The following is a 57,257-nucleotide window of genomic DNA, read 5'->3' on the forward strand; positions in this document are numbered from 1 at the left end:
TCGCGTCGGCCGTCTCGACCCTGCGCACGACATCGTGCAGTTCGGTGTGATCGCGCAGCAGCAGCGTCGCCTCGACGCCCTCGCCGTCGACGATGCTGCCGGTGCTGCGGGCGACGAGTACATGCGAGCCGACGATCACAGGTCGTCCTGCGGGCTCGCCTTCGCGGAGAACCGCCATCAGTTCGTCGCCCAGCACGCCGTCGGCATCCGCATCGGTGATGTCCACGGCATCCCTGCCGAGGAACCTCGCGGCCGCATCGTTGACGAGCGTGACGCGGCCCTCAGCGCTGACCGTGATCACGCCCTCGCTGAGGCGGTGCAGGGTGGTCTCCTGATTCTTCACGAGCGCGGCGATCTGGTGGGGTTCCAGACTGTAGATCCGGCGCCGGATGACGGAGGTCACCCATGCCGATCCCAATACGCCGAGCACGGCGGCGGCGAGCATCGCCGAGATCAGCCAGGTGAGGTTGCTCAGGAACTCGGCGTTCAACTCCGATTCGAGGATGCCGACCGATGCCGTGCCGATGACGTCGCCGTCCTCGTCGCGGATCGGCACCTTCACGCGCCATGACGTGCCGAGCGTGCCGGTCTGGGTGCCGACATAGATCTCACCGGAGAGCGGAACGGACGCATCGGTCGACACCTCCTCGCCGATGCGGTCGGGATTCGGGTGGGAATAGCGGATGCCGTCGGCATTGGCCACGACGACGTACGCGAGATCGGACGCCTCACGGATGACCTCGGCGACGGGCTGGATGGCGGCCGACGGGTCGATGTCGTCGAACGCATCGAGAACGGTCGGCAGCGAGGCGACCGATTGCGCCACCGCCTGCATCCGCTCCTTGTAGGCCTCCCGGAGCGCATTCTCCTGGAAGGCTCCGGCCACGATGCCGGTCGCCAGGGTCACCAGGAACACGATCAGCGCCTGGAGCAGGAGCAGCTGTACGCGGAGCGTCATCTTCGAAGCCACCTGACCATTGTCGCGCGGTGCCGGGGCGCTCGCGAGGCCTGGAGATGTCCGTCGACGACCAATAGTTCCGAAAGCGGGACCAATGGTTTCCGAAGCTTGAGCAGCAGCATCCGCCCTCTTACGGTTGCGGACAGCAATCACGAACGCTCAAGGAGGAGCGCATGAAGAAGACACGCACCGGCATCCTGGCCGCACTCGCCACAGCCACAGCCCTGGTATTGACCTCTTGTGCCGGCGGGACGACACCCGCCGCCGATGAAGAAGGACCCGAAGAGGCGGTGTCGATCACCGACGTCTCCATCGTGGTCCCCGCAGATCCGGGCGGAGGCTGGGATCAGACCGGCCGCGCCATGTCGGAGCTGCTGACGGGCGAGAAGATCGTCGACTCGGCACCGGTCACGAACGTCGGCGGCGCCGGCGGTACCGTCGGACTCGCACAGCTCGCCAACCAGAAGGACCCGAACACGCTCATGGTGATGGGTCTGGTCATGGTCGGCGCCGTGGAGACGAACGCCTCCGCGGTGCGGATCGAGGACATGACGCCCATCGCTCGGCTGACCGATGAGCCACTGGTCGTCGTCGTGCCGGCCGACTCGAAATACGACACGCTCGAGGACCTGGTCGAGGACATCGTCGACAAGGGGCAGGCGATCACCATCACGGGCGGCTCCGCCGGCGGCGCCGACCACATCCTCGCCGGGCTCATGCTGGAGGCGGCCGGGCTCGATGGAGCCGAGATCGCTGAGAAGCTCAACTACACGCCGAACTCCGGCGGTGGCGAGGCGACGACGCTGATCCTCGGTGGGAAGGTCGCGGCCGGCATCTCCGGCGTCGGCGAGTTCCTGCAGCACATCGAGGCCGGCACCATGAAGGCGCTCGCGGTCTCATCCGAGAAGCCCGTCGAGCAGCTCCCAGATGTGGACACCATCACGGATGCCGGCTACGACGTCGTGCTCACCAACTGGCGCGGAGTGATCGCACCCGGAGGAATCGACGACGCCAGCCGTGCCGAACTCGAGCGGATCGTCACCGAGCTGCACGACTCCGAGGCGTGGGCCGCAGAGCTGGAGACCCGTGGATGGGCCGACGCTTTCCTCACCGGGGCGGAGTTCGATGACTTCCTGACCGGCAACATCGAGGAAGTCACGGCGACCCTGAAGAACATCGGATTGGTCGGCTGACATGACCACGGGGTCTCCGGGAACGGGACCCGACAGCGTACGGGCCGGTACGAACCGGCCCGTACGGCTCGTCGCCTCCCTCCCGATCGGCGAACTCGTCTTCGCCGCACTCATGGTCGCGCTCGGCGTCTTCGCCCTCGTGGGCGTCTTCGCAATCCACGTCCCGGTCGGCGCGCACGTCGGGCCGCGGGTCTTTCCGATCTTCGTCGCCGTGATCCTGCTCGGTTCCGCGGTCGCGGTGCTCGTCGGCATCCTCCGCGGACAGCGCGGCGTGCCGGAAGGCGGGGAGGACATCGATCAGAGCCTGCCGACCGACTGGCTCACCCTGCTCAAGATCGCCGGTCTGGTCGTGGCGCACCTGCTGCTCATCGAACCCATCGGCTGGGTTCCGGCAGCCGCTCTGCTGTTCGGCGGGGTCGCGTGGTCGCTCGGGGCCAAGCGCTGGTGGATGGCGCTCCTCATCGGGACCGGGCTCGCCCTCGTCATCCAGATCGTGTTCGGTGGCCTGCTCGGGCTGTCGCTGCCCTGGGGTCCGGCGCTCGAGTGGCTGGGAAGGATGTTCTGATGGACAGCTGGACTCTGCTCCTCGAGGGCTTCGCGACCGCTCTGCAGCCGCAGTATCTCGCCTTCGCCTTCTTCGGCGTGCTCGTCGGCACCGCCGTGGGCGTGCTCCCCGGTATCGGTCCCGCCATGACGGTGGCGCTGCTGCTGCCGCTGACGAACACTCTCGATCCGGCGGCTGCTCTGATCACCTTCGCCGGCATCTACTACGGCGGAATGTACGGCGGTTCGACCACCAGCATCCTGCTGAACACCCCAGGGGAATCGGCCTCGATCGTCACCGCGATCGAGGGGAACAAGATGGCGAAGCTGGGGCGGGGCGCTGCGGCGCTCGCCACGGCCGCCCTCGGATCCTTTGTGGCCGGCACTCTTGCGACCGTCGGGCTGACGCTGCTGGCACCGGTCCTCGCGCAGTTCGCGGTGAACCTCGGGCCTGCGGATTATGTCGCCCTGATCGTGATCGCGTTCATCACGGTCGGCGCACTGATCGGATCGTCGGTATCGCGCGGAATGCTGTCGCTCGGCGTCGGCCTCTTCCTCGGTCTCGTCGGCACGGACACGCTGTCCGGTCAGCAGCGCTACACGCTGGGGCTGCTGCCGCTGTCGGACGGCATCGATGTCGTGCTCATCGCGGTCGGTCTGTTCGCGGTAGGGGAGACGCTGTACATCGCTGCGCGCCTGCGCCACGGCGGTGTCTCCGTCATTCCCGTCACCCGCGGCCGGAGCAACAGGATGACCAGGGACGACTGGCGTCGCTCGTGGAAGCCGTGGTTACGCGGCACCGCCATCGGCTTCCCGATCGGCACGATCCCCGCCGGTGGTGCGGATGTGGCGACCTTCCTCTCGTATGCGACGGAGCGCAAGCTCTCTCGCCACAAGGAGGAGTTCGGCCATGGGGCGATCGAGGGCGTCGCAGGTCCCGAGTCGGCGAACAACGCGGCAGCCGCCGGCGTGCTCGTGCCCCTGTTGACGCTCGGGCTGCCGACGACGGCGACGGCCGCGATCATCCTCACCGCGTTCCAGTCCTACGGGCTGCAGCCGGGGCCGATGCTCTTCCAGAGCCAGTCCACCCTGGTGTGGGCGCTGATCGCGAGCCTCTACATCGGCAACGTCATCCTGATCGTGCTCAACCTGCCGCTGGTGGGCATGTGGGTGAAGCTGTTGCAGATCCCGCGGCCGTATCTCTACGCCGGCATCCTGATGTTCGCCGCTTTCGGGGCATTCGCGCTGAACTTCTCGGTCGTGGACATCCTGATCCTGCTGGTCATCGGCGTGCTCGGCTATTTCATGCGACGCTACGGGTTCCCGGTCGCGCCGCTCGTGGTGGGCACGATCCTCGGCCCGATGGGGGAGGAACAGCTGCGCAAGGCGCTGCAGTTGAGTCAGGGCGACGTGACGACGCTGATCGCGCAGCCGTTCGCGGCGATCGCGTATGCGCTGCTCGCGTTGCTCATCGTGGGCGGGCTGTGGCTGCGCCGGCGGCAGCGCCGGTACGAACAGGCGCTGACCGAGTCGATCGCCGTGCCGATCAAGGCCGATTCAGAAGTCTGAATCGTCGCGCGCCCTGCCCTCCCGACGGGAGGGCAGGACGCGCGGGGCTAGGCTGGAGACGTGATGGATGCCGCAGCTTCGCCGCGCCGCGGGGCTCGGGCCTACGCGGCTTTCGTGGTCATCGGGCTGCTCGCCGGACTTCTCTCCGGACTCTTCGGCGTCGGCGGCGGCACCGTCATCGTGCCTCTGCTGGTGCTGCTTCTGCAGTTCGATCAGCGCATCGCGGCCGGCACCTCGCTCGCAGCGATCGTGCCGACGGCTACGGTCGGCGTGGTCTCTTATGCGGTGTCGGGCTCGGTGGCCTGGGTCCCCGCGATCATCCTCGCGGCCGGTGCGGTGGTGGGTGCCCAGATCGGCACCTGGCTGCTGCCGCGGATCTCGCAGACGGCGCTGAGGTGGGGCTTCTTCGGGTTCCTGGTCGTCGTCATCGCGAGCCTGTTCCTGGTGATCCCTTCTCGAGATGCCGCCTTCGCGCTCACCTGGTGGAGCGGAATCGCACTCGTCGCCGTCGGCGTCGGCGCCGGGCTCCTCGCCGGCCTGATCGGCGTCGGCGGCGGTGTGATCGTCGTTCCCGTGCTCATGCTGGCGTTCGGGACGAGCGACCTGGTCGCCAAGGGCACGTCGCTGCTGATGATGATTCCGACGGCCGTCTCCGGCACCGTCGGCAACATCCGGCATCGAAACGTCGACCTGATCGCCGCGGCGGTGATCGGCGCCTCCGCCTGCACGACGACCGCACTCGGCGCGTGGTTGGCGACGATCATCGATCCGGCGGCGGGCAACATGCTGTTCGCGGCATATCTCGTCGTGATCGCTGCACAGATGGCGATGAAAGCCATCCGCGGACGCAAGCGGGACTGAGCGCGCACTCGGGCTCGAGGATGAAGGAATCTTCATCCTCACCTCATGCAGGCATCATGATCGCCCAGCAGGATGGTCGTATGACCTCCGCACGACGCATCCTGATCCCGGGCGCTCTGATCGCACTTCCGGTGGCCTTTGCCGTGGGCATCGTGGCGCACGCGCAGATGCCCGCAGCTCCGCGGCTGCCGGACGCGCCGGTCACGGTGCAGCTGGCTTCGCCGACGCCGGTCACTCCGGCTCCGCCGGCACCGCAGGTAGAACCCGCGCCTGCACCACCGGCCGCTCCGGCGCCGGGCGTTCCCGGCGACGACGACGATGACGAGGGCGACGATGACTGATCCGCTGGTCGACCTGCACCAGGTCGCCGAGACCGACGACGTCCGCGTCGGCCGGCCGGGCACTCCGCTGCGCACCCTGCGTGCCCGGTCGATGCCCGCCCGCTGGAGGATCACCGCCTGGATCATCCTCAGCACGATGGTCACGCTCGTCGCGGTGGGCATGATCGGCCGCAGCATCTTCGTGGCCGGCGTGGAGCGGGCGGCGAACACCGAGATCGAACAGGAAGCCGATGAGTTCATCCGGTTCTCGGAGAAGGCCGGTGCAGAGGGGCTCTCCACGCCGGAGCAGCTCCTGCAGGAATACGTGGCGCGGCAGGTGCTGCACGATGAGGTCGTCGTCGGAATCGTCGACGGGTCGATCGTCGCGGTGGCGAACGGCCTCACGGGAGCGAACTCGGTGAGCGGCGGTTCCGCAGAGGTGCCGGGCGGTGACGGACTCGTCGACCGGCTGCTGGACTCGAATGCGGCATCCGGTGTCGTCGAGACCGGAGACACCGGACCCGCGCGATGGGGACGGCTGGAGTTCACGTCGGGCGACAGCGGCGGGACGCTGGTGATCCTGCAGTTCACGCAGGATGCTCGAGCTCAGGTCGACGAGAGCTTCACGGGGATCGCCTGGGCCGCCCTCCTCGGCCTGCTGCTCAGTTCGGGAGTCGCATGGCTCGTCGCCGGTCAGATCCTCGCGCCGGTGCGCGACGTCTACCGCGTCGCGCGCGACATCGGCGAGCACGATCTCACCGCCCGCGTGCCGGTGGACGGCAGCGACGACATCGCGGCCGTCGCGACGACTTTCAACCAGATGCTCGATCGCCTCGAGGCCGTCCATGCCACGCAGCAGAGATTCGTCGACGATGCGGGTCACGAACTGCGCACCCCGATCACGATCGTTCGCGGCCACCTGGAACTGCTCAGCGACGACCCTGAGGAGCGTAAGGCCACGCTGCGGCTGATCAGCGACGAACTCGATCGGATGAGCCGCATCGTCACCGACCTGCTCGTCCTCGCCCGCGCGCAGCAACCGGACTTCGTCCGCGTCGCATCGTGTGATGTGACCGCGCTCACGCTCGACATCGAGGCGAAGGCGCAGGCGCTCGGTGCTCGACGATGGCAACTGATGGAGGTCGCCGAGGGCAGCATCCGCCTCGATCCGCAGCGCGTCACCCAAGCCGTTCTGCAGTTCGCGGCCAACGCGGTGCAGGTGACCGATGAGGACGACCGCATTCGGATGGGCTCCCGCTTCGAAGGAGACGGCACCGAGCGGCTGCTGCGGCTCTGGGTGCAGGACACCGGCCCTGGCGTGCTCGCGGAGGATGCGGAGCGGATCTTCGAGCGCTTCGTCCGCGGCTCCGCTCGCGGCGACACGGTCGGGCGGCATGGCTCGGGCCTCGGGCTCGCCATCGTGCGCGCGATCACGGACGGCCACGGCGGATCGGCCTGGGTCGACAGCGTCCCGGGCGAGGGCGCCACCTTCGGAATCGACATCCCGGCGCCGATCGACGCGCGGGAATCGGCTGCCGGCGAATGGTCGCCGGCGCTCATCGCAGAGAGGAACTGAGATGCGGACCATCCTCATCGCGGAAGACGACCCGCACATCGTTTCGTTCGTGCGGCGCGGTCTGCGCGCCGCCGGATACGACACCGCCGAGGCCGCGGATGGTGAGACGGCCCTCATCCTCGCGCGCGGCGGGACGTTCGATCTGGTGCTGCTGGACATCGGCCTCGGCGGAATGGACGGCTTCGACGTCCTCGCTCACCTCCGAGGAGAGGGCGTCACCACTCCCGTGATCGTGCTGACGGCGCGCGATTCGGTGATCGACACCGTCCGTGGTCTGGAGAGCGGAGCCAACGACTACGTCACCAAGCCCTTCCAGTTCGCGGAGCTTCTCGCTCGGGTGCGACTGCGCATCGGAGACGGAGAAGGCCGAGCATCCGGTCCCGTGCTCGCACACGGCGACGTGCACGTGGATGTGCGAGCGCGTCGTGTGACAGTGGGCGGCGAGATGCGGGAGCTCACCTCGCGCGAGTTCGCACTGCTGGAGGTGTTCATCGAGAACGCGGGGCAGGTGCTCTCCCGCGACCAGCTGATCGGTCACGTCTGGGGTATGGATTTCGATCCCGCGTCGAACGTCGTGGACGTGTACGTGCGGGCGCTGCGGGGCAAGATCGGCGCAGACCGCATCGAGACCGTGCGCGGGGCGGGATATCGACTGCGATGAGCACCCTGATCGACTCCCGAGCCGGCGTGAACTCGACGACTCCCGAGATCCTGGAGCCGCCGACCGAGCGTCCGAAGCATGTGCGTTTCGCGACCATCCCTCCGGTCAGGATGTCCGGCGCCGGCCGCTCCCTGCCCGAGCGCGCACCGCAGCTCCGCGATCGCCCGGCACCGCCGCGTTCCCGGGCGATCGGCGGGCGGGACCGGATGCGTCGCGTCATCGCACTCGTGGCGCTCGCCGCCGCACTGGCTGCCGGTGCCGCGATGGCCCTGTCGGCGGCCGGGGCGCCCGTGTCCACCGCTGCCGGTGCTGCGGGCGGCCTCACGGTGCCCGTCGCCATCACGGTGACCGTGTTCCTCCTCGCCGTCTGGGCGTGGACCGCGACCCGACTGGACGACACCCTGGTCGCCCTCCTCGCGGCACTCGCCTTGATCGCCACTGGAGTGCTCCCCGTCGACACGTTCTTCGCATCCCTCGGGGACCCGACGATCTGGCTGCTGATCGGCGCGTTCGTGATCGCGGCAGGAGTGACGTCGTCCGGCCTCGCGATGCGCGGCGCCGCCCACCTGCTGCGTCGGGCGCGCAGTCCGCGAGCGCTGTTCCACCTCACGACCGTCGCCCTCACCCTCACGGCGTTCGCAGTGCCGGCGACATCCGGTCGGGCCGCTCTCGCCATCCCGGTCTTCACTGCAGTGGCAGCAGCCCTCGCGGGCCGCGAGAAGCTGGTGAAGGCGCTCGCGCTGCTCTTCCCCACGGTCATCCTGCTCTCTGCGGCGGCATCCCTCCTCGGGGCCGGCGCGCACATCATCACCAACCAGCTGCTGGTCGCCGCCGGCGGTGAAGGGTTCACCTTCCTCAGCTGGTTGTGGTTCGGGTTGCCGGTGGCGGTGATCTCCTCGCACCTCGCCTGCGAGATCATCCTGTGGCGGTTCACCGATCGCCCCGAGCGCGCCGGCCGGCTGCGGATCGGCCTCGCCGATTTCGAACGCACCGCGCCGATGCCGGTGACCGGGCCGCTGCGGGCCGATGAATGGCGGGCGACGGCGCTGCTGTCCGGCGTGATCGTGCTCTGGAGCACGGAGCCGCTGCATCAGCTCTCTCCGGCACTCGTCGCTCTACTGGGCGCGGTCGCCGCGGTCTCACCGGTGATCGGATGCACGCGTCTTCCCGCCGCTGTGGCGAAGGTGCCGTGGGGGCTGCTGCTCTTCCTCGCCGCGACGCTCGCGCTGGCATCCGCGCTCACCGAGACGGGTGCGGCGGTCTGGCTGAGCGGGTCCGCCCTCGCCCCGCTCGCGGGATTGGGTGCGGGCGGGGGCATCGCCTTCATCCTCATGGTGATCGGACTCTCGATCGCCGCGCATCTGCTCATCCCGTCGCGGTCGGCGCGTTCGGCCGCGGTCATCCCGGTGGTGATCGCGCTCGCGCCAGGTCTCGGCGTCGAGCCCATGGCGGCCGCGTTCGCGTCGACGGTGGCTGCGGGCTTCTGCCATACCCTGCCGAGTTCGGCCAAACCGGTGGCGATGTTCGCCGATCCCGCCGCCGTCCCCGGCGGGTTCGCACCGCGCGACCTGCGACGGCTCTCCGTCGTCCTGGCGCCGATGATGTTCGCCCTGGTCGCGGTCTGCGCGTTCTGGATCTGGCCGGCGATGGGAATGCCGCTCATGCGCTGAGCATCCGCGCCTCACCCGGGTCCGCACCGCGTACCCGTTGTTCGTCGTGCCCGTCGAAGGGCACTCCGCCCCTGCCCACGTCGTATCGAAGGAGAACACATGTCCATCCACATCCCGCAACGCATCCTCGTCGCACCGAGCGGATTCAAGGAGAGCCTCAGCGCCGAGACCGTCGCACATGCCATCGCATCCGGCATCCGCCGGGTCATCCCCGGCGTGCAGGTGGACGAGTTCCCGGTTCCGGACGGAGGTGAGGGCACCGCACTGGCGCTCGCCGCGGCGACCGGCGGCGACGTCGTGCCGGCGCGAGTCACCGGTCCGGTCGGAGTCGCCGTCGATGCGCACTGGGCGCGACTCGGAGGCGCCGCCACCGGGACCGCGGTCGTCGAGATGGCAGCGGCGGCCGGCCTGCGCCTGGTGCCCCGCGATCGCCGCGACCCCGGCGAGACCACGGCCTACGGGGTCGGTGAGCTGATCGTCGCCGCCCTTGACGACGGTGCAGAGCGCATCGTGATCGGATGCGGCGACTCGGGTACCAGCGACGGCGGTGCGGGTGCGCTGCAGGCACTCGGAGCGCGGATCCTCGACCGCGACGGGATTCCGCTCGCACGCGGCGGCCGGCACTTGATCGAGGCGGCCGCACTCGATCTCACAGGGTTGCATCCGCGTCTCGGCGACGTCGAGATCGTGCTCGCCTGCAACATCCACAACGTGCTCTGCGGGCCGAGGGGCGTCGCGCGGGTGTTCGGGCCGCAGAAGGGCGCGACTCCGATCCAGGTCGAACTGCTGTCGACGGCGCTGGACGCCTGGGCTGCCCTCCTCGAGGCGCAGTCGCCTTTCGGGGGTGCGATGGATGTCCGCACCGGCGCCGGAACGGGCGCGTCAGGTGGACTCGGCGTCGGTCTCGCCGCAGTGCTCGGGGCCCGGCTCGCGCCGCGTTTCGAGGTGCTGCTCGACAGTGGACTTCTGCCGACGTCGCTCGACGACTTGATCGCGAAGGCCGACCTGGTCATCACGGCGGAGGGCGCCATCGACTTCCAGACTCCGCGCGGCAAGGTCCCCGCCGAGGTGGCGATGCGGGCGCGGGTGGAGGGCGTTCCAGTCCTGGGGATCGCCGGATCCCTCGGCGCAGGAGCGCCGGCCGTGCACGACATCGGCATCGGCGCGATCGCCTCGATCCTGACCGTCCCGATGGAGCTCGAGCAGGCTGTCGAACAGGGGGAGGAACTGCTGCGCGATGCCGCAGAGCGATGCATGCGGCTCGTGATGCTCGGATCGGCGCTGTCGGCGAGGGCGGCGTGAGATCAGGGCGAGGTCGGCGTGAGGTCAGCGTGCAGGGAACCCCGCGAGTCACCGTCTCGATAGACTCGAACGGTGCCCGTGAACTCAGAATTGGTCGGCCGGGAGTTCCCGCCGACAGCCCCGTACCTCGTCGGACGTGAGAAGGTGCGCGAGTTCGCGCGCGCCGTCTTCGCCGATGCGCCGCAGCACACCGACGTGAGCGCGGCACGCGCCGCCGGCTTCGCCGACGTGGTCGCCCCGCCCACGTTCGCGATGGTGGTCCAGGATCACACCCTGCAGCAGCTGCTGGCCGAACCCGATTCGGGAATCGTTCTTGCGCGGACCATCCACGCCGAGCAGCGCTTCACCTACTCGCGCCCGATCGTGGCCGGCGACGAGCTGACCGCACAGTTGAAGGTCACCGGCATCCGGATGATGGCCGGCAACGCGTTGATCACCAGCGACGCCGAGATCACGGATGCCGAGGGCTCGCATGTCGTGACGGCGACCAGCGTTCTGCTGGTCGGCTCCGATGAAGAAGGAGAGGGGCAGTGATGGCCTACACCGTCGGAGACACCATCGCCGAGCGCACCGTGCACCTCACCCGTGAGTCGCTGGTCCGCTACGCCGGAGCATCCGGAGACTTCAACCCGATCCACTATCGCGATGACGTCGCGGCATCCGTCGGGCTTCCCGGAGTGCTCGCGCACGGCATGCTGACCATGGGCATCGGATCCTCGGTCGTGCTCGCCGCACTCGAGCCGGGCGCCCGCATCCTCGATTACGGTGTGCGCTTCACCAAGCCGGTCGTCGTCGATCCCGTCACCGGCGCAGACGTGCATGTGCTGGCCACCGTGGGAGCCGTCGACGAGACGTCGACGCGGATCGACCTGAAGGTGACCTTCAACGACGCGACCGTGCTGGTCAAGGCGCAGCTGCGCGTCGCGGTCTGACGCATGGTCTTCTCGAACCCTGTGGAGATCGCCCCGATCTCGTTGTCAGAGCTCACGACGCTGCGCACCGGGGCTGCCCCCGAGCGGATGCTGCAGGTGTCGACGTCCGCCGAACTGGTCGAGGCGCTGCGGGAGACGTGGGCGCGCGGCGACGAATGGTTCGTGCTCGGCGGTGGCTCCAACCTCTTCGTCGGGGATGAGTCGTTCGAGGGCACCGTCATCCGGGTGCTCACCCGCGGCATCGACGAGCTCCCGTCACCGCACCAGGGGCGTGTCCGGCTGCGAGCTCAGGCCGGTCACAGCTGGGATGCTCTCGTGGCGCACGCGGTCGAGCGCGGCTATGCCGGGCTGGAGGCGATGTCGGGGATCCCGGGCACGGTCGGCGCCGCTCCCGTGCAGAACATCGGAGCGTACGGCCAGGAGATCCAGGAGACCCTGGTCGAGGTCGAACTCATCGACGAGTCGACCGGCGAGATCTCGGTGGTTCCTGCGGCAGAGCTCGGACTCGGCTTCCGCACGTCGGTGCTCAAACACCACTACGGCGGCGAGCCGCTGCGCCGCGCTGTCATCCTGTCCGTCACTGTCGACCTGCATGTCGCGAACGAGCGGGTGGTGCGCGGCGACCAGTTGCGACGGGCGCTCGGACTCCAGGACGATGCCCCGGTGCCCCTCGCCTGGGTGCGCGAGCGGATCCTCGCCACTCGCGCCTCGAAGGGCATGCTGCTCGACGAGCATGACCCCGACACGCACGGCGTCGGCTCGTTCTTCCAGAACGCCGTCGTCCCGGAAGCGGTCGCGCGTGCCCTCCCGGCGGAGTGCCCGCAGTGGCCGGTCGCTCCCGACCTCGACGCGGTCACCGTCATCCCGCTCGCGTCGTACGACGGACTGCTCCCGACGCCGCGGCATGAGGCATCCGATGTGAAGGTGAGTGCGGCGTGGCTCATCGAGCAGGCCGGTATCGGAAAGGGATTCAAGCTTCCGCGCTCGCGCGCCTCGGTGTCGACCAAGCACGCTCTCGCGCTGACCAATCGCGGTGGTGCGACGGCCGGTGAGGTCGCCGAACTCGCCCGCTTCATCCAGAGTCGGGTTCATGCCGAGTTCGGCCTCGTGCTCCAGCCCGAGCCGGTGCTGGTGGGCGTCGAGCTCTAGGTCGATCCCGCCGACGGAAGGTACGCTCGGCGCATGGCCGGACTCGTCCCGTATCTCTTCCTTCCCGGAACCGCCGCCGAGGCGCTGACGTTCTACCACGGCATCTTCGGCGGCGAACTGATCCTGCACACCTACGCCGACTTCGGGCGCGCCGACGGGCCAGGTGATGCGATCGCACACGGCGAGATCCGGGGGCCGGTCGAACTCTTCGCAGCGGATGCCGGACCCGACCAGGATGCCGCGCACATCGTCGGTGCGGTCTTCTCCCTGCTCGGGACGACGGATGCGTCCGCGCTCACGGGCTGGTTCGACGCGCTCGGCGAAGGCGGGACGGTGACCGACCCGCTGCAGAAACGGCCGTGGGGCGACTACGACGGTCAGGTCACCGATCGCTACGGCATCCGCTGGCTCATCGGCTTCGAGGAATAGCGTTCGCGCGCGCGACCTCAGGTGCCCTGGGGATTGCCGAGACCCACATCTCTCGCCGAGACCCCCTGTTGCAACTGTGGGTCTCGGTGACAACTGTGGGTCTCAGCGACTAAGGTCACAGCGACCCACAGTGCCGCGCTTCAGGCGAACAGGCGCTGCAGGCGCTGCACGCCCTCGAGCAGCGCGTCGTCGCCGAGCGCGTACGACATGCGGATGTAGCCGCTCGGCCCGAACGCCTCACCAGGCACGACGGCGACCTCGGCCTGATCGAGGATGAGGTCGGCGAGTTCGAGCGAGGTGCTCGGCGTCACGCCGCCCCAGGTGCGGCCGAGCAGGCCCTGCACGTCGGGGTAGACGTAGAACGCGCCGAGCGGGTTCGGCACCCGCATCCCGTCGATCTTCGACAGTTCGGCGACGATGAGCTTGCGGCGGCGGTCGAACGCCTCGCGCATCTGCTCGGCCTCCGTCTGCGGGCCGTTGAGTGCGGCGATCGCGGCCTTCTGCGCCACGTTGTTCACGTTGCTGGACAGGTGCGACTGCAGGTTGCCCGCGATCTTGATCGCATCCGCGGGTCCGACCATCCAGCCCACCCGCCATCCGGTCATCGCGTAGGTCTTGGCGACGCCGTTGACCAGGATCGTCTGGCCGGCGGCAGCCGGGACCGCCTCGACGATGGAGGTCGCCTTGACACCCTCGTAGGTGAGGTTCTGGTAGATCTCGTCCGAGATGATCCAGATGCCGTGCTCGACGGCCCACTCGCCGATCGCCTTCGTCTCTTCTGCGGTGTACACCGAACCGGTCGGGTTCGAGGGCGAGACGAAGACGAGCGCCGTGGTGCGGTCGGTGCGTACGGCTTCGAGCTGCTCGACGGTCACCTTGTAGTCCTGGTCGGCACCCGCGAACACCTCGACCGGGATGCCGTCGGCGAGACGGATGGCTTCGGGGTACGTGGTCCAGTACGGCGCGGGCAGCAGCACCTCGTCGCCGGGGTTCACCACGGCCTGGAAGGCCTGGTAGACGGACTGCTTGCCGCCGTTGGTGACGATGACCTGGCTGGGGGAGACCTCGAGCCCGGAGTCGCGCAGCGTCTTCGCAGCGATCGCTTCCCGCAGGGCGGGCAGGCCAGGAGCCGGGGTGTACCGGTAGCTCGCCGGGTCGGCGAGAGCCGTGGCCGCGGCATCCACGATGAACTGCGGCGTCGAGAAGTCCGGCTCGCCGGCCGCGTAGGAGATGATCGGCTTGCCCTCGGCCTTGAGGGCCTTGGCCTTGGCATCCACCTTGAGGGTGGCGGACTCGGCGATGGCGGACAGTTTGCGAGAGAGAGGTGCGCGTTCGGTCACGCCTTCGAGCGTACTCGGGTCGTCCGCTCTCGAGACGTCGGAAAGTCATGAAGATCGGCGGATCTTGAGGCTTTCGTGATCGGGCCCGGCCTTGCCGGCCTTCGGTCGGCGACTGACTGTGAGCCGATAGGCTCCATCGTCATGAGCCCAGAAGCCTCGGATGACGTCACCGGTGCCGCATTCGGAGCCGCCCCGCGGCCCCAGCATCTGATCGTCACGGTTTTCGGGCGCTACGTGCGAGCGCATGGCGGGGTGATCCAGGTCGCCGATCTGATCGAGATGATGGCGGTGCTCGGCGCCGATGCTTCAGCGGTCCGCTCAGCGGTGTCACGGCTCAAGCGGCGCGGAGTGCTGGTCAGCATCCGCTCCGGCGGGGGAGCCGCGTATCGGCTTGCCGAGTCGCTGGAGGGCGTGTTCTCGGCCGGAGACCACCGCATCTTCGAGGATCGCCGCGCCCAGGCGTCGGATCCTTGGCTGCTCGCTTCGTTCAGCGTGCCCGAACGGGAGCGACCGTTGCGGCACCAGCTGCGAAAGCTGCTCCAACGCCTCGGGTTCGGCCAGGTCAGCGGCGGGCTGTGGATCGCGCCGGGGCGGATCGCCGACGAGACCCGCACGGCGTTGCGGGGCGCAGGACTGGACGGATACGTCGAGCTCTTCCTCGGCGATCGTGTGTCGGATGAACCCCTTGTCCAGGCCGTGCGGCGCTGGTGGGATCTGCCGGCGATCGAGCCGATGTACCGGGGCTTCATCGACGGCTTCCGGCCGGTGCTGACGGCGGAGGAGACCGACCAGGAGGCGTTCGCCATGCACGTGGGCGTCATCACCCAGTGGCGGCGACTGACGTATCTCGACCCCGGTATCCCGCTCGAACTGCTGCCGGAGGGCTGGGTCGGCCTCGAGGCGGAGCGGCTGTTCGCCGAGCTGCATCAGCGCTTGGAGCCTGCTGCGGAACGGTTCGTTGCAGCCGTGATGAGCTGATCGATCTCCTGAAGAACCCCTGGTCCCGCACAGCGGGATCAGGGGTTCTCGGTGTTCGTCGGGCCTTCTCGATATTGCACTTGTGTGACGGTGGTCACGCATGTGACACTTCTTGAGTCGGGTTCATCGGAACCACGGCACGGCGCAGGCTGCGCCCGGGTGATGCGAGCGAAGGGGCTTCGATGACCGAGAACGAACTGCGCTGGGACAGGGTTCCTCAAGTGACTCGCAGCGGAGAAGAGGACACGCAGACCATGTCCTCCGGCGGCTGCATCCGTGTCTCCGGCGTCGGCCCTCAGCACACCGAGGCCACGAAGATCTGGTTCGGCCAGGTCTCCAACGATCCCGGTTATCGATCGCTGCCGCACCACCACGGCGAGGCGGAGACCGGCGGATTCGTGCTGCGGGGCCAGGGGCGCATCTACTTCGGCGAGGGTTATCGCGAGTACCTCGACATGACTGCCGGGGACTGGGTGTTCGTGCCGCCGTTCATGCCGCACGTCGAGGCCAACATGTCGGTCACCGACGAACTCGTCTGGCTGACCACTCGTACCCCGGACAACATCGTCGTCAACCTGCCCGAGGTCGACGACGCGACACTCGAGGGCTTCCGCCGCTCATGAGCACCTCCGCCGCCTTCCATCGTGCGATCGCCCTCACCGAGGTGGCGTCCGGCGAGGACGGGTACGCGTTCGAGGCGCAACCGCAGCCCGTCCCTTGGCCCAAGGCCTACGGTGGCGACACCGTGGCACAGAGCGTGGCGGCGGCGCTGCGCACGGTGGAGCGCGACCGTGTGCTGCACTCGGTGCACAGTTCGTTCCTCCGCGGTGTCGACATCGCCGAGCCGGTGCGCTACGACGTGGAGCTGATCCGTGACGGCCGTGGTTTCTCCACCCGTCACGTCCGAGGGCACCAGCACGGCCGGCTCGCCTTCATGGCGACGGCATCCTTCCATGTGCCGGAGGAGTTCCCCGAGCATGGACCCTCGATGCCCGATGTCCCGGGGCCCGAGACGCTGCGCACGTCTGCGGAGGCATTGTCGGGCCTCGAGGGACCCGACATCGAGTACTGGTCGCACGGGCGCAGCTTCGACATGAGGCATGTCCCTGGTCCTGTCTACGCAGAGGTCGAGGGTGAGCGCACGGCGCACCAGGCGGTGTGGGTTCGCGCTTTCGACAGGCTCGACGACGACCCGCGCACTCATCAGCTCGCTCTCGCCTACGTCTGCGATTACACGATTCTCGAGCCGATACTGCGTGTTCTGGGTCTGCCGTGGCGCGCCGAGGGACTGATCACTGCCAGCCTCGACCACGCGATGTGGTTCCACACGCCGGCCCGCGCCGATGAATGGCTGCTCTACGCGCAGGAGAGCGCCGGTATCGCGGACGGGCGCGGCCTCGGCCTCGGCCGGTTCTTCACGATGGATGGCCGTCTGGTCGCCACGGTGGCTCAGGAGGGGATGATCCGCCCGGGTCGTCCGCTCTGAGCCAGCCCCGATTCCCCGAAGGGACAAGCAATGCAGCTCTCCCCCTCAGCCCACCTCGACACGTTCGCGCGTGAGGCGCTGCCCCCGGCCGATCAGTGGCCGACGCTCGAGTTCACGATCCCCGACGTCCAGTATCCCGAGCGCCTGAACGCCGCCGTCGAACTGATCGATCGGACGATCGATCGTTTCGGGGCAGACCGCGACGCGATCGTGCTCGCCGACGGCACGACCTGGAGCTACGGTCTCTTGCAGCATCGCGCGAACCAGTTCGCGCAGGTGCTCACCGAGGATCTCGGTCTTGTGCCGGGCAACCGGGTGATGCTGCGCATGCTGAACGGCCCGTGGACCGTGGCGTGCTGGCTTGGTGCCCTCAAAGCGGGCATGGTCGTGGTCACGACGATGGTCGCATGGCGTGCGCAGGAGGTGCGCGGCATCACCGAGCGCGTGCGTCCCCGTGTCGCTGTGGTCGACCATCGCGGCCTGACGGATGCCGAAGAGGCCTTCGCCGGTCTTCCTGGGGCCCCGATCATCCTCGTGGCGGGAGGTCACGAGGATGCGCTCCTCTCCGCCTGCGATGCCAAGGACGGCGTGTTCACACCCGTCGACACCGCGGCCGACGACGTCGCGCTGCTCGGCGCGACCAGCGGCACCACCGGCGTCCCCAAGGTGACGATGCATTTCCACCGCGACATCCTCGCCAACGCGGACACCTTCGCGAAGCACATCCTGCATCTCACGCCGGATGACGTCAGCGCGAGCACCGCCCCGCTCGCCTTCACGTTCGGACTCGGAGGCAACGTCGTGTTCCCGCTGCGTACCGGCGGCTCGATGGTGCTCGTGGAGCGCGCGACGCCCGTCGAACTGGCGAAGCTCATCCGGCCCCTCGGGATCACCGTGCTGTACACCGCCCCGACCGGCTACCGAACGGTGATCAAGGAGGGGCTGGCCGATGAACTCGGCCGGCTGCGCCTCGGCGTCGCCGCCGGTGAGCACCTCACCATCTCGACCTTCGAGGCCGTCGAAACGGCGAGCGGTCTGCGCCTGGTCAATGGAATCGGATCGACCGAGATGCTGCATGTCTTCATCTCCGCCTCTGGTGACGACATCCGCCCCGGAGCCACAGGCAAGGCCGTTCCGGGGTACCGGGCTGCGGTGTTCGACGATGATGGGCGCGTCCTCGGCGCGGGAGAGCCTGGACGGCTGGGCGTCATCGGCCCGACCGGATGCCGCTACCTCGATGATGAACGCCAGCAGGTCTACGTGCACGACGGGTGGAACATCACCGGAGACACCTTCGTGATGGATGAGGACGGCTACCTCACCTTCCACGCGCGCAACGACTCGATGATCGTGACTGCGGGATACAACGTCGGCGCCCCCGAAGTCGAGGAGGCGGTGCTCGCCCATCCCGGCGTGCTCGAGTGCGCGGTCATCGGCTGCGACGACCCGGACCGTGGCACGATCGTCGCCGCCTTCGTGGTGCCGAGGGAGGGCGTCGAACCCACCGAGGAGCTCACGGCGAGCATCCTCGAGACCGTGAAGTCGCGCCTGGCCATCTACAAGTGCCCGCGCCGCGTCGAGTACATCACCGCTCTGCCTCGCAACCCCAGCGGCAAGGTGCAGCATTTCATCCTTCGCGAACGGGCGGCTCTCGCGGCCGCGGCCGCCGAGACCATCACCCAAGGAGCCTGACATGCGCGTTGCCGTCATCGGCGGAGGCCCCGGAGGGCTCTACTTCGCCGCACTCATGAAGCAGCTCGATCCCAGTCACGACATCACCATCTGGGAGCGCAATGCGCCGGACGACACGTTCGGATTCGGGGTGGTCTTCAGTGACGAGACCCTCGGAGGGATCGAGAACGCGGACCCGGTGATCGCCGCTCGGATGGGCGCGCAATTCGCCCGCTGGACGGACATCGACATCCTCTTCGGCGGGACCACGCACACCGTCGGCGGGCAGGGGTTCGCTGCGATGGGGCGCAAGGAGCTGTTGCTGCTCCTCCAGCAGCGCTGCCTCGAGCTGGGAGTGACGATCCTGTTCCGCACCGAGGCGCCGGATACCGCTGAGCTGATGGCCGAATACGACCTCGTACTCGCCGCCGACGGTGTGAACTCGCGGGTGCGCGCGAAGTTCGCCGAACAGTTCGTGCCGGATCTGGACCGCCGAGCGTCGAAGTACATGTGGCTCGGAACCGATCGTGTCTTCGAGGCGTTCACCTTCGCTGTGCTGCACACGCCGCACGGGGTCATGCAGTTGCACGGCTACCCGTATTCCGCTCAGGAGAGCACCTTCCTCATCGAGATGCACGAGGACGTGTGGCGGGCGGCCGGGTTCGCCGCGACCGAGAACGAGGTCTTCGCACCCGGCGTCAGCGACGACGACTCCGTCGAGAAGATCCGGGAGCTCTTCGCCGACGTCCTCGACGGACACGAGGTCCTGACGAACAACTCGAAGTGGCTGAACTTCACCACCGTCCGCAACGAGCACTGGCACCATGAGAATCTCGTTATCCTCGGTGATGCGGCGCATACGGCGCACTTCTCGATCGGCTCCGGCACGAAGCTCGCCATGGAAGACGCGCTGGCGCTCGCTGCCTGCCTGCACGAGCACGACTCCCTCGATCGGGCACTCGAGGCCTACGAGGTCGAGCGCCGTCCGGTCGTCGCCTCCACCCAGCGCGCGGCGCAGGCGTCGCTCGAATGGTTCGAGCGGATCGGCCAGTACGCCGACCAGGATCCGCTGCAGTTCTCCTTCAACCTGCTCACACGCAGCCGACGGATCACGCTGGAGAATCTCGCGGTGCGCGACCCCGAGTTCGCCGCCGATATCGTGCGCGGTGCGCCGCTCACCGCCCGTGCGGCCGATGAGCCGGCGATGTTCCGCCCGCATCGCATCGGAGGGCTGGAGCTGAAGAATCGGATCGTCGTCTCGCCGATGGACATGTACTCGTCGGTCGAGGGCGTTCCCGGCGATTTCCATCTGGTCCACCTCGGGGCCAAGGCGATGGGAGGAGCGGGGCTCGTGATGACCGAGATGGTGTGCGTCTCGTCCGAAGGGCGGATCACGCCGGGCTGCGCCGGTCTGTACACCGACGAGCAGCTCGACGCCTGGAGTCGTGTGGTCTCCTACGTGCACCGGCAGTCGACGGCGAAGATCGGCGTGCAGATCGGCCACTCCGGCCGCAAGGGCTCCACCAAGCTCATGTGGGAGGGGATCGACCAGCCGCTCGCGGAGGGCAACTGGGAGACCGTCGCCCCATCGGCGCTGCCGTATGGACGAGCGAACCAGGTTCCGCGGGAGATCGACCGTGAGGCGATGACGCGCGTGCGCGACGAGTTCGTCGCAGCCACCCGCCGCGCGGCCGCCGCCGGATTCGATCTCGCAGAGCTGCACGCGGCTCACGGCTATCTGATCTCGTCCTTCCTGTCTCCCGTCTCCAACCGGCGCACCGACGAGTACGGGGGATCGCTGGAGAACCGGTTGCGTTATCCGCTCGAGGTGTTCGACGCGATGCGGGCGGTCTGGCCTGCCGAACGCCCGTTGACCGTCAGGCTGTCCGCGGAGGATTGGATCGAGGGCGGGAACACGGTGGATGACGCCGTCGAGATCGCCCGTGCGTTCATCGCGCATGGCGCCGATGCGATCGATGTCTCCTCCGGCCAGATCGCCGAGGGGGAGCGCCCGCAGTACGGGCGCAGCTATCAGACCCCCTTTGCGGACGCGATCCGCAACCGGGTGGCGGCGGCGGCGGGTGTCACCGTGATCGCGGTCGGTGCGATCTCCAGCCATGACGACGTCAATTCGATCCTGCTCGCCGGCCGTGCCGACATGATCGCCCTCGGACGCACGCACCTGTGGGATCCGCAATGGACGCTGCATGCGGCCGCGGATCAGGGATACCGCGGGGCCGGCGCCGACTGGGTGGCTCCGTTCCGTGCAGGATCACGCAAACCGCCTTCCGCTCGCACGGATGCCGTCCGTCCGCGTCTCTCGCTCGTGCGCGACTCGTCGAGCGTCGAGGAGACGTCGGCGCACCGTCGCTGGACGCCGCAGCCCTCGACAGTCGACGCCTTCGCACGCTGACCCGCACTCCCACTGACACGCACGCACTGACACCTAAGGAGGCCGCACATGTCGCGGCAGATCATCAACCCGGATTCTCTCGTGAAACCGCGCGGCTTCGCGCACGGAGTCCGCGCAGGAGAATTCGTCTACCTCGGCGGGCAGACGGCGATGGATGCTGCGGGGGAGATCGTCCCCGGTGGCATCGTCGAGCAGTTCGTGCAGGCGTTCTCCAACGTCCTCACCACCCTCCGGGCAGCAGGGGGAGCACCCGGCGACCTCGTCGACGTCACCATCTACCTCACTGACGTGGACGGCTACCAGCGCCACGGACGTGAGATCGGGCGGCACTGGCGCGAGATGGCAGGCACGGAGTACCCCGCGATGGCCGGAATCGGCGTCACCCGGCTCTGGCAGCCTGAAGCGCTCATCGAGATCCAGGGCGTCGCGCACATCGCCGCGCCTGAGGAAGGCTGATGCGGCTCGCCACCGTGCGGCACGGTTACGGTACACGTGCCGCCGTCGGCGACGATTCCGGCTGGGTGTTGTTCGGCGAGGCGGACGCCCAGGAGCTGTTCTCCGACCCGGACTGGCGGGAACGGGCAGAGGCCGCCCTGGGGCAGGAAGGTCGCGTCGATCTCGCCGAGACGGCATTCGCGAATCCGGTCCCGCGCCCGGCGAAGATCTTCTGCTGCGGCCTGAACTACCGCGACCACATCGTGGAGACGGGGCGGGCCGTGCCGGAGTTCCCGACGCTGTTCGCCAAGTTCGCCGACACGCTGACGGGAGCCACCGACGCGATCGTCGTCCACGACACCGAACGTCTCGACTGGGAGGCCGAGCTCGTCGTCGTGGTCGGTTCCGAGGTGCACCGGGCGGACCGCGAAAGCGCCAGCGCGGCGATCCTGGGCTACACGGTCGCGAACGACATCTCGATGCGCGACTGGCAGCAGCGCACGCTGCAGTGGTTGCAGGGGAAGGCCTTCGACGCCACCACGCCGATCGGTCCGTGGGTGGTCACCGCCGATGATGTCGAGCCGCGTGACGGCCTGCGCATCACCTGCGATGTGAATGGTGAACTCGTGCAGGATGCAGACACCGCGGGGATGGTCTTCGATGCCGCCGATCTGATCGCCTACGTGTCGCAGATGACGACGTTGCGACCGGGGGATCTCGTTCTGGCCGGTACGCCGGGTGGTGTCGCGCTCGGCATGGACGAGCCGCGCTGGCTTCGCGACGGCGACGTCGTGACCACGGCGATCGAGGGCATCGGCGCCCTCCGCAACATCATCCGGTTCGAATAGCCGCGCCGGATCGATGAGGGGCCGGGGAGTGATCTCCCCGGCCCCTCGTCGTGCCCGCTCAGGCGAAGGTGAGACCGTGCGCCTGAGCGACGGCCTCCAGCGTGATGCGTCCGCCCTGGATGTTGAGCCCCTTGGCCAGCGCCGCATCCTCTGCCGCGGCGCGCTCCCAGCCCTTGCCGGCGATTGCCGAGACGTAGGGGAGGGTGGCGTTCGTGAGCGCTCGGGTCGCGGTCTCCGGGACAGCGCCCGGCATGTTCGCGACGCAGTAGTAGATGGAGTCGTGCACGGCGAAGGTGGGGTCGTCGTGCGTGGTCGGGCGGGAGCCCTCGAAGCATCCGCCCTGATCGATCGCGATATCCACCAGCACTGAGCCCGGTTTCATCGTGGCGACCATTTCGTCGGTGACGAGCTTCGGAGCCGCGGCCCCAGGAATGAGGACCGAGCCGATGACGAGGTCGGCGGTCGCGAGCTCCTCCGCGATGTCATAGCGGTTGGAGGCGCGCGTCTCCAGCGCTCCGCCGTAGCGATGCTCCAGCTCGCGAAGGCGCGGCAGCGAGATGTCGATCACGGTGACCTTCGAGCCGAGTCCGAGGGCGTTGGCCGCGGCATGCTCTCCGGCGACGCCGCCGCCGATGACGACGGTCTTCGCGCGAGGGGTCCCGGCGATGCCGCCGAGCAGGATGCCTCGTCCGCCCGCTGACCGCATCAGCGAGTACGAGCCCATCGTGACCGAGAGGCGGCCGGCGATCTCGCTCATCGGCACGAGCAGCGGCAGGCTGCGGTCGGGCAGCTGCACGGTCTCGTAGGCGACGGCCGTGGTGCCCGCATCGACGAGCGCCGTCGTCAGGGCCCGATCGGCAGCGAGGTGCAGGTAGGTGAAGAGCGTCAGATCGGGGCGAAGGAATCCGTACTCCTGGGCGATCGGCTCCTTGACCTTGATCAGCAGGTCGGCTTCACCCCATGCCTCGGCGGCGGATGACACGATCTCCGCGCCGGCTGCCCGATACGCGTCATCGTCGATGCGCGATCCCAGCCCGGCACCCGACTGCACGAGCACGCGGTGACCCTCATGGACGAGGCGGTCGGCGCCGGCCGGGGTGAGGGCGACACGGCTCTCATTGTTCTTGACCTCTGTGGGTACGCCGATCTTCATCGATCCTCCATGTGCTGAGTATGCGCGTAGTACTTCTCAAACGATCGCAGAAACATCGGTTCAGCAACAGATTCAGTGAAGAACATTCGTTGGAGCCGGGATTCCTGAATAATCATTCACATGAACATGCTTTCTGGGGCGGCAGCGCCGAATGGTATTCAGGGCGCGCCCCTCGACGCGATCGACGCGCAGATCGTGAAGCTCCTCGCGGCGGACGGGCGGATGACGAACGCCGAGCTCGCCGGGCGTCTCGGTGTCGCGCCATCGACGGCGCACGCCCGGTTGCGCGCCCTCATCGACCGCGGAGTGATCACCGGATTCCACGCCAGCGTCGACGAGCGGATGCTCGGCGCCGGCCTCCAGGCGATCATCGGCGTTGTGTTGCGCCCGAGTGGGAGACGGGAGAGCATCGTCGAGTTCGCCGAACGGGTGCGGGTACTGCCGCAGGTCATCCAGGTGTTCTTCCTCGGCGGTGACGACGACTTCCTCCTGCACATCGCCGTCGCCGACTCGTCGCAGATGCGCGAGTTCGTTCTCGAGCACCTCTCCGCACAGAGCAGCGTCGCATCGACGCGCACCAGCATCGTCTTCGACTATCACCGCAATTCGGTCGCCGCATCCTTCGAGTGACGCGGTGACGCTCGGATGCCTGACCGGGAGCGGAGCGTCACGGTGACATCGGGAACGGGAACGGGAGCGGTTCGCCGGAGATGATCGCGGGCATGAGGTGGCAGAGCGCGACCAGGCCGAGCGCAACCGTACCGAAAGCAGCCGGGAGTATGTGGAGGTCGCTCTGCCGGGGGAGCCGCCCGATCAGCAGGAGGGCGACGACGGGTGGGATCAACCAGTACGGCGAAGAACGCTCGAAGAGCCGCATCAGCGCGCTGGCCGCGCCCGCCCCCGCGGGATCGGTGCCGGGCAAGAGCGTCTGGACGGCGAGGACCAGCATCGTGGCCACGATCGTCAAGGAGCTCAACATGATCGACACGGCGCGGCGAACTCTGATCGCCTCCGGCGACGGTGCAGCGGTGCTCGACATGCCGCGAGAGTAGCGCGCACCGCGAAGCGGCGTCGCAGTTATCCACAGGTGATGCGGTCGCCTTCGGCGACGGACTCAGGATGCGGGTGCCGCCGCTGCTCTGATCAGTGCGCCGAGTCGGGCGACGGTTTCTTCGACGAGGGCATCATCGAGATTCCCGTAGCCGAGGACGAGGGCCTCTGGCGCACGCGCACCTGCCGCATAGCGATGAAGCGGAGTGATGGCGAGATTCGCGGTCGCCATCGCCACGACATCGGCCGCTGCGCACCCCGCGGGGAGAGGGAGCAGGAGATGCATCCCGGCGGCTATCCCGGAAGGAGTGAGGTCGGGCAGCTCGGTGCGCAGCGCGTCGAGCAGGCGAGCACGACGGCGCCGGAACCGGATCCGTGAGGCGCGCAGATGTCGTTCCAGGTCACCGTTCACGATGAAATGCGCCAGCGCGGCCTGATCGACGAGCGAAGGTGCCGAGGTCGATGGCGGCGGGTCGATGCCTGGGGGCAGGAGCGCCCACCCGATTCCCAGAGCGGGAGAGACGGATTTCGACAGCGACCCGAGCAGCGCGATGCGGTCGGGGGCGAGACGTTGAAGCGCGGCGATCGGTCGACGGTCGTAGCGGAATTCTGCGTCGTAGTCGTCCTCGACGACGATCGCATCGTTGTCCCGCGCCCAGTGCACGACCTGCTCCCGCCGCGCGGCCGACAGGGCGGCTCCGAGGGGGAACTGGTGGGCCGGGGTCAGGAGCGCCGCGCGGGCTCCGGTGCGGGCGGCGGCCTCCGCAAGCACGGACGCGTCGACCCCTTCCTCGTCGACCGGAACGGGGATCGGCCGCAGGCCGGCCCGTGCCGCGATGTCACGCAGCCGAGGCCAACTGGGATCCTCGACCAGGATCGCGCGGTGGCCGCGACGGTGCAGCTCGGTGGCCAGGATGCTCATTCCGTCGCTCGCGCCGTGGGTGAGCAGCACGCGCTCCGGGTCGGCGACGGCGTGCCGAGATCGGCTCAGATGCTCTGCGACGGCGACGCGGGCCGGCAGATAACCGGAGGGATGCGCCCTCGCGAGATCGCTGTCGGGCAGTGTCGCAAGCGCCGATCGCAGCGCGGATGCCCAGCGCGACCTCGGTGTGGCACGGAGATCCGGGATTCCCGGGCGAAGGTCGAAGCGGGGTGCCGGGGTCGATGTGATGCCGGCCACCGACGATGGGAGGGGGCGGCTGCGGCCGGGGGAATGCGCTTCTGGTCCGGTGTGGAGAGCCGATGGATGTGCGGTAGCCGCCACGCGGGTGGCGGAGCCGATTCGTGCATCGAGGACCCCCTCGGCGACCAGTTGACCGTACGCCTCGGTCACCACCCAGCGTGATACTCCGATCGTGTCGGCCAGGACGCGGCTGGGCGGCAGCGCAGCATCCGCCGGGAGTCGCCCCTCGGCGACCGCAGCCCGCAGTGCGCGCTCGAGACGGTTCCGCAACGAAGTGCACGCGGCGCGGGGTTCCGACCCGGCGTCGAGATCGAGGAGCGTCTCCCACGCGAGAAGTGGTCTGGTCTTCTTCATCGTGATTGGAGTGTATCTCCGGGCCGATTTTTTTCTAGCGTGGAACCACCGATCGAAAGGACCACCCCATGCACTACCGCACCGTCTCCGACGGCGTCACCTCGTTCGATGTGTCCACGCTGTGCCTCGGCACGATGAATTTCGGAACCCGCACCGACGACGAGACGTCCAGGGCCATCCTCGACCGCTTCATCGAGGCGGGAGGAACCTTCATCGACACGGCGAACAACTACAGCGTCTGGGCGGGTGGCAGCGGCCGAGACAGTGAGGATCTCCTCGGGCGGTGGATGACCGAACGCGGCAACCGCGACTCTCTGCGCATCGCGACGAAACTGGGCGCCGCGCAGAAGGACCCGTCGAAGCCGCTGTCGAGTACGCCGCCGACGAACTTCGAGGGGCTGTCGAGCGAGGTGATCCGCAGGCAGGCGCCAGCGAGCGCGAAGCATCTCGGCATCGATCACATCGACGTGCTGTACGGCCATGTGGACGACCGCGACACCGACCTCGCGGAGACGGTGGCCGCTTTCGGCGAGCTGCAGCGCGACGGCCTCATCGGAATCGCGGGCATCTCGAACGTCGCGACCTGGCGCGTCGTCGAGGCGCGGGAAGAAGCCAGGCGCCAGGGAATCGCACCATACGGATTCGTGCAGCAGCAGTACAGCTATCTGCACCCCGCGCCGAAGTACGGTCGCAACAACTTCGTCACCCCTGGGCTGCTCGACTACGCGGCATCAGTCGGAACCCCGGAACGGCCGCCCCTCGCGATCACCGCCTATTCCCCGCTGCACCAGGGCGGCATCTCGCGGCTCGACAAGCAACTGTGGGGTGGCGTCGACCACCCGACCAGCCACGCCAGGCGCGCGCTTCTGCACGAGGTCGCGGCCGATATCGGCGCGACGCCGAATCAGGTCGCGCTCGCCTGGCTGCTGGGCGCTGCGGTACCGGTGATTCCGGTCGTCGGTGTCTCGAGCCTCGCCCAGCTGGAGGAGGCGCTGGGGGCTGCTGATCTCGTTCTCGACGATGATGTGCGGGACCGGCTCGACGCGGAGCCCGGCGACGAGGGCTGACACGCAGACCCCCGTTCGCCCGGATGTCCGGGCGGACGGGGGTCTGTGCAGAGACCTCAGCCGAACTGGTTCATCGTGTTGTGCTGGCCACCGGCCTTGAGGGCGGCGTCGCCGGCGAAGTACTCCTTGTGGTTGTCGCCGAGGTCGCTTCCGGCCATGTTCTGGTGCTTGACCGTGGCGATCCCTCCGCGGATCTCCCGGCGCTGGACCCCGCTGACGTACGCGAGCATCCCCTCGTCTCCGAAGTAGCCCTTCGCGAGATCATCGGTCGACAGCGCCGCCGTGTGGTACGTCGGGAGCGTGATCAGGTGGTGGAAGATCCCGGCGCGAGCGGAGCTGTCGCGCTGGAACGTGCGGATCTTCTCGTCGGCCAGCCGTGCCAGCTCCGTGCCGTCGTACTCGACGCTCATGAGAGCGTTGCGGTCGTAGGCCGAGACGTCCTGGCCCTGCTCCACGAGCAGGTCGTACACCTGCTGACGGAAGTTCAGCGTCCAGTTGAACGACGGGCTGTTGTTGTAGACGAGCTTCGCGTTCGGGATCTCCTCGCGGATCGCGTCGACCATGCCGGCGATCTGCTCCACATGCGGCTTCTCCGTCTCGATCCACAGCAGGTCGGCGCCGTTGCGCAGCGACGTGATGCAGTCGAGCACGACGCGTTCCTCACCGGTTCCCTGGCGGAACTGGTACAGGTTGCTGGCCAGGCGCTTCGGGCGCAGCAGCACGCCGTCGCGCTTGATCACGACGTCGCCGTTGCCGAGCTCGTCCTCCGAGATCTCTTCGACATCGAGGAACGAGTTGTACTGGTCGCCCAGGTCGCCCGGCTCGTGCGTGACGGCGAGCTTCTGCGTGAGTCCTGCGCCGAGCGAGTCGGTGCGGGCCACGATGATGCCGTTGTCGATGCCGAGTTCGAGGAACGCGTAGCGGACCGCGTTGATCTTCGCGATGAAGTCCTCGTGCGGCACCGTGACCTTGCCGTCCTGGTGGCCGCACTGCTTCTCGTCGGAGACCTGGTTCTCGATCTGGATGGCGCATGCGCCGGCCTCGATCATCTTCTTGGCGAGGAGGTACGTCGCTTCCGGGTTGCCGAAGCCGGCATCGATGTCCGCGATGATCGGAACGACATGGGTCTCGTAGTTGTCGATCTGGGACTGGATGAACTCCACCGCGGTCTCGTCGCCGCCGGCGCGTGCCGCGTCGAGCTGGGAGAAGAGCAGATCGAGTTCGCGGGCATCGGCCTGGCGGAGGAACGTGTAGAGCTCCTCGATCAGCGCGGGCACCGCGGTCTTCTCGTGCATCGACTGATCCGGGAGCGGGCCGAACTCGGAACGGAGCGCGGCGACCATCCACCCGGAGAGGTAGAGGTAGCGCTTGTTCGTGGTCTTCAGATGCTTCTTGATCGAGATGAGTTTCTGCTGCCCGATGAAACCGTGCCACACCCCGAGCGACTGCGTGTAGATCGATGAGTCGGCGTCGTACTCGCCCATGTCGCGGCGCATGATGTCGGCCGTGTACTGCGCGATCTCGAGTCCGGTGCGGAAGCGGTTCTGTGCCCGCATCCGGGCGGCGGACTCGGCGTTGATGGCGTTCCAGCTGGAACCGTTCGCGTCCTTCAGGGACTGGATGGCGTCGATGTCGTTCTGATACTGGGTCATGTCATTGCCTTCGTGGGTGGGTGAACGGTCAGTCGGTCTCGGCGAGGTAGCGGGAGTACGCACCCAGGGTGAGGAAGGTCGGGAACTCCTCCTGCAGGGCGACCTCGCGGAAGATGTCGGCCGCGTCGTCGAAGCGATCGCCGGCCGACCTCGTGGCCTGAGCGAGCACAGTGGCGATGAGGCCCTCGACGTACTCCGGGGTGATCGCCGTGCCGTCTTCGGTGGAGCGGTCCTGGTGGATCCACTGCCATACCTGCGACCGGCTGATCTCCGCCGTCGCGGCATCCTCCATGAGGTTGTCGATCGCCACGGCGCCGAGCCCGCGCAGCCACGCTTCGAGGTAGCGGATCGCCACCGAGACGTTGTCGCGCACGCCCTGCGCGGTGATCGGTCGCCCGATGTGCAGATCCAGCAGATCGGATGCCGTCACGTGCACGTCATCACGCTGGCGATCGACCTGGTTCGGGCGGTCGCCGAGCACGGCGTCGAACTCGGCCTGCGCGGTCGCGATCAGGTCGGGGTGCGCCACCCAGGTGCCGTCGAAGCCGTCTCCGGCCTCGCGCTTCTTGTCGGCGGACACCTTCTCGACGGCGCGGGCCGTCACCTCGGCGTCGCGGCGATTCGGGATGAAGGCGCTCATGCCGCCGATCGCGAAGGCGCCTCGCTTGTGGCAGGTCTTCACCAGCAGCTCGGTGTAGGCCCGCATGAACGGCACGGTCATCGTGACCTCGCTGCGGTCGGGGAGCACGAAGCGTGCACCGCGCCCGCGGTAGTTCTTGATGATCGAGAAGATGTAGTCCCAGCGTCCGGCGTTCAGCCCTGCGCAGTGATCGCGCAGCTCGTACAGGATCTCGTCCATCTCGAACGCGGCGGGCAGTGTCTCGATCAGGACCGTCGCACGGATGGTGCCGTGGGGGAGACCGATGTACTCCTCGCTGAAGGTGAAGATGTCGTCCCAGAGCTTCGCCTCTTCGCTCGACTCGATCTTGGCGATGTAGAAGTACGGTCCGCGGCCGGAGTCGATGAGCGCCTTGGCGTTGTGGAAGAAGTAGAGGCCGAAGTCGACGAGCGAGCCCGATGCGGCCATGCGCCGACCGGAACGATCGGTGAACTCCATGTGCTTCTCGGTGAGGTGCCAGCCGCGCGGTCGCATCACGATCGTCGGCGTGCGCTCGGCGGTGACGCGGTACTCCTTGCCCTCGGGGGAGGTGAAGGAGAGTTCGCCGCGGATCGCGTCGCGCAGCGACAGCTGCCCCTCGATGACGTTCTTCCAGGTGGGGCTGGTGGCGTCCTCCTGGTCGGCGAGCCAGACCCGAGCTCCGGAGTTCAGCGCGTTGATGGTCATCTTCGGATCCGTCGGACCGGTGATCTCCACCCGGCGGTCTTCGAGCCCGGGGCCGGCGCCGGCGACGCGCCAGTCGGCATCTTCACGGATGTGCGCGGTGTCGTCGCGGAAGCGCGGGTCGTGCCCATTCCCGATCTCGAAGCGACGGCGCATCCGGTCGGCGAGGCGATCGTGCCGACGGTTGGTGAAGCGGTGGTGCAGTTCGGTGAGGAAGGCGACCGCTTCGGGCGTGAGGATCTCTTCATAACGATCGCGAACGGGGCCGGTGATCTCGATCGCGGGGCCCTGCTGCGCCGTCTGGATCGGCGCGGTGAACGGGGCAGCGGTGGGAGTGGTCATGATGTGAGTCCTTTCGGTCGTACTCAGTCGTTGAGCTGCCGGGTGGCTTGAGACCACTCTGCGTGAAGTTCAGCGACCCAACTGGCCAAATCCGTTGTGAAGTTTGACCGAAATTCTTCTTCTGTGACACAATCGGGCGCATGGTCACCGTAGACACCGCAGAAGAGACCGACGCCCTCACGATCGGCCGGCGCATCCGTCAGCTGCGCACGGCGCGGGGGATGACCCTCGATGACCTCGCCACGGCGGTCGACCGGGTGCCCAGCCAGCTCTCGATGATCGAGACCGGAAAACGCGAGCCGAAGCTCACCCAGTTGCAGGCCATCGCCCGCGCGCTCGGCGTCACCATCGACGCGCTGCTCGAAGGCGAGCCGCTCGATGAGCGAAGCGCCGTCGAGATCGCTCTGGAGCGGGCGATGAAGGGGCAGACCTTCCAGGCCCTCGGCATCGAGCCGTTCCGGATCGGCAAAGGCATGCCCACTGACGCGTTGAAAGCGCTGCTCGCCCTGCACGGCGAGATCGACCGGCTGCGCGATGAACGGGCGGCGACGCCCGAGGAGGCGCGGCGTGCGAACGTCGAGCTCCGCCACCTCATGCGGCGCCAGGACAATCACTTCGCAGACCTCGAGACGAAGGCATCCGAGATCCTGGCCGCGGTCGGACACCCCGGCGGTCCCCTCACGCAGCGCACTGCATCCGAGATCGCCGCGTACCTGGGGTTCACCCTGCACTACGCCCCCGACCTGCCGCAGACCACGCGCAGCGTCGCGGACCTCGCCAACGGGCGTCTGTACCTTTCCAGCCAGGTGCCGGCGAAGGGCGATGCGCGCACGGCGGTGCTGCAGGCGCTCTCGTCTCGGATGCTGGGGCATTCCGAACCCCGAAGCTATGCGGAGTTCCTGCGCCAGCGGGTCGAGACGAACTATCTCACCGGTGCCCTGCTGATCCCGGAGGCGCACGTCGTGCCCGCCTTGAAGGATGCGAAGAGCCGACGGGCGATCTCGATCGAGGATCTTCGCGACACCTACTCGGTGTCGTACGAGACCGCAGCGCACCGCTTCACGAATCTGGCGACCCGCCACCTCGACATCCCGGTGCACTTCCTGAAGGTGCATGAGTCCGGCACGATCACGAAGGCGTACGAGAACGACGATGTGAACTTTCCGACTGATCGGCTCGGCGCCATCGAGGGTCAGATGTGCTGCCGCAGGTGGACGAGTCGGGTCGTGTTCGACGAGGACGATCGCTTCAACCCGTACTACCAGTACACCGATACCGGCAACGGTACCTACTGGTGCACGGCGCGGGTCGAGTCGTCGAGTGAAGGCCTGCACTCGGTGAGCGTCGGCGTGCGCTTCGACGACACGAAATGGTTCGTGGGGCGCGACACCGCGAATCGCGGCACATCGAAGCACTCCGTCGAGGTCTGCTGTCGACGCGCCCCCGCAGACCTCGAGCAGCGCTGGCGGGAGAATTCCTGGCCGAACGTGCGCACGCCCCGCACTCTGCTGGCGACGCTCCCGACCGGTGCCTTTCCCGGCGTCGACACGACCGATGTGTACGAGTTCCTGGAGGCGCACGCCCCGCGCTGAGGCCGGTGGCGCTGACCGGGAACCCGGGTGATCTCACGCAGCCAGGCCGCGGAGAACGATCTCCAACCCGCGCTCGAAGGCGGCATCGACGTCGCCACCCTGACGGAATCCGCCGTTCTGCTCCATCGTGCAGAATCCGTATGCCCACGCCGTGAGGGTGCGTGCGGCCGACAGCGGGTCGTCGGGCGCGATCGCGGACACGGCGGTGAGCAGATCGGTCATGATCGGCACCAGCGAATCCGGCGACGGCCCCGACTGTGGGGCTGGGGCGCAGAACAACAGGGTCGTGATGTGGGGCGAGCGCGAGGCGAGCGCGCGCAGTGCGCGGGCGGTGCCCGCGAGGATCTCGCGCGGGTCGTTGGTGCGCGCGGCGCGCGCAGCGATGTCCGCGGTCAGCTCGGCCACGGCATCGTCGGCGGCGAGCCGGAGCAGATCGTGGCGGTTGGCGGCGCGCTTGTAGAGGCTCGGAGCGCGGACGCCGACGGCCGCCGCGACCGAACTCATCGTCACGGCATCCACTCCTTCTCGTTCGGAGATCTCGCGGATCGCGCTCACCAGCGCCTCGGGCGTGACTCTCTGCGGTGCGGGCATGTTCGTCCTCCTGCCCTCCAGCATAAGGCTATTGACTGTAGCCATCAAGGCTATGTACTGTAGCCAACATGACAGCTCGAATTCTCCGCATCGGCGACGACATCATCGCCGTGCACGCGATCGTGACCGAAGACGGTGTGACACTCATCGACGCGGGACTCTCCGGTGATCTGCGGATGCTCCGCGAGGCACTCGCCGTTGAGGGGCTCTCGCTCGACGGCATCCGCGGCATCGTGCTGACTCACGGCGACGCCGATCACATCGGCGTCGCCGAGCGGCTCAGGGCCGACCACGGCATTCCCGTGCACATCCACGAGGCCGATGCGGCGCTCGCGACAGGTCGTGATCCCGCGCGCGGGGTCAAAGCCGACGCCTGGAAGCTCGGGCCGTCCCTCGGTTTCCTCTGGGCGGGGATCCGACGCGGCGCTCTGCGCACACGCCACATCGCCGACGTGCGCCTGATCTCCGACGGCGACGTCTTGGATCTGCCCGGCAACCCGGAGATCATCGCGATTCCCGGACACACTCCTGGTTCGGTGGCCATCCGCATCCCGGCCGTCGACGCGCTGTTCCTCGGTGACGCGATCACCACCCGGCACGTGCTCACCGGAGTCGGCGGCGCCCGGCTCGCGCCCTTCAGCAACGACGCTGAGCAGACGCGGCAGAGCCTGGAGCGCCTTCGGGATCTTCCGGAACGGCGGATCTTCCCCGGTCACGGGCCGGAGTTCCGAGGAACCGCAGACGATCTCCTCGCCGCGCTCGCGTGAGGCCGTCGCCGCTCACTCCGACGGGGCGGCCGGCTTCGAGGGAGAGTATCCGGGAGCGCCGGTGATGGCGGCGATCAGATCGGAGTAGGTGGCATCCGCTCCGGTGAACGAACCGTTGTTGCGCCCGTGGCGGAGGACTTCGATCCGGTCGGCGATCGCCCGGACGTCGCTCAGATTGTGGCTGATGAACACGACGCCGAATCCGAGGTCGCGCAACCGCTCGATGTGGGTGAGCACCTCTGCTGTCTGCGAGACGCCGAGCGATGCGGTCGGCTCGTCGAGCACGACCAGTCGCGGCCTGCCGATGAGCGTGCGTGCGATCGCGATCGACTGACGTTGACCTGCCGACAGATCACGCAGCAGCGACTTGATGGACGGCACGCGGATCTGGAGGTCGCGGAGCGCTTCCCGCGCCGCGAGTTCCATCTCGCCGTCTCGCAACCCGCCATGGCGCTGGAGTTCGCGACCGAGGAAGATGTTGGCGGTGACGTCGAGGTTCTCGCAGACGGCGAAGTCCTGGAACACGGTCGCGATGCCATGCTGGTGCGCGGCGGAGGGCGATGGGATCGATGTCTCGACGCCGTCGATCCTGATCACGCCGGATGCCGGCTCCAGCGCGCCGGCGATGATCTTCGCGAGCGTCGACTTACCGGCGGCGTTGTCGCCGACCAGGCCGACGACCTCGCGCGCGCGCACGTCGAAGTTCACATCGGTGAGAGCCTTGATGGCCCCGAAGTGACGGCTGATGCCCTGCATGGACAGCAGCGGAGGCGGTGCAGGATCGTTCATGTTCGCTCCTCAAACCGTTGGAGAACGTCCGTCGTCTGAATGATCTCGACGAGCGCGCCTGCGAGAACGGAATCCGGGGGAAGTGTCGACTGCATGATCACCATCTCCCGGTGGCGACCGGTGTTGACGTGCTCGCGCACTGCCGTCGAGAAGGCGTCGAAGAACGCGTCTCCGGCCTGTGCGAGTTCTCCGCCGACGACGATGAGCCCGGTGCCGATGCCCTGAGCGAGACCGGCGACGACGCGGCCGATCGTGCTCCCCGCATCGGCGACCACGCGGCGGCAGCCCTGGTCGCCGGCCGCCGCCTGCGAGACGACGTCGCGGAATGTGAGGTTGCCGTAGTGGCTGCGCAGGGGCGCCAGCAGGGCGTTGGCCCCGACCACCGTGTCGAGACAGCCGCGCAGGCCGCAACGGCAGATCTGCCCCTGCGGATCGATCTGGATGTGGCCGATCTCGCCGGCCGTGCCGTCGGCGCCGCGATGCAACCGGGAATCGATCACGATGCCGGCGCCCGTGCCGTCGGAGGCCAGGACGGTGATGCTGTCGGCGACTCCTCTGGCTGCGCCGAGCGTCGCTTCGGCGAGAGCTGCCATGTTGGCGTCGTTCTCGACGATGACCGGACATCCGAGGCGCTGCGAGAGGATCGGGGCGATCGGGGCGTCCTCCCATCCCGGCATCAATCCGCTGAACGTGATCATTCCGGTGGCCGGATCGATGGGTGCGGGGATCGTGAGGCACACGCCGAGCAGCTCGTCCGGTTCGGAGCCGATCATCTGGAGCATCTCGAAGATCAGCACGGCTGTGCGGTCGAGAACGGTGTCCATGGGGTGGTCGGGAGGAAGGGGCAGTCGCCGCTCCTCGAGAATCTCCTGTGCGGTGTCGGCGATTCGTACCCGGATGGCTCGCGCCGTGACGTGGGCGGCGATGACCAGCCCGCTGCGGCGAGCCATGGTGACCAGCTGCGCGCGACGGCCGCTGCGAGATGTCGGTCGAGTCTCGACCAGTCCGGTCAGGGAGAGTTCCTTGACGATGGCGGAGATCGTGGCCGCGGAGAGCGCGGTCGCTTCGGCGAGCTCCACCTGGGTGAGCCCGCCGAAGCGTTTGACAGCATCCACGATCTTCGCCGTGTTGGCCTCGCGTAGGGCAGATTGCGAGCCCGCCGCTGATCTGCTCACAGCCGGAGCCTATCAGCGCACATCACCGTCACGATCGCGTCAGGCTGCTCGGGCAGCCCGCTTCTTGTTCCACACGTCGAATGCGACGGCGACGAGCAGGACGAGTCCCTTGACGACCTGCTGCGTCGGCTGGTCGACACCCATCAGCTGCATCCCGTTGCTCATCACGGCCATGATCAGACCGCCGATGATCGCGCCGCCGACACGTCCCACGCCGCCGGTGACGGCGGCACCGCCGATGAAGCACGCAGCGATCGCATCGAGTTCGAACATGTTGCCCGCCCCTGGCTGGGCGCCGTTGGTCCGGGCGGAGAAGAGCACGCCCGCGACAGCCGCGAGCATCCCCATGTTCACGAAGATCCAGAAATTGACCTTCCGGACCTTCACGCCGGAGAGGATCGCGGCGTTCAGGTTGCCGCCGATGGCGTAGACATGGCGTCCGAACACCGTCTTCTGCGTGAGCAACGTGTAGGCGATGATCAGTGCGGCAAGGATGATCAGCACGTACGGGAGGCCACGGCTGGCCGCCAGCTGGAAGCCGAACCACATGACGATGATGGCCACGGCGACGATCTTCAGGACGAAGAGCGGCATCGACTCCACCGCCTGCTGGTACGCGAACTTGGCGCGCCTGCGACGAAGCTGCCAGACGGCGTAGCCGATGACGCCGATGGCGAAGATCGCGACCGTGAAGACGTCGAACTTGATGGCGATCGAGAAGGTGAGGCCGGCGAACCCGACCGCGTAACTGCCGAGATCGACGGTGCCGAACATGCTGTTCAGGAACCCGTTCGCGATCTGGTAGTAGGTTCCGCCGAACGGCGAGAGCGAGATGTTGCCGAGGACGAGGTAGGTGAGGCCGCGGAACAGGAGCATGCCCGCGAGCGTCACGATGAACGCCGGGATCCCGACGAATGCCACCCAGAACCCCTGCCAGGCGCCGACGATGATGCCGACGACGAGAGCGGCGAGAACGCCTGCCCACCACGGCATGTCCATCCGGATCACGACCACGGCGGCCACCGCACCCGTCAGGGCGACGACCGACCCGACCGAGAGGTCGATGTGGCCGGCGATGATCACGATCACCATGCCGATCGCCAGCACCAGGATGTACGAGTACTGCAGCACGATGTTCGTGAGGTTGCCCGGGGCGAGGAAGTTCGGGTTGAGCACCGCGAAGAAGATGACGATCGCGATGAAGGCGACGAGGATCCCGCTCTGGCGAAGGTTCCGCGTCGCGAGGTTCCAGAGGTTGCTGACGACGGTCATCGGCCGGTTCCTTCCAAAGTCATGAGGTGCATGAGTTTCTCCTGGGTTGCTTCGGATGCGGCTACTTCGCCGGTGATGCGTCCGAAGGCAAGGGTATAGATGCGGTCGCAGACGCCGAGCAGCTCGGGGAGCTCCGAGGAGATCACCAGCACACCCTTTCCGGCCGCGACCAGTTCGTTGATGATCGTATAGATCTCGTACTTCGCGCCGACGTCGATTCCGCGCGTGGGCTCGTCGAGGATGAGGATCTCGGGTTGCGTCTCGATCCACTTGCTCAGCACGACCTTCTGCTGGTTGCCGCCGGAGAGTGTGCCGACGACGCTCAGCACGCTGGGTGCCTTGATCTTCATGCTCTCGCGGTAGCGCCCTGCGACCCGCAGTTCTTCGTTGTCGTTCACCCAGCCGGCCGTGCTGATCCGCTTCGGCGACGCCGAGGTGATGTTGTGACGGATGTCGTCGATGAGGTTCAGGCCGTAGCGCTTGCGGTCTTCCGTGGCGTAGGCGATGCCGGCGTCGATCGCCGCGCTGACGCTGCCGGTCGAGACCTCCTGGCCGCGCACGAACACGCGTCCGCTCAGGCGCTTGCCGTACGTGCCGCCGAAGACGCTCATCGCGAGCTCGGTGCGTCCGGCGCCCATGAGCCCTGCGACGCCGACGACTTCTCCTGCTCGTACGTTGAGGCTCGCGCCGGAGACGACGATACGGTCGGACTGCGTCGGGTGGCGCACGGTCCAGTCCTCGATGCGGAGGACCTCTTCGCCGATGTGCGATTCGCGTTCGGGGTAGCGATGGTCGAGATCGCGGCCCACCATGCCACGGATGATGCGTTCCTGGGTGGCGTCCGAGTCGGACATGTCGATCGTCTCGATCGTGCGCCCGTCGCGGATCACCGTGGTCTTCTCAGCGATGGCGGCGATCTCGTTCAGCTTGTGCGAGATGATGATCGACGTGATGCCCTGCTCTGCGCGCAGATCGCGCAGCAGCTGCAGCAGGTGCTCCGAATCGGAGTCATTCAACGCGGCCGTGGGCTCGTCCAGGATCAGCAGGCGCACGTTCTTCGCCAGCGCCTTCGCGATCTCGATCAGCTGCTGTTTGCCGACGCCGAGCTGGTTGACGTGGGTGATGGGATTCTCGGCGAGGCCGACGCGCGCGAGGAGTTCGGCTGCATCCGCGTTCGTGCGGTCCCAGTCGATCAGCCCGCTCCGCGAGAGACGCTCGTTGCCGAGGAAGATGTTCTCCGCAACGCTGAGGTGCGGTACCAGCGCGAGTTCCTGGTGAATGATGACGATGCCGTGGTGCTCGCTGTCGTTGATGCTCGAGAACCGCACCTGCTCACCGTTGAAGATGATCTCGCCGTCGTACGTGCCGTGCGGGTAGACGCCGGACAGCACTTTCATGAGCGTGGACTTCCCTGCACCGTTCTCGCCGCAGATCGCGTGGATCTCGCGCTCGTTCACGGTGAGGTTGACGCCCTGGAGCGCCTTGACGCCCGGGAATGTCTTCGTGATGTCTCGCATCTCGAGGATGGCCTGTGACATGTTCTTCCTGCCTCGATGGTGTTCGGGGTGCGCCGTGGAGCGGCGCACCCCGAACAACTCTGATGGGACTGTTACTCGGCCTGGCCGGACGCGACCTCTTCTGCGGTCCAGTAGCCCGAGTCGACGAGGAGCGACTCGATGGTGTCCTTGTAGACGATGTCGCTCGTGAGCAGGTACGACGGCACGACCTTCACGCCGTTGTCGTAGGTCTCGGTGTCGTTCGCCTCCGGCTCGTCGCCCGCGAGGATCGAGCTCGCGGTCTTGATCGACTGCTCGGCCAGCTTGCGCGTGTCCTTGAAGATCGATGCGAACTGCACACCCTGGTCGATGAGCGCGACGGACGCGATCTCGGCGTCCTGTCCGGTGACCACCGGCAGGCCGTCTGCGATCGTGGCGCCGCGGCCGTCGCCCTGGAGGGCCGTGATGATGCCTCGGGAGAGGCCGTCGTACGGCGAGAGCACACCGTCGAGCTTGGTGCCGTTGCCGTAGGACGCCGTGAGGATGTCCTCCATCCGCTTCTGCGCCGTCTCCTGCTGCCAGCGAAGGATCGCGGCCTGCTCGATCGTCGTCTGGCCGGACGGGACGTTCAGCACCTTGGAATCGATGTACGGCTGGAGCGTGTCCATCGCACCCTTCCAGAAGAAGTGCGCGTTGTTGTCATCCAGCGAGCCGGCGAACAGCTCGATGTTGAACGGGCCGGTCGCGCCGGCCTCGCTGCCGTCTGCCTTGAGGATGCCCAGTCCGACGAGCAGAGACGTTGCCTGCTGCACGCCGACCTCGTAGTTGTCGAACGTCACGTAGAAGTCGACGTTCTCGCTGTCGCGGATGAGCCGGTCGTAGGCGATGACCGGGATGTCGGCAGCGGCGGCCGCGTCGAGCTGGCTGGAAAGGGCGGTGCCGTCGATCGCCGCGATGATCAGGAGGTCGGCGCCCTCCGTGATCATCTGGTCGATCTGCTGGCTCTGCGTCGGGATGTCGTCGGATGCGTACTGCAGGTCGACGTCATAGCCTGCCTCTTCGAGGCCGGCCTTCACCGCGTCGCCGTCGGCGATCCAACGCTCCGACGTCTGGGTCGGCATCGAGACGCCGACCGTGACGTCCTTGGCCTCGGTGCCTCCATCGTTCCCGCCGGGGGCGGTGCTGGTGACACTGCATCCGGAGAGCACGAGTACGGCTGCTGCCCCGAGGGCGGCGAGTGCGCGCTTCTTCATTCGAAACTCCTTTGTCTGATCGCGCACACCACCGTGCGCGAATTCTGCGGCCGATCGGCTGGCTCGAGACGATCACCGCGATTGAACGATGCTTGAGTTCGAGACATGAAGTCAAGCGTTGTTACCGTTCCGTGATCATGCGATCGAAATGACAAACTAGTTGACGCTAACTATCGGTAATATTGGCAATGTAGCCAACGAATTCCCGCGGCCCCGCGTAAGGTTTCAATGAGTTCGAGAGCCGAACTCAAAGAGGGCGATCAATCCCGGGCGGTTTGGAGCAGTGTCCACAGCTCGGCGCGAGCAGGGAAGGAAGACAGTTCGACGCCCAGAATCGTGCCGGCCTGGGCGATTCTGGAACGCAATGTGTGCCGGTGGACGGCCAGTGCCGTCGCGGCGGATTCGACCCTCGCATCGTGCTCCAGCCAACTTCGCAGCGAGCGCTCCAGCTCGGCCCCGGTCCGCCGGTCATGGTCGCGCAACGGCGCCAACCGTGACTCGGCGACCAGCCGCGCCTCGTCGGTGGCCAGGGCACTGAGGATGCTGGAGCCGACGGTGTCCGCGAAGCGGATCGCACCCTCGCCGCTCTGCTGGCGCAGTGCAGCGAGCGCCTGGGCGTGAGCGCGAGAGAAGGCATCGTACGCCTCAGGTTCGGACACTCCGAGGCGGATCCCGAACCGTAGGGCGACCTCGTCGAACAGCTCTTCGTCGACGGCTGACACGCAGATGGTGACGCCTTCGACGGATTCGGCGAGGAATGCGGCGGTTCCGTGCTCCGTGCGGCGGCGTTCCCACCAGTCCGAGAGCGGTCCGACCGGGGCATCCCCGGTGACGGCGACGACCACGGGCGCGGCCGGGATGCTGCCGAGCACCCTCCTCGCCAGCGCGGGGTCGTCGGCGAGGAGGGAGTCCAGGAGCTGAGCGTGCAGCCTTCTCCGACTGCGGGCCAGTTGTTCGCTCTGTTCCAGGGCGAGACCGGCCATGGCGATCACAGAGGTGACGACCGATCTCGCCTCCGCGTCGATGGCGTCGATCGCGAGGGCGACCACGCCGCGCAGGTGACCGCCCCGCCCGACGGTGAAGAGCATGAACGTGCGGCCGTCGATCGTCAGCGACTGGCCGGCCTCGAGACCGCGGGAGAGGATCTCCATGATCCGCATGCCCAGTTCGTCGAGGACCGCTGCGTCGACGGCGTCCCGCGGATGCGAGACGCTCAGCGCGCCCGCGGCGTCGAACATGCCGACCCAGGCGTCGAGTCGGCGTCCGAGTTCGGCGAGCGTCGCATCGAGCCCTCGGGGGCGGAGAGCCGCGAGCGCGAGCGCACGTTGCGCGTCCAGGGCCCACGATCGCCGAGCATATGCCTGCGCGGCGATCGCCTCGGAGTGCGCACGCGCGACCGCGATGAACGGCGTTCGGTAGGGGACTTCGAACAGGGGCATCCCGCGCGCAGCGCAGGCCGCGACGAGTTCATCAGGGATGCCGACGCGATACACCTCGGTGCCGAAGCCGAGCCCGACCACGCCGCGATCAGCGAGTCGCCCGACGTAGGTCTCGATGGCGGCGGCATCCTCGTCGGCGAACTGCGTCCCGGTCGTGAGCAGCGCGAGGTCCTCGGCGAGGAACGGGGTCGGATCCGCGAGATCCGAGCTGTGCACCCAGCGAAGAGGGCGGTCCAGCGCCGCGTCGCGGAGCGATTCGACGGGCGAGACCAGGCGCAGCCCGAGGTCGCGGCGCTGGAGCAGCGTGCGCAGTGTCGGCTGTTCCACGGCGGGCATCGGGCTCCTTGACGCAGATATACGCTCGGGCGAACTCTCTGCTCAGATTGTACAGGTGGGCGAATGCGCGCGCATCGTAGGCGCACCTACGCTCGCCTGCATGGCACTTCTCGACACCGCAACCACCGCTGTTCCTGTCGGCGGACCCGAGCTTCCCCAAGAACGTCGTCTGGTCACCGAGCTTCCCGGCCCGCGTTCCGCGGCGATCCTGGCGCGCAAGGCGGACGCCGTCGCATCCGGCGTTGGCCACACCGTGCCCGTCGCAGCGGTCGCCGCCGGTGGCGGAGTGGTCGTCGACGCCGACGGCAACTCGCTGATCGACCTCGGGAGCGGCATCGCCGTCACCACGGTCGGAAACGCGCACCCGAAGATCGCCGCAGCCGTCGCCGCGCAGGCCGCGCAGTTCACGCACACCTGCTTCATGATCTCGCCGTACGAGTCGTACATCGAGGTGGCTGAGGCACTGAACCGGATCACCCCCGGCGACTTCGCGAAGAAGACGGCGCTGTTCAACTCCGGTGCCGAAGCCGTCGAGAACGCGATCAAGATCGCCCGCAAGCACACCGGCCGTCAGGCCGTCGTGGCCTTCGATCACGGCTACCACGGCCGGACCAACCTCACGATGGCGCTCACCGCCAAGGCGATGCCGTACAAGAGCGGCTTCGGTCCGTTCGCCCCGGAGGTCTACCGTGCCGCCGCGTCGTACCCGTTCCGCGACGGTCTCACCGGTCCCGAGGCGGCGGCTCGCGCCATCCTGCAGCTGGAGAAGCAGATCGGCGCAGACAACCTCGCCGCGGTCATCATCGAGCCGATCCAGGGCGAGGGCGGCTTCATCGTGCCCGCTGAGGGCTTCCTCAATGCGATCGTCGACTGGTGCCGCGCGAACGGCGTCGTCTTCATCGCCGACGAGGTGCAGACCGGCTTCGCCCGCACGGGAGCGATGTTCGCCAGCGACATCTTCGGCATCGAGCCCGACCTCATCACGACCGCCAAGGGCATCGCCGGCGGCCTTCCGCTCGCCGCGGTCACCGGTCGCGCCGAGATCATGGACGCCTCGCACTCGGGTGGCCTCGGCGGCACCTACGGCGGCAACCCGATCGCCTGCGCGGCAGCGCTGGCCGCGATCGACGTGTTCGAGAACGACGGGATGATCGAACGGGCTCGCGAGATCGAGACGCTCCTCAAGGACCGGCTCGCCACGATCCAGCAGAACGACCCGCGCGTCGGAGACATCCGCGGGCACGGTGCCATGATCGCGGCCGAGTTCGTCGATCCCGAGACGAACGCCCCGGATGCGGCTCTCACCGCGGCCGTCGCCAAGGCCTGCATCGCGCAGGGCGTCATCGTCCTCACCTGCGGCACGTTCGGCAACGTCATCCGCTTCCTGCCTCCGCTCTCGATCGGCGACGATCTGCTCAACGAGGGCATCGACATCGTCGCTGCGGCACTCGCCGCAGTGGCTCGATAGATCCGGGACGCGCTCACGCGCTGACCAGCGAGACGTCCGGTCGCGACCCGGGTCGGGGGATTACGGGTCGCGACCGGCACATTCAATGAAGCCGGCACATTCAATGAAGGAGTTGCAGATGGCTGAGATCACGCGCGATGTGCTCATCGTCGGCGCCGGAGCCGCAGGGCTCACGGCGGCGAACGACCTGCGGAAGGCCGGCCTCTCGGTCGCCGTCCTCGAGGCTCGGGACCGTGTCGGCGGACGACTCTGGACCGACGTCATCGACGGCGCGATGCTGGAGATCGGCGGACAGTGGGTATCGCCCGATCAGGACGCGCTCATCGACACGGTCGGCGAGCTGGGGCTGGAGACCTTCAGCCGCTACCGCGACGGCGACAGCGTCTACGTCGGTCCGGACGGCACCGTCTCGCGCTTCACGGGAGAGATGTTCCCGGTCTCCGCCGCGACCGAGGGCGTCATCGCCGAGATCACGGACCGCCTCGATGCGATGGTCGCCGAGATCGACCCCGACCGCCCGTGGGAGCATCCGAACGCCGCGGAGTGGGACTCCGTCACCTGGGATGCGTGGCTGCGCGCGCAGACCGATGACGACGAGGCCGTCCGCAACCTCGCCTTCGCGACCGGCTCTGCGATGCTCACCAAGCCGACCCACGCGTTCTCATTGCTGCAGTCCCTGCTGATGGCGGCATCCGCCGGTTCCTACTCGAACCTCGTCGATGCGGACTTCATCCTCGACAAGCGCGTCGTCGGAGGGCTCCAGCAGGTGCCGCTGCTGCTCGCCGAGCGACTCGGGGACGACGTCATCCTGAATCAGCCGGTGCGAAGCCTGGCATGGGGCGATGACGGGGTGACCGCGACCACCGCCGACTACACGGTGAAGGCACGCTTCGCGATCCTCGCGCACGCGCCGGTGCTGTACAACCGGATCTCTTTCGTGCCGCCGCTGCCGCGCCGCCAGCACCAGATGCACCAGCACATTTCGATGGGCTTCGTGATCAAGGTGCACGCCGTCTACGAACGGCCGTTCTGGCGCGAAGGCGGTCTCTCCGGTACGGCGTTCAGCCCGTACGAGATCTGCCACGAGGCCTACGACAACACCAACCACGGTGACGAGCGCGGCACGCTGGTCGGCTTCGTGTCGGACAACACCGCCGACGGCGTCTTCGAGTTGTCCGCCGAGGAGCGCAAGGAGCGCATCCTGGAATCCCTCTCGCACTACTACGGACCCGAAGCCAAGAACCCCGTCGTGTACTACGAGAGCGACTGGGGCAGCGAGGAGTGGACCCGCGGCGCGTACGCGGCGAGCTTCGACATGGGAGGCCTGCACCGCTACGGGGCCGACCTGCGTGCCGCTGTCGGCCCGATCCACTTCGCATGCAGCGACATGGCCGGCGCCGGATACCAGCACGTCGACGGTGCGATCCGCATGGGCCGTCTGGCGGCGTCCAGCATCCTCGCGGCCAGCCGTGAAGCCGTCGCCTCGGTCGAGGTCGGCTGATGACCGGCTCCATCGTCGTCGGCTACACGGCGACGGATGCCGGGGCCGATGCCGCCGCGCTCGGCGCGCGACTCGCCCGCAGCCTCGGTGCGACCCTCCACCTGGTGATCGTTCTCCCGACGGAGGGCACGCGCAGCGCCGGAGTGCCACCGGAGCGCGCCTATGAGGACCACATCCGCGCTCAGGGCCGGCAGTGGCTCAACGACGCCGTGATCCGGCTTCCGCAGGAGCTCACCCGCAGCGGGCACGTCCGCTTCGCGGAGTCGTTCGCCGAAGGGCTCATCGCCGCCGGCGAGGAGTTCGGGGCTCGGCTGATCGTTGTCGGAGCAGCCGGTGGCGGCCTCTTCGGCCGGCACCGCCTCGGCAGCGTCGCATCCGAACTCCTGCACTCCTCGACCATCCCGGTCGCGCTCGCCCCCGTCGGTACCGCACGGCAGGACGATCACGTCGTCCCGCGGGTCACCGTGGCCGTCGGTAAGCGGCCAGGCGCAGACGCCCTGCTCGACGAGGCCGTCGCCATCGCGGCGGACAGCGGCACCGATCTCCGGCTGGTCTCGCTCGTACCCTTCGACGTGCCGCCCGGCCTCGACACCGGCGCGATCCGCCTGGTCGGCAACGCGCATGCGCACGATGTGCTCGCCGTCGCGACCGAACTCCTCCCGGACGGCCGCACCGCCGAGATCGAAGAGGCGCCGGGCGAGAGCGTCGAAGACGCCGTCGCACACCTCTCCTGGCTTCCCGGCGAGGTCATCCTCGTCGGCTCGAGTCGGCTCGCCCAGCCGCGCCGACTCTTCCTGGGCTCCACCGCAGCGAAGATGCTGCGCGAACTGCCCGTTCCCGCGATCGTCGTCCCGCGCACCCGCGCCGAAGCAGGAGACCTCTGATGTCCAGCACAGAGCGGGCGACGGAGCCCGAATCCGGAGTGACCGGCGGGATCTCCCGCAAGGGGCTGAGCGCCGGTACGGTCGGCCTCATCGGTGCCATCGTGATCGGCATCTCCTGCATCGCCCCGGCGTACACCTTCACCGCCGCCATCGGCCCCACCGCATCCGAGGTGGGTGCGCAGATCCCGGCGATCATCCTGGTCGGCTTCATCCCGATGCTGCTCGTCGCGTTCGGGTACCGCGAACTCAACAACCGGATGCCCGATTCCGGCACGTCGTTCACCTGGGCGACGCGCGCATTCGGACCGTGGATCGGCTGGATGGCCGGATGGGGACTCGTCGTCGCCACGATCCTGGTGCTGTCGAATCTCGCCGGCGTCGCGGTCGATTTCCTGTTCCTGCTGCTGTCGCAGATCACCGGCGACGCGACCATCGCGGATCTCGCGAGCGTCACCTGGATCAACATCGGCGTCACCCTGCTGTTCATGCTCGGTGCCACTTGGATCTCCTACCGCGACATGCAGACCACGCAGAAGCTGCAGTACTGGCTGGTCGGCTTCCAGATCCTCGTCCTGGTGCTGTTCGCAGGTGCCGCGATCGTGCAGGCGGTGAGCGGGAACGGCTTCGACTTCCAGCCCTTCGACCTGAACTGGTTCAACCCGTTCGCCGTCTCGTCGTTCAGCGCGCTCGCGGCCGGCCTCTCGCTCTCGATCTTCATCTTCTGGGGGTGGGATGTCACCCTCACCATGAACGAGGAGACCAAGGACCCGGAGAAGACTCCCGGACGCGCAGCCACCCTCACCGTGATCACGATCGTCACGCTGTACCTGCTCCTCGCGGTCGCGATGATCATGTTCGCCGGTGTTGGTACAGGGGAGCTGGGGCTCGGCAACGAGGACATCCAGGAGAACGTGTTCTTCCACCTCTCCGGTCCCGTTCTCGGACCGCTCGCGTTCCTCGTCTCCCTGGCCGTGCTGACCAGTTCCGCATCGTCCCTGCAGTCGACGTTCGTCGGACCGGCTCGCACGCTCCTCGCGATGGGCCACTACGGCGCACTGCCGAAGTCGTACGCGAAGATCAGCCCGCGATTCTTCACGCCGGGCTACGCGACGATCGTCTCGGCCATCGTCGCCTCCGCGTTCTACGCGGTCATGCGCGTGGTCAGCGAAGACACCCTGTGGGACACGATCCTCACCCTCGGGATGATGATCTGCTTCTACTACGGCATCACCGCGTTCGCCTGCGTCTGGTACTTCCGCAAGCAGTGGTTCGACTCGGCACGGAACTTCTTCTTCACGTTCCTGTTCCCGCTCGTCGGCGGAGTCATCCTCGGGGTGCTGTTCTTCACCACCCTGATCGACTCGATGGACCCGGCCTACGGATCCGGCTCGCAGATCGGCGGCATCGGGATCGTGTTCATCCTCGGCATGGTGATCATCGTCGCCGGCATCGCCATCATGATCTGGCAGGCCATCCGTCGTCCCGCGTTCTTCCGCGGCGAGACCCTCAGCATGGACGCGCCGCCCAGCCGTCGCCGTCGCTGACTTCCGCTTCCCTCACAGAAAGAGACTTCCATGAGCACTCAGACCGCATCCGCCGAGCAGGCGCTGCTCGAACGCGTCCCCACCGGCCTCTTCATCGGCGGCCAGTGGACGGATGGCGAGACCGGCGGAACCTTCGATGTGCAGGACCCCGCCACCGGCGCCGTCATCCGCACGATCGCCGACGCCACGCCGACCGACGGCATCCGCGCACTCGATGCCGCTGTCGCCGCACAGGACGGCTGGGCGGCGACCGCCCCCCGTACCCGCAGCGATATCCTTCGCCGCGCCTTCGACCTCGTGCAGGAGCACAAGGAAGACCTCGCGCTGCTGATGACGCTCGAGATGGGCAAGCCGCTTGCGGAGGCCCGCGGCGAGGTCGGCTACGGCGGTGAGTTCCTCCGCTGGTTCAGCGAGGAAGCCGTGCGCATCAACGGCCGCTACGGGCTCAACCCGGAGGGCACCGGCCACATGGTCGTCTCTCAGCGTCCGGTCGGTCCGTCCTTCTTCGTGACGCCGTGGAACTTCCCGTTCGCGATGGCGACCCGCAAGATCGCCCCCGCGCTCGCGGCCGGCTGCACCGTGGTCATCAAGCCGCCGGCGCTCACGCCGCTGACGACGATGTTCTTCGTCTCTCTGCTCGAGAAGGCGGGCCTGCCTGCCGGTGTGGTCAACGTCGTGCAGACCTCGCGTTCGAGCGCCCTGTCGGCGCCGATCATCGCCGACCCGCGTCTGCGCAAGCTGTCGTTCACCGGTTCGACCGAGGTCGGGCGCAAGCTCATCGCGCAGGCGGCCGAGGGTGTGCTGCGCGTCTCGATGGAGCTCGGCGGCAACGCTCCGTTCGTGGTGTTCGAGGACGCCGACCTGGACAAGGCCGTCGACGGCGCGCTCGCAGCGAAGTTCCGCAACATCGGCCAGGCGTGCACCGCGGCCAACCGCTTCATCGTGCAGGCATCCGTCGCCGAGGAATTCGCGCGTCGGGTGACCGAGCGGGTGCAGGCGATGAAGATCGGTCGTGGCACCGAAGACGGCGTGTCCATCGGCCCGCTCATCGATGCGGATGCCGTGTCGAAGGCCGCGGAACTCGTCGGCGACGCTGTCGAGCGCGGCGCGACCCTGCTCGCCGGCGGCAAGGCCGTGGCCGGCGTCGGATCGTTCTACGAGCCGACGGTGCTCACCGATGTCGTGGCCGGCAGCGCCATCCTCCGCGAAGAGATCTTCGGCCCGGTGCTCGCGATCGCCACGTTCGATTCCGAGGAGGAGGCCGTGCGCCTCGCCAACGACACCGAATACGGTCTGGTGTCCTACGTGTTCACCGAGAACCTGCAGCGCGGACAGCGGATGATCGACAAGCTGGAGACCGGCATGATGGGGCTCAACGTGGGCGTCGTCTCGAACGCGGCTGCTCCCTTCGGCGGCGTCAAGCAGTCCGGAGTCGGCCGCGAGGGCGGTGCCGAGGGCATTCACGAGTACCTGTCCACGAAGTACACGCTGATCCCGGTCGCCTGAAAGCTCAGAGAGGACGAGAAATGACTGACTACGCCGTCATCAACCCGGCTACGGGGGAGACCCTGGCATCCTTCGACACCTTCACGGATGCGCAGATCGAGGAGGCCGTCGCCGCCGCCGACACCGCGCACCGCGAGTGGTCACGCTCCTCGACCGTCGCCGAGCGCGCAGCGCTCGTACGCCGGATGGCCGAGCTGCACCGCGAACGCCGGGAGGATCTCGCTGACATCTTCGTGCGCGAGATGGGCAAGCCGCGCGAGGCGGCACTCGGTGAGGTCGACTTCGCGGCCGACATCGCCGAGTACTACGCCGATCAGGCCGAGGCGATCATGGCCGACCAGTCGATCGCCATTCTCGGAGACGGCTCGGCGATCATCCGCCGCTCCTCGCTCGGACCGCTCATCGGCATCATGCCGTGGAACTTCCCGGCGTACCAGATCGTGCGTTTCGCCGCCCCGAACCTGATCGTGGGCAACACGATCCTGCTGAAGCCCGCACCGCAGTGCCCCGAGTCGTCGAACGCCATCGCCGAGATCTATCGCGACGCGGGCTTCCCGGCAGGTGCGTACCAGAACGTGCTGGCCACGAACGAGCAGATCGCGACGATGATCGCCGACCCGCGGGTGCAGGGCGTCTCGCTGACCGGCTCGGAGCGCGCCGGAGCTGCCGTTGCGGAGGTCGCCGGACGCAACCTGAAGAAGGTCGCCCTGGAGCTTGGAGGCTCCGATCCTTTCATCGTGCTCTCCAGCGACGATCTGGACGCCACCGTGCAGGCCGGAGTCGATGCCCGCCTCGACAACAACGGCCAGGCATGCAACGGCGCGAAGCGCTTCATCATCGCCGACGACCTCTACGACGCGTTCGTGGAGAAGTTCACGGCGGCGATGGCCGCCGCGACGCCGTCGGACCCGATGCTCGAGGACACCGTGCTCGGACCGGTCTCCTCCGAGGCCGCGGCCGCGAATCTGCAGGCCCAGATCGACCAGGCGGTCGCTCAGGGCGCCACGCTGCTCACCGGCGGCACCCGCGATGGTGCGTTCTTCGCGCCGACCGTGCTCGCAGACGTGACCCCTGCGATGAACGTGTACCACGAGGAGCTGTTCGGGCCGGCCGCGGTGGTCTATCGCGCGGCCGACGAGGACGCTGCGGTCGCGCTGGCGAACGACACCACCTTCGGCCTCGGCTCGTACGTGTTCACCACGGATGCCGCGCAGGCCGAGCGCGTCGCAGACAGGATCGAGGCGGGGATGGTCTACGTCAACCTCGTGCTCGCCGACAGCCCCGAGCTGCCGTTCGGCGGCATCAAGCGCAGCGGCACCGCTCGCGAGCTGGGCCACCTCGCCGCCGACGAGTTCGTGAACAAGAAGCTCATCCGCATCGGCTGAGCGGGTTCTCGAAGGGCGGAAGGGGCGGATGCACGGCATCCGCCCCTTCCGTCCTTTCTTGGCCGTGTGGGCCGGACGCTCAACTCTCGATGAGTGCCCGAACCTCGGCGGCGTCATCGTGTCGACCGAGCCGCTCGAGCACGTCGCCGAGCTCGAGGGCCGCGACCTGACGCAGCTGTGGAGCGTCCGCGCCATGCTCGAGGGCGTTGCGGTAGATCGGGACGGCATCGGCCGCCCGATCCTTCCCGGCGAACAGCCGGGCGGCGAACAACTCGGATCCGCCGGCTGAGCCGAGATCTCCGAGTCCCGCGAACCCGTCGGCGGCGGTGAGCACGGCCGAGACGGCCTCGTCCACCCGGTCGAGTTCGGCGAGGGCTCGGCCACGCGAGTCGGTGACATCGGAGAGGAGCCAGTCGGCCTCGTGTTCCTTCGCGAGGGCGGCGACCTCGTCGAACAGCGCGAACGCTCGTTCGTCCTGCCTGGTTCCGTAGACCTGACCGAGGTCGTGCAGGACCTCGGTCAGCGCGCCGAGTGCATCGTCGGCGCGCCGTACGATCTCCGCCGCCCTCTCGAGCAGTTCGATCGCGTCATCCTGCTCGTCGAACCGCGCGAGGATCTTGGCTTGAGCCGCCAGCGACATCGCGTGATCGGCGTGCTCCTCGGCCTCGCCGAAGAGCTGGGCAGCGTACCCGTAGGCGCCGACGGCCTGTCCGAATTCGCCGGCGGCGCTCAGCGACCGCGCCAGCAACGACACCGTCATTCCGCGGGAACCGGCCGGCACCTCGGCCTGCTCCTCGAGTTTCAGCACCTCCCCGAACAGCTCGGCGGCTTCTTCGGCGTCGCCGGCCTTGAGCATCGCTCGGGCGAGACGGAAATTCGCTCCGGTGACATCGCCGCCGTCCTGGCTGATGAGCCGCGACATGAGGCGGTAGCGCGATACGGCCTTCTCCGGTTCGTCCGCGTCCTCCCAGAGGGCAGCAGCGAGGAGATGGGCGCCGGCGAGCGCTCTCGTTGCACCGAGTCCGGCGAGAATCCGGCAGGCTTCGTCGGCGTCCGTCGCCCCCGCGACGAACGATCCGTTGCCCCCGTGAATGCGCGCCCGCGTTTCCATCGCGTGGGCGCGGTGGCCGTCGCTGACGTCGTCCTGGGCCAGGAGCCGATCGAGGAGTGCGGTCGCCGCGTCGGTCTCGCCCTTATGCAGCAGTGCGGAGACGGCGAGAAGGGTGGTGGTGTTGACCAACCGGGGATCCCCGGCCTCGGCGAAGGCGCGAGCGGATTTCTCGAGGAGCTCGAGTGCGGTGTCCGGATCATCTCCTCGCAGGTGCAGCGAGGCGCGACTGAATGCCACGTCGCCACGGCTCCACGCCGGCAGAGCATCCGCCCCTTCGAGCTCGCGATCGAGGGCAGCCGCGTTCTCCGGCGTCTCCACGCCGAACGTCGCCAGGCCGAGGCGCTCCTCCAGGTCGGCCTGTGCCTCCTTGCCCGTGGCGCGCAGCAGCGCGATGCGCTCCGTGCGCAGCAGCTCGGTCTCGTCGGCGCGATCAAGACCGACCAGCATCCCGATCTGCAGTGACAGCAGTTGTGCCCGTTTGCCGTCGTCTTCGATCTCGAGGGCGCGGGGCATCGCGGCCAGCGATTCCTGCTCGGCCCCGTACTGCCCGAGGTTCATCGCCCGCTCGTACCAGGCCTCGGCGTCGGCCGGAACGGCCGCGGCACTCGGCGCGACGAAGGCATCCGAGCGGATCGGCACGTCGTAACGCACGTCGCCGAGCGCGCGCATCGCGGTGAGCCGGCTCGAGTGGCCATCGGTGCCATCGCGACGGTCGAAGTCGCTGCCGATCCGTTCGGCTGCCGCCCATGCGGCCGCAGCCAGCTCTGCCGCGCTCCAGGCCCCCTCGTGAGCTCCGAAGAACGGCGTCAGCACCGATGCCTCGGCTCCGCGCACCGGTGTCTCGCCGTGGCCCGCGGCGACCACGCTGTCCAGGGCGAGCGCGAACGCCGCGAGCGCCGCGAAGTGCGCATCCACGTTGAGGCCGTCGTGAGCGAGCCAGGACAGGTGCCGCTCCACCAGCGAGAGCGCGCGCGCCTCGTTGCCGGTGACGGCGCAGAAGACGATGTTGTTCGCGACGATCTGCAGGTTGTCGCGATTGTCCTGCGCGAGGCGGTAGCTGCGCAGGTGTGCGGTCTTCGCATCGTCACCGCGTCCGGCCCGTAGATAGGGCAGGAGCACCCTGGACAGAGCGTGCTCCGGCTCCTCTCCGCAGGAAAAGCCTCCCTCGATCATCTCCTCCACGAGTCGGATCGCGTCGGCGTCGCGCTCGGTCTCGGCGAAGAATCCGGCGAACTGACTGCGCCCACAAGCATCGCAATGACTGTGCTCATCGCGGGGCGTCGCCTCCAGCTGCACGCGCAGGGCTTCGGCCTCGGACATCCGGCCGGCGTCCCACGCATCTTCAAAACGAGCGGTGAGCACGCCGCTCACGCCCAGTCCCGCCTTCAGATAGTGCGCCTCCATGTCGTCCAGCACCGCGGCGATCTGTTCTTGCGAGAACGCGGGGGATGAGCGCAGCGACGCCGCCATCCACTTGAACTGCCACATCAGGTCCGCGCTGCCGTTGTCGAGATCGGCGGGGAAGCGCTGAGGGTCCGCATCGTGGCGAGCGAGGCACCAGGCGAACGAGTTCAACATCACGTCCGTCGCGCCGTTCATGTTCGCGGATGCCGTCTGACGCATCCGCGCCTCGTACTCGAGGCGGTCGTCGCCGATCTCGATGGCAAGGGTGACGGCCTCCGAGATCAGGGCCTGCTCAGCAGGCCCCCAGGGTGTGCGGTCGATCTCTTCGATCAACTGCTGGAAGCGCTTCTTCGGTCGAGCCATGGTGGTCCTTTCGGATGCTGACGGCCTCAGCGGGTTCCATCGAAGGAGATCCGGTCTCCCTCGATCCCGGCGGAGAGGGATACGAGGTCGGCCAGCGCGCTGGACATCAGCGAGCGGTCGGAATCGGTGAGCGGATGGTGCCCGGCGAGGAGCGCCTGGATGTAGAGGAGTTGCAGGGTGCGCGCGAACACGGCGTCGTCGCGCACGCGAACCAGGGCGCGCACGACCTGATTCGACCAGTTCAGGCACAGGCGCGCCGTGACGTCGTCGTCGCGTGCCGCGGCGAGGGTGTCGTCGATGCGGTCGAGCACACCGCCCCAGAGCGAACCGGTGATGCCCTTGGTGCGGCTGCGGTCGATCGCGCGCAGCACCTCGGGGTCGGCGACGTAGAGCGCCGGCATCTCGGGTCGGTCGATCGAACGCACGATCACGGAGCAGCCGGATGCCGAAAGGACCGCCCCCGCTCGCCCTTCCAGCGCGACGGCCGCCTCGCGATCGTCGAGGGGCGGCGGGTCCAGCCGGTCCAGTTCGCCGGTGACGTCGACTTTTTCCACGGTGACCTGCGGGTAGAGATCCGGCAGCATCCGCGTCAGATCGGCGTCGTACAGGTAGCCGCCGTTGACGAGCACTTCCGAGCCGGGTGAGATGCCGGCGACCTGCCGGAATTCGTCGACCGTCTGCGCGTAGCGGATGTGCGGATAGCGTTCGACGAGGTCGCCGATCTGCATCGTTCCGTGTGTGGTCTCGACGCTCAGCCATCGAGTGATGAACCGGGCGAGCTCGTGATCGTGGCGCACCAGCGATTTCAGGCCGACCTCATGCACGGCCACGAACTGGGCGAGACGGTGCGGTTCACGTAGTCCGAGTTCGAGAACCCAGCGGCGGATGCCGGCGCCCAGCTGCTCGCGCACCCGTTCGAGCGCCGCGTCTTCGACGAGCGCCTCTCGGCTCGCCGTCGGGGCCAGGCCGGTGGAGTCGATCGCCGCGCGGACGAAGAACGCCCAGTCGGGGAGCACGTCCTCGACGCGTTCGGAGAGCAGCATACGGCCGAGGTACATCCTCGTCGCCTGCCGTGCACCGGGCGGCGGCGCGAACGGCAGGACGTACGCGAGGCCCCTGGTACCGGTGGCCTGCTCGGTCAGCTCGATGACATCGAGGGGGGCGGCGCCGAGCAGATCGCGGCCGTACTGCACCGCGGCATCCGGGTCGGTCGCCGCATCGAGGAACGGGGCAGCGCGGGTGATGTCGACATCACCGGCGCGAGTGTCGACGGTGATGCGCACAGGGAGGAACTCGCCGAAGGTCGTCGCCAGCTCGTGCACAGCCGCCGGTCGCAGCAGCTCGTCCGCATCGAAACGAGGAACGAGATGCACGCTGGTGCCGATCGGAAGGTCATCGTCGATCTCGGTGACCCGGAATGTGCCGTCGGCGGACCCGGTCCATTCCACAGCCGGTCCGCCACGGGCGCTGCGGGAGCGGATCACGATGGTGTCGGCCACCATGAAGCAGCTGAGCAGGCCGATGCCGAACTGGCCGAGGTAATCGCTGCGAGGAAGGTCGAAGATGTCGCGCTTGGAGCTGCGCCCGACGGTCGCGAGCAGGTCGGCGACTTCGGCGGCGGTGAGACCGATGCCGTCATCGCGCAGAACGAACTCTCCGGAGGCCTCGGTGAGAGGCGTGATCCGGATTCGACCACCGCCGCCGTCGATCTCGTTCCGGGCGGTGATGGCATCTCTGGCGTTCTGCAGAAGCTCACGCAGGTAGACGCGAGGACTCGAGTAGATATGCCTGCTGAGCAGGTCGACGACCCCACGCAGATCGACCTGGAACTGCTGCACATCCGCACCCACGTGTCCACCCTCCCACTGCATTCGCTCGCTGAGCCTAACAACATTGTCGTGAGACGGAACGAGCGCTCCGGTTCGAGACCGGCGTGCGGATGCCGTATGCTTGAACCGCAGTTGTTGTCTGCATTCTTCCGCCGTGCCTGGGATCTCCTGATCGCAGTTCTGGCGGCGGGGCGCAGGCTCCCGAGACTTCCGGGTCTCTAGGGCGGTAGCTCAATTGGCAGAGCAGCGGTCTCCAAAACCGCAGGTTGCAGGTTCGATTCCTGTCCGCCCTGCGCGTCAGCGCAACGCTGGCACACGAAAGGTACATTCAGGATGGATCAGGACGAACCGCGCGGCGAGGTCGTCGCGGCCGGCGCCACCCGTGAGAAGAAGCAGAACGCCTTCGGGAGGTTCTTCGGCGGGATCGCCCTCTTCATCCGTCAGGTCATCTCCGAGCTGCGCAAGGTCGTCACCCCGACCCGCAAGGAGCTGTTCAAGTTCACCGCAGTGGTGCTCGTCTTCGTTCTCATCGTCATGGGAATCGTGTACGGCTTGGACAACCTGTTCGCCTGGGTCACGCACTGGGTGTTCGGAATCCCTGGCTGATGACACCCCGCGGCTCGCGCCGCAGTGATTGGAAAGAAACAACGTGTCTGAACGATATTCCGACGACGCCGACTGGGCGACAGCCGCAGAGCAGTCCAGCGAAGAGGATGAGGCCCAGGAGGGCAACGTCCTCGCCGCAGAGGAGCTCGCAGTCACCTCGGCAGAGCACGTCGCCCTGCACATCGAGGGTGAAGACGACGAAGACGACATCGATGATGACATCGAAATTGACGAAGACCCGGAGGCGGACGCGATCGTGAACGACGCTCTCAACCTGGACGAAGCGGCTGAAACTGAAGCTGCCGCTGAGGTCCTCAATGATTCTGTGGCCGAAGAGGCCGCCGACCTCGAGGCCGCCGCGGCGGACGAGGTCGCACCGTACGACGGCCCCGACGTGAACGGCGACGAGGATACTCCGGCATCCGACGACGACGACGAAGAAGAAGACGAAGACGACGCGGAGGCCGATCCGTACGAGACGTTCCGCGCCGACCTGCGGATGCTGCCGGGCAAGTGGTACGTCATCCACTCGTACGCCGGCTTCGAGCGCAAGGTCAAGGCGAACATCGAGCAGCGCAAGTCGACGCTCGAGGTCGAGGACGAGATCTACCAGATCGAGGTCCCGATGGAGGACGTCGTCGAGATCAAGAACGGCCAGCGCAAGATGGTCACTCGCGTGCGCATCCCCGGCTACGTGCTGGTGCGCATGGAGCTCACCGAAGACACCTGGTCCGTCGTTCGCCACACGCCCGGTGTCACCGGCTTCGTCGGCAACGCGCACAACCCGACGCCGCTGCGCTTCGAAGAAGCCTTCAACATGCTGAAGTCGCTCGTCGAGGTCAAGGACATCCCGACGGCGAAGAACATCGCTTCCAAGGGTGGACTCGCCGTCGCTCGTCCGCTGCCGGCCGAGGTCGACTTCGAGGTCGGCGAGACCATCACGATCAAGGAAGGCTCCTTCGCGGGTCTTCCCGGTTCGATCAGCGAGATCAAGCCGGAGAGCGGCAAGCTCATCGTGCTCGTCTCCCTGTTCGAGCGCGAGACTCCGGTCGAGCTGTCGTTCGACCAGGTCACCAAGATGAACTGAGAGTCTTCTCGTCAAGAACGGCCGTCCCTTTCGGGGCGGCCGTTCTTGCGTTCCGGCTCAGCCTGCGTGCTGCGCGGCCCAGTGCGGGCTCTGGATGAGTCCGATGAGGTTGCCGAACGGGTCGGTGACGGATGCTGACCACCAGCCCTCTCCGCGCTGCGTCACCGGGTCGAAAGCCAGGGCGCCGAGCTCGATGAGTCGATCGAAGGTGGCGCGGACGTCGTCGACGTGCATGCTCATCAGTGCGCCTCCCGGCTGGGCGAGCGCGGGGCGGAAGCGGGCATCCATCAGCGCGAATTCGTCGTCGTCGTCGCCGAAGCGCCATTCGGCATACTGCACCGGTCCTTGTTCCGGCCGGACGAAGTAGGGCGCGGAGTCGAAGACGGTCGTGTACCAGGCGACCGCTGCGGACATGTCATCGGCGACCAGGTTGAGATTTGCGAGACCACGGAACATGAGATTCTCCTTCTGAATCGGTTGTTTCTTCTATGCTCGTAGCTGAAGTGATCATCAATTGATCACTTCAGAAAAGAGGTTGAGAGATTCGCGCCGACCGTCTCATCCAGGCCCTGCTGCTGCTTCAGGGGCGTCCGCAGATCACGGCGGCCGAGCTGGCGGCAGAGCTCGAAGTGTCGGTGCCGACGGCGCGACGAGACCTGGAAGCCCTGGCGATGTCGGGTGTTCCGATCTATCCGACGCGAGGCAGGGGAGGAGGATGGCGCCTGATCGGCGGAGCGCGCACCGACCTCACCGGACTCACGCAAGGTGAGGTCACGTCGCTCCTCATCGGCCTCACCCAGAGCGACACGGCGAGTCCTGAGCGCATCGCGGCCATGCGAAAGCTCGTGCGTGCGATGCCGGAACCGTTCCGCGCCGGAGCACAACGTGTCGCGGCAGCGACCGTGCGAGATGCGCCGTGGGGTGTCACCGAGAACGATGCGGCACCGCCGGTGGTCGCCGAGTTGCAACGTGCCATCGCGGACGATCGTCGGGTGCAGTTGGAGTATCGCGGCTCGCGCGGCGCTGCTTCCATAGAGGTCGTCCCTCTGATGATCGGCAGTCGCGGGGTGCGGTGGTATCTGATCGCAGCTCCAGTCGTCGAGGGGGCAGATGTCGCGGACGAGAGCCGCGTGCGGACGTACCGCGCGGATCGGATCGAGGGGTCGCGCGTGCTGTCCGAGCGGGGCATCGCTCCAGCGGGCTTCGATCGGCCGCGTGTGTGGGCCGAGATGGTCGAGCGGGTCGAAGGCTTTCGTGGAGCGGTACGCGCGGTGGTGAGGGTGGAGCCCTGGGCGGTGCGGGCGCTCTGCGACCGGTTCGGAGTGCAGGCGCAGCCGCTGGATGATCCTCCGGACCGGGACGGGCGGGTGCGGGTCGAGGTG

At 67.7% G+C, this 57,257-nt stretch carries 50 protein-coding genes and 1 tRNA gene (2 of these 51 only partly in view); 34 read left to right on the forward strand and 17 right to left on the reverse strand.

The genetic code is table 11. The annotated features are described in order from the left end of the window. On the reverse strand, window positions 1-970 hold the 5' portion of the coding sequence (locus LTA6_RS10920) for a hypothetical protein (protein WP_407357821.1). The gene continues 266 nt to the left of window position 1, outside the view; only the first 970 of its 1,236 coding nucleotides appear in the window; the start codon lies at window positions 968-970; its stop codon lies off the left edge, out of view. Window positions 971-1,131: 161 nt separating this feature from the next. Between LTA6_RS10920 and LTA6_RS10925 the strand changes: the two genes are divergently transcribed. From LTA6_RS10925 to LTA6_RS10985, 13 genes are all read left to right on the forward strand, one after another. Beyond that, the gene (locus tag LTA6_RS10925) at window positions 1,132-2,151 is read left to right on the forward strand and encodes a tripartite tricarboxylate transporter substrate-binding protein (protein ID WP_341973774.1); all 1,020 of its coding nucleotides are present in this window, start codon (window positions 1,132-1,134) and stop codon (window positions 2,149-2,151) included. A gap of 1 nt (window position 2,152) precedes the next feature. Further along, window positions 2,153-2,716 (forward strand): tripartite tricarboxylate transporter TctB family protein, encoded by a 564-nt coding sequence (locus LTA6_RS10930; RefSeq protein ID WP_363548492.1) that lies wholly within the window; start codon window positions 2,153-2,155, stop codon window positions 2,714-2,716. Next, on the forward strand, window positions 2,716-4,263 hold the full coding sequence (locus LTA6_RS10935) for a tripartite tricarboxylate transporter permease (RefSeq protein WP_341973776.1): 1,548 nt from the start codon (window positions 2,716-2,718) through the stop codon (window positions 4,261-4,263). Before LTA6_RS10930 ends, LTA6_RS10935 begins: the two co-directional genes overlap by 1 nt. A 63-nt stretch (window positions 4,264-4,326) precedes the next feature. Beyond that, window positions 4,327-5,124: a sulfite exporter TauE/SafE family protein gene (locus LTA6_RS10940; protein ID WP_407359268.1), complete on the forward strand. Its 798-nt coding sequence runs from the start codon at window positions 4,327-4,329 to the stop codon at window positions 5,122-5,124. 80 nt (window positions 5,125-5,204) lie between these two features. After that, the gene (locus tag LTA6_RS10945) at window positions 5,205-5,465 is read left to right on the forward strand and encodes a hypothetical protein (protein WP_341973777.1); all 261 of its coding nucleotides are present in this window, start codon (window positions 5,205-5,207) and stop codon (window positions 5,463-5,465) included. Next, window positions 5,458-7,020 (forward strand): sensor histidine kinase, encoded by a 1,563-nt coding sequence (locus LTA6_RS10950; protein WP_407357822.1) that lies wholly within the window; start codon window positions 5,458-5,460, stop codon window positions 7,018-7,020. The genes LTA6_RS10945 and LTA6_RS10950 overlap by 8 nt, the downstream gene beginning before the upstream one ends. 1 nt (window position 7,021) lies before the next feature. Next, entirely contained in the window at window positions 7,022-7,681 is a 660-nt protein-coding gene (locus tag LTA6_RS10955) for a response regulator transcription factor (protein ID WP_341973779.1), read from the forward strand. Then, complete coding sequence (locus LTA6_RS10960; protein WP_407357823.1) at window positions 7,678-9,351, forward strand: SLC13 family permease; 1,674 nt, start codon at window positions 7,678-7,680, stop codon at window positions 9,349-9,351. Before LTA6_RS10955 ends, LTA6_RS10960 begins: the two co-directional genes overlap by 4 nt. Window positions 9,352-9,450: 99 nt before the next feature. After that, a complete protein-coding gene (locus tag LTA6_RS10965; RefSeq protein WP_407357824.1) occupies window positions 9,451-10,653 on the forward strand; it encodes a glycerate kinase in 1,203 nt (400 codons plus the stop codon). Window positions 10,654-10,725: 72 nt separating this feature from the next. Next, window positions 10,726-11,187, forward strand: a complete 462-nt coding sequence (locus LTA6_RS10970; protein WP_341973782.1) for a MaoC family dehydratase N-terminal domain-containing protein — start codon at window positions 10,726-10,728, stop codon at window positions 11,185-11,187. Further along, entirely contained in the window at window positions 11,187-11,585 is a 399-nt protein-coding gene (locus LTA6_RS10975) for a MaoC/PaaZ C-terminal domain-containing protein (RefSeq protein WP_407359269.1), read from the forward strand. Before LTA6_RS10970 ends, LTA6_RS10975 begins: the two co-directional genes overlap by 1 nt. A gap of 3 nt (window positions 11,586-11,588) precedes the next feature. Further along, window positions 11,589-12,734, forward strand: coding sequence for a UDP-N-acetylmuramate dehydrogenase (locus LTA6_RS10980; RefSeq protein ID WP_407357825.1), 1,146 nt, complete (start codon window positions 11,589-11,591; stop codon window positions 12,732-12,734). Window positions 12,735-12,767: 33 nt separating this feature from the next. After that, window positions 12,768-13,163: a VOC family protein gene (locus LTA6_RS10985; protein WP_341973784.1), complete on the forward strand. Its 396-nt coding sequence runs from the start codon at window positions 12,768-12,770 to the stop codon at window positions 13,161-13,163. Window positions 13,164-13,303: 140 nt separating this feature from the next. Here LTA6_RS10985 and LTA6_RS10990 read toward each other — a convergent pair whose 3' ends face one another. Continuing rightward, the gene (locus LTA6_RS10990) at window positions 13,304-14,503 is read right to left on the reverse strand and encodes a pyridoxal phosphate-dependent aminotransferase (RefSeq protein ID WP_407357826.1); all 1,200 of its coding nucleotides are present in this window, start codon (window positions 14,501-14,503) and stop codon (window positions 13,304-13,306) included. A 141-nt stretch (window positions 14,504-14,644) separates the two neighbouring features. Between LTA6_RS10990 and LTA6_RS10995 the strand changes: the two genes are divergently transcribed. The 7 genes from LTA6_RS10995 to LTA6_RS11025 all read left to right on the forward strand — a co-directional run bounded on the left by LTA6_RS10995 (window position 14,645) and on the right by LTA6_RS11025 (window position 22,334). Further along, complete coding sequence (locus LTA6_RS10995; RefSeq protein WP_407357827.1) at window positions 14,645-15,481, forward strand: PaaX family transcriptional regulator C-terminal domain-containing protein; 837 nt, start codon at window positions 14,645-14,647, stop codon at window positions 15,479-15,481. A 182-nt stretch (window positions 15,482-15,663) separates the two neighbouring features. After that, window positions 15,664-16,104: a cupin domain-containing protein gene (locus LTA6_RS11000; protein WP_407357828.1), complete on the forward strand. Its 441-nt coding sequence runs from the start codon at window positions 15,664-15,666 to the stop codon at window positions 16,102-16,104. Next, window positions 16,101-16,967, forward strand: coding sequence for an acyl-CoA thioesterase (locus LTA6_RS11005; protein WP_407357829.1), 867 nt, complete (start codon window positions 16,101-16,103; stop codon window positions 16,965-16,967). The genes LTA6_RS11000 and LTA6_RS11005 overlap by 4 nt, the downstream gene beginning before the upstream one ends. A 30-nt stretch (window positions 16,968-16,997) precedes the next feature. After that, window positions 16,998-18,659: an AMP-binding protein gene (locus LTA6_RS11010; RefSeq protein ID WP_407357830.1), complete on the forward strand. Its 1,662-nt coding sequence runs from the start codon at window positions 16,998-17,000 to the stop codon at window positions 18,657-18,659. Between the two features lies 1 nt (window position 18,660). Continuing rightward, on the forward strand, window positions 18,661-21,051 hold the full coding sequence (locus LTA6_RS11015) for a bifunctional salicylyl-CoA 5-hydroxylase/oxidoreductase (RefSeq protein WP_407357831.1): 2,391 nt from the start codon (window positions 18,661-18,663) through the stop codon (window positions 21,049-21,051). 48 nt (window positions 21,052-21,099) lie between these two features. Next, window positions 21,100-21,507 (forward strand): RidA family protein, encoded by a 408-nt coding sequence (locus tag LTA6_RS11020; protein ID WP_407357832.1) that lies wholly within the window; start codon window positions 21,100-21,102, stop codon window positions 21,505-21,507. Then, entirely contained in the window at window positions 21,507-22,334 is an 828-nt protein-coding gene (locus tag LTA6_RS11025; protein ID WP_407357833.1) for a fumarylacetoacetate hydrolase family protein, read from the forward strand. Before LTA6_RS11020 ends, LTA6_RS11025 begins: the two co-directional genes overlap by 1 nt. Before the next feature lie 58 nt (window positions 22,335-22,392). Here the strand turns inward: LTA6_RS11025 and ald are convergent, their stop codons facing one another. Next, entirely contained in the window at window positions 22,393-23,487 is a 1,095-nt protein-coding gene (ald, locus tag LTA6_RS11030) for an alanine dehydrogenase (protein ID WP_407357834.1), read from the reverse strand. 126 nt (window positions 23,488-23,613) lie between these two features. On the opposite strand from ald, the gene LTA6_RS11035 reads away from it, so the two are divergent. Next, a complete protein-coding gene (locus LTA6_RS11035) occupies window positions 23,614-24,117 on the forward strand; it encodes an Lrp/AsnC family transcriptional regulator (RefSeq protein WP_363551340.1) in 504 nt (167 codons plus the stop codon). A gap of 37 nt (window positions 24,118-24,154) precedes the next feature. Here LTA6_RS11035 and LTA6_RS11040 read toward each other — a convergent pair whose 3' ends face one another. Continuing rightward, complete coding sequence (locus tag LTA6_RS11040) at window positions 24,155-24,526, reverse strand: hypothetical protein (RefSeq protein ID WP_407357835.1); 372 nt, start codon at window positions 24,524-24,526, stop codon at window positions 24,155-24,157. Between the two features lie 75 nt (window positions 24,527-24,601). Next, a complete protein-coding gene (locus tag LTA6_RS11045) occupies window positions 24,602-26,074 on the reverse strand; it encodes a PLP-dependent aminotransferase family protein (protein ID WP_407357836.1) in 1,473 nt (490 codons plus the stop codon). A 68-nt stretch (window positions 26,075-26,142) separates the two neighbouring features. On the opposite strand from LTA6_RS11045, the gene LTA6_RS11050 reads away from it, so the two are divergent. Then, window positions 26,143-27,141, forward strand: coding sequence for an aldo/keto reductase (locus tag LTA6_RS11050; protein WP_407357837.1), 999 nt, complete (start codon window positions 26,143-26,145; stop codon window positions 27,139-27,141). Between the two features lie 56 nt (window positions 27,142-27,197). Here LTA6_RS11050 and LTA6_RS11055 read toward each other — a convergent pair whose 3' ends face one another. After that, entirely contained in the window at window positions 27,198-28,793 is a 1,596-nt protein-coding gene (locus tag LTA6_RS11055; RefSeq protein ID WP_407357838.1) for an isocitrate lyase, read from the reverse strand. Window positions 28,794-28,821: 28 nt separating this feature from the next. Then, complete coding sequence (gene aceB, locus LTA6_RS11060) at window positions 28,822-30,477, reverse strand: malate synthase A (RefSeq protein WP_341973796.1); 1,656 nt, start codon at window positions 30,475-30,477, stop codon at window positions 28,822-28,824. 140 nt (window positions 30,478-30,617) lie between these two features. Here aceB and LTA6_RS11065 point away from each other — a divergent pair, with 140 nt between their 5' ends. Next, window positions 30,618-32,069, forward strand: a complete 1,452-nt coding sequence (locus LTA6_RS11065; RefSeq protein WP_341973797.1) for a helix-turn-helix domain-containing protein — start codon at window positions 30,618-30,620, stop codon at window positions 32,067-32,069. A gap of 33 nt (window positions 32,070-32,102) precedes the next feature. Here LTA6_RS11065 and LTA6_RS11070 read toward each other — a convergent pair whose 3' ends face one another. Then, window positions 32,103-32,660, reverse strand: a complete 558-nt coding sequence (locus tag LTA6_RS11070; RefSeq protein ID WP_407357839.1) for a TetR/AcrR family transcriptional regulator — start codon at window positions 32,658-32,660, stop codon at window positions 32,103-32,105. A gap of 68 nt (window positions 32,661-32,728) precedes the next feature. Between LTA6_RS11070 and LTA6_RS11075 the strand changes: the two genes are divergently transcribed. Beyond that, a complete protein-coding gene (locus LTA6_RS11075) occupies window positions 32,729-33,427 on the forward strand; it encodes an MBL fold metallo-hydrolase (RefSeq protein ID WP_407357840.1) in 699 nt (232 codons plus the stop codon). A gap of 12 nt (window positions 33,428-33,439) precedes the next feature. Here the strand turns inward: LTA6_RS11075 and LTA6_RS11080 are convergent, their stop codons facing one another. The 6 genes from LTA6_RS11080 to LTA6_RS11105 all read right to left on the reverse strand — a co-directional run bounded on the left by LTA6_RS11080 (window position 33,440) and on the right by LTA6_RS11105 (window position 41,187). After that, window positions 33,440-34,216 carry an ATP-binding cassette domain-containing protein gene (locus LTA6_RS11080; protein WP_341973800.1) on the reverse strand — a complete coding sequence of 259 codons (777 nt, stop codon included), beginning with the start codon at window positions 34,214-34,216 and terminating at the stop codon, window positions 33,440-33,442. Beyond that, on the reverse strand, window positions 34,213-35,391 hold the full coding sequence (locus tag LTA6_RS11085; protein WP_407357841.1) for an ROK family transcriptional regulator: 1,179 nt from the start codon (window positions 35,389-35,391) through the stop codon (window positions 34,213-34,215). Before LTA6_RS11085 ends, LTA6_RS11080 begins: the two co-directional genes overlap by 4 nt. A 39-nt stretch (window positions 35,392-35,430) precedes the next feature. Continuing rightward, a complete protein-coding gene (gene mmsB, locus LTA6_RS11090) occupies window positions 35,431-36,663 on the reverse strand; it encodes a multiple monosaccharide ABC transporter permease (RefSeq protein WP_341973802.1) in 1,233 nt (410 codons plus the stop codon). Next, on the reverse strand, window positions 36,660-38,201 hold the full coding sequence (mmsA, locus tag LTA6_RS11095; protein WP_407357842.1) for a multiple monosaccharide ABC transporter ATP-binding protein: 1,542 nt from the start codon (window positions 38,199-38,201) through the stop codon (window positions 36,660-36,662). The genes mmsB and mmsA overlap by 4 nt, the downstream gene beginning before the upstream one ends. Before the next feature lie 71 nt (window positions 38,202-38,272). Next, a complete protein-coding gene (gene chvE, locus LTA6_RS11100) occupies window positions 38,273-39,412 on the reverse strand; it encodes a multiple monosaccharide ABC transporter substrate-binding protein (RefSeq protein ID WP_341973804.1) in 1,140 nt (379 codons plus the stop codon). Window positions 39,413-39,672: 260 nt separating this feature from the next. Then, complete coding sequence (locus LTA6_RS11105; RefSeq protein WP_341973805.1) at window positions 39,673-41,187, reverse strand: PucR family transcriptional regulator; 1,515 nt, start codon at window positions 41,185-41,187, stop codon at window positions 39,673-39,675. 100 nt (window positions 41,188-41,287) lie between these two features. On the opposite strand from LTA6_RS11105, the gene gabT reads away from it, so the two are divergent. The 6 genes from gabT to LTA6_RS11135 all read left to right on the forward strand — a co-directional run bounded on the left by gabT (window position 41,288) and on the right by LTA6_RS11135 (window position 49,475). Next, the gene (gene gabT / locus LTA6_RS11110; protein ID WP_407357843.1) at window positions 41,288-42,655 is read left to right on the forward strand and encodes a 4-aminobutyrate--2-oxoglutarate transaminase; all 1,368 of its coding nucleotides are present in this window, start codon (window positions 41,288-41,290) and stop codon (window positions 42,653-42,655) included. Window positions 42,656-42,773: 118 nt separating this feature from the next. Continuing rightward, a complete protein-coding gene (locus LTA6_RS11115) occupies window positions 42,774-44,156 on the forward strand; it encodes an NAD(P)/FAD-dependent oxidoreductase (protein WP_341973807.1) in 1,383 nt (460 codons plus the stop codon). Beyond that, window positions 44,156-45,040, forward strand: a complete 885-nt coding sequence (locus LTA6_RS11120; RefSeq protein ID WP_407357844.1) for a universal stress protein — start codon at window positions 44,156-44,158, stop codon at window positions 45,038-45,040. The genes LTA6_RS11115 and LTA6_RS11120 overlap by 1 nt, the downstream gene beginning before the upstream one ends. Continuing rightward, entirely contained in the window at window positions 45,040-46,584 is a 1,545-nt protein-coding gene (locus LTA6_RS11125) for an APC family permease (RefSeq protein ID WP_341973809.1), read from the forward strand. Before LTA6_RS11120 ends, LTA6_RS11125 begins: the two co-directional genes overlap by 1 nt. Before the next feature lie 30 nt (window positions 46,585-46,614). Then, window positions 46,615-48,090 carry an NAD-dependent succinate-semialdehyde dehydrogenase gene (locus LTA6_RS11130; protein WP_341973810.1) on the forward strand — a complete coding sequence of 492 codons (1,476 nt, stop codon included), beginning with the start codon at window positions 46,615-46,617 and terminating at the stop codon, window positions 48,088-48,090. Window positions 48,091-48,110: 20 nt separating this feature from the next. Beyond that, the gene (locus LTA6_RS11135) at window positions 48,111-49,475 is read left to right on the forward strand and encodes an NAD-dependent succinate-semialdehyde dehydrogenase (protein ID WP_341973811.1); all 1,365 of its coding nucleotides are present in this window, start codon (window positions 48,111-48,113) and stop codon (window positions 49,473-49,475) included. A gap of 79 nt (window positions 49,476-49,554) precedes the next feature. Here LTA6_RS11135 and LTA6_RS11140 read toward each other — a convergent pair whose 3' ends face one another. Continuing rightward, window positions 49,555-52,353: a hypothetical protein gene (locus LTA6_RS11140; protein ID WP_407357845.1), complete on the reverse strand. Its 2,799-nt coding sequence runs from the start codon at window positions 52,351-52,353 to the stop codon at window positions 49,555-49,557. 26 nt (window positions 52,354-52,379) lie between these two features. Then, window positions 52,380-54,224, reverse strand: coding sequence for an HSP90 family protein (locus tag LTA6_RS11145; RefSeq protein ID WP_407357846.1), 1,845 nt, complete (start codon window positions 54,222-54,224; stop codon window positions 52,380-52,382). Window positions 54,225-54,402: 178 nt separating this feature from the next. Here LTA6_RS11145 and LTA6_RS11150 point away from each other — a divergent pair. The 3 genes from LTA6_RS11150 to nusG all read left to right on the forward strand — a co-directional run bounded on the left by LTA6_RS11150 (window position 54,403) and on the right by nusG (window position 55,875). Next, a tRNA-Trp gene (locus LTA6_RS11150) sits at window positions 54,403-54,475 on the forward strand. Window positions 54,476-54,515: 40 nt separating this feature from the next. Further along, entirely contained in the window at window positions 54,516-54,788 is a 273-nt protein-coding gene (gene secE, locus LTA6_RS11155; protein WP_341973814.1) for a preprotein translocase subunit SecE, read from the forward strand. 43 nt (window positions 54,789-54,831) lie between these two features. Then, the gene (gene nusG, locus LTA6_RS11160; RefSeq protein WP_407357847.1) at window positions 54,832-55,875 is read left to right on the forward strand and encodes a transcription termination/antitermination protein NusG; all 1,044 of its coding nucleotides are present in this window, start codon (window positions 54,832-54,834) and stop codon (window positions 55,873-55,875) included. A gap of 57 nt (window positions 55,876-55,932) precedes the next feature. On the opposite strand, the gene LTA6_RS11165 is transcribed toward nusG, so the two are convergent. Continuing rightward, on the reverse strand, window positions 55,933-56,331 hold the full coding sequence (locus LTA6_RS11165; RefSeq protein WP_407357848.1) for a VOC family protein: 399 nt from the start codon (window positions 56,329-56,331) through the stop codon (window positions 55,933-55,935). 140 nt (window positions 56,332-56,471) lie between these two features. On the opposite strand from LTA6_RS11165, the gene LTA6_RS11170 reads away from it, so the two are divergent. Then, window positions 56,472-57,257 carry the 5' portion of a helix-turn-helix transcriptional regulator gene (locus LTA6_RS11170; protein ID WP_407359270.1) on the forward strand. The gene runs 162 nt beyond the window's last position, so 786 of the gene's 948 nt are visible here — the first part of the coding sequence; its start codon is at window positions 56,472-56,474; the stop codon falls past the right edge of the window.

This window comes from Microbacterium sp. LTA6, assembly GCF_045690355.1.
Lineage (GTDB): Bacteria > Actinomycetota > Actinomycetes > Actinomycetales > Microbacteriaceae > Microbacterium.

Bases quoted from the DNA above. Each gene is read 5' to 3' on its own strand.
- LTA6_RS11055 (WP_407357838.1), bottom strand. From the start codon at position 28,793: ATGACCCAGTATCAGAACGACATCGACGCCATCCAGTCCCTGAAGGAC.
- LTA6_RS11120 (WP_407357844.1), top strand. From the start codon at position 44,156: ATGACCGGCTCCATCGTCGTCGGCTACACGGCGACGGATGCCGGGGCC.
- mmsA (WP_407357842.1), bottom strand. From the start codon at position 38,201: ATGTCACAGGCCATCCTCGAGATGCGAGACATCACGAAGACATTCCCG.
- LTA6_RS10955 (WP_341973779.1), top strand. From the start codon at position 7,022: ATGCGGACCATCCTCATCGCGGAAGACGACCCGCACATCGTTTCGTTC.
- LTA6_RS10960 (WP_407357823.1), top strand. From the start codon at position 7,678: ATGAGCACCCTGATCGACTCCCGAGCCGGCGTGAACTCGACGACTCCC.
- LTA6_RS10930 (WP_363548492.1), top strand. From the start codon at position 2,153: ATGACCACGGGGTCTCCGGGAACGGGACCCGACAGCGTACGGGCCGGT.
- LTA6_RS10975 (WP_407359269.1), top strand. From the start codon at position 11,187: ATGGCCTACACCGTCGGAGACACCATCGCCGAGCGCACCGTGCACCTC.
- gabT (WP_407357843.1), top strand. From the start codon at position 41,288: ATGGCACTTCTCGACACCGCAACCACCGCTGTTCCTGTCGGCGGACCC.
- LTA6_RS10925 (WP_341973774.1), top strand. From the start codon at position 1,132: ATGAAGAAGACACGCACCGGCATCCTGGCCGCACTCGCCACAGCCACA.
- LTA6_RS11080 (WP_341973800.1), bottom strand. From the start codon at position 34,216: ATGAACGATCCTGCACCGCCTCCGCTGCTGTCCATGCAGGGCATCAGC.
- LTA6_RS11165 (WP_407357848.1), bottom strand. From the start codon at position 56,331: ATGTTCCGTGGTCTCGCAAATCTCAACCTGGTCGCCGATGACATGTCC.
- secE (WP_341973814.1), top strand. From the start codon at position 54,516: ATGGATCAGGACGAACCGCGCGGCGAGGTCGTCGCGGCCGGCGCCACC.
- LTA6_RS11025 (WP_407357833.1), top strand. From the start codon at position 21,507: ATGCGGCTCGCCACCGTGCGGCACGGTTACGGTACACGTGCCGCCGTC.
- chvE (WP_341973804.1), bottom strand. From the start codon at position 39,412: ATGAAGAAGCGCGCACTCGCCGCCCTCGGGGCAGCAGCCGTACTCGTG.
- ald (WP_407357834.1), bottom strand. From the start codon at position 23,487: ATGAAGATCGGCGTACCCACAGAGGTCAAGAACAATGAGAGCCGTGTC.
- LTA6_RS10965 (WP_407357824.1), top strand. From the start codon at position 9,451: ATGTCCATCCACATCCCGCAACGCATCCTCGTCGCACCGAGCGGATTC.
- LTA6_RS11050 (WP_407357837.1), top strand. From the start codon at position 26,143: ATGCACTACCGCACCGTCTCCGACGGCGTCACCTCGTTCGATGTGTCC.
- LTA6_RS10985 (WP_341973784.1), top strand. From the start codon at position 12,768: ATGGCCGGACTCGTCCCGTATCTCTTCCTTCCCGGAACCGCCGCCGAG.
- LTA6_RS11125 (WP_341973809.1), top strand. From the start codon at position 45,040: ATGTCCAGCACAGAGCGGGCGACGGAGCCCGAATCCGGAGTGACCGGC.
- LTA6_RS11065 (WP_341973797.1), top strand. From the start codon at position 30,618: ATGGTCACCGTAGACACCGCAGAAGAGACCGACGCCCTCACGATCGGC.
- LTA6_RS10950 (WP_407357822.1), top strand. From the start codon at position 5,458: ATGACTGATCCGCTGGTCGACCTGCACCAGGTCGCCGAGACCGACGAC.
- LTA6_RS11000 (WP_407357828.1), top strand. From the start codon at position 15,664: ATGACCGAGAACGAACTGCGCTGGGACAGGGTTCCTCAAGTGACTCGC.
- aceB (WP_341973796.1), bottom strand. From the start codon at position 30,477: ATGACCACTCCCACCGCTGCCCCGTTCACCGCGCCGATCCAGACGGCG.
- LTA6_RS11040 (WP_407357835.1), bottom strand. From the start codon at position 24,526: ATGTCGAGCACCGCTGCACCGTCGCCGGAGGCGATCAGAGTTCGCCGC.
- LTA6_RS11015 (WP_407357831.1), top strand. From the start codon at position 18,661: ATGCGCGTTGCCGTCATCGGCGGAGGCCCCGGAGGGCTCTACTTCGCC.
- LTA6_RS10935 (WP_341973776.1), top strand. From the start codon at position 2,716: ATGGACAGCTGGACTCTGCTCCTCGAGGGCTTCGCGACCGCTCTGCAG.
- LTA6_RS11035 (WP_363551340.1), top strand. From the start codon at position 23,614: ATGCTTTCTGGGGCGGCAGCGCCGAATGGTATTCAGGGCGCGCCCCTC.
- LTA6_RS10980 (WP_407357825.1), top strand. From the start codon at position 11,589: ATGGTCTTCTCGAACCCTGTGGAGATCGCCCCGATCTCGTTGTCAGAG.
- LTA6_RS10995 (WP_407357827.1), top strand. From the start codon at position 14,645: ATGAGCCCAGAAGCCTCGGATGACGTCACCGGTGCCGCATTCGGAGCC.
- LTA6_RS11115 (WP_341973807.1), top strand. From the start codon at position 42,774: ATGGCTGAGATCACGCGCGATGTGCTCATCGTCGGCGCCGGAGCCGCA.
- LTA6_RS11020 (WP_407357832.1), top strand. From the start codon at position 21,100: ATGTCGCGGCAGATCATCAACCCGGATTCTCTCGTGAAACCGCGCGGC.
- LTA6_RS11130 (WP_341973810.1), top strand. From the start codon at position 46,615: ATGAGCACTCAGACCGCATCCGCCGAGCAGGCGCTGCTCGAACGCGTC.
- LTA6_RS11005 (WP_407357829.1), top strand. From the start codon at position 16,101: ATGAGCACCTCCGCCGCCTTCCATCGTGCGATCGCCCTCACCGAGGTG.
- LTA6_RS11075 (WP_407357840.1), top strand. From the start codon at position 32,729: ATGACAGCTCGAATTCTCCGCATCGGCGACGACATCATCGCCGTGCAC.
- LTA6_RS11105 (WP_341973805.1), bottom strand. From the start codon at position 41,187: ATGCCCGCCGTGGAACAGCCGACACTGCGCACGCTGCTCCAGCGCCGC.
- mmsB (WP_341973802.1), bottom strand. From the start codon at position 36,663: ATGACCGTCGTCAGCAACCTCTGGAACCTCGCGACGCGGAACCTTCGC.
- LTA6_RS11070 (WP_407357839.1), bottom strand. From the start codon at position 32,660: ATGCCCGCACCGCAGAGAGTCACGCCCGAGGCGCTGGTGAGCGCGATC.
- LTA6_RS11135 (WP_341973811.1), top strand. From the start codon at position 48,111: ATGACTGACTACGCCGTCATCAACCCGGCTACGGGGGAGACCCTGGCA.
- LTA6_RS11145 (WP_407357846.1), bottom strand. From the start codon at position 54,224: ATGCAGTGGGAGGGTGGACACGTGGGTGCGGATGTGCAGCAGTTCCAG.
- LTA6_RS10940 (WP_407359268.1), top strand. From the start codon at position 4,327: ATGGATGCCGCAGCTTCGCCGCGCCGCGGGGCTCGGGCCTACGCGGCT.
- LTA6_RS10945 (WP_341973777.1), top strand. From the start codon at position 5,205: ATGACCTCCGCACGACGCATCCTGATCCCGGGCGCTCTGATCGCACTT.
- LTA6_RS11010 (WP_407357830.1), top strand. From the start codon at position 16,998: ATGCAGCTCTCCCCCTCAGCCCACCTCGACACGTTCGCGCGTGAGGCG.
- LTA6_RS11045 (WP_407357836.1), bottom strand. From the start codon at position 26,074: ATGAAGAAGACCAGACCACTTCTCGCGTGGGAGACGCTCCTCGATCTC.
- LTA6_RS11140 (WP_407357845.1), bottom strand. From the start codon at position 52,353: ATGGCTCGACCGAAGAAGCGCTTCCAGCAGTTGATCGAAGAGATCGAC.